Here is a 55,396-nt window from a genome sequence, read left to right on the forward strand (position 1 = left end):
ATCCCCACCCGAAAGTGGTTCAGCGTTCGACTTGCATGTGTTAAGCACGCCGCCAGCGTTCGTCCTGAGCCAGGATCAAACTCTCCAACAATGAATAGTTTAATCGAGGCAATGTTAATGCTCTCAAAGGAACCTCATACGAGGTTTCATATATAAGCTCTACTGGCTTAGTTCACTAGCACACTGTTGAGTTCTCAAGCAACACACCTCGAGTCCGCCGCGATCATGCGGCTCGCTCGAAGCGAGTCATTCCTAGCAGTTTGTGTGGGACACCCACTCAATCGCCTCAGGCGAGAGCTTGGTTCGTGTCCCGGCGGCCACCCGGTTTCCCTGGCGACTTGGAGAACTTTACACCCCGCGAAGAGGCCCGAAACAGGGGGGTACCTTAACCGCGTTCGCGCAGGTCAGGCCCCTGTTTCGGGCCACCCGGGCCGGTCAGCCGCCGAGGGCGACGCCGGCGACGTTCCGCTTGCCCTTGCGGACGACGAGCCACTTGCCGTGCAGGGCGTCGCCCGGCGCCGGCTTCCACTCCTCGTCGGCGATCTTCACGTTGTTGACGTACGCGCCGCCCTCCTTGAGCGTGCGGCGCGCGGCGCCCTTGCTGTCCACCAGTCCCCCGGCGAGCAGCAGGTCGACGATCGTCGGGTCCCCGGACGGGTCGACCTTGCCGTTCGGCACCTCGGCCATGGCCGCGTCGAGGGTGCGTTCGTCCAGCTCGCCGAGCTCCCCGCGGCCGAACAGCGCCTGGCTGGCGTTGATCACCTGCCGGGTCTGCTCCTCGCCGTGGACGAGGATCGTGAACTCCTCCGCCAGCCGCTTCTGCGCGGCACGCAGATGCGGACGCTGCTCGGTGTCCTCGGCCAGCGAAGCGATCTCCTCCTGGCTCAGGAACGTGAACATCCGCAGGTAGCGGACCACGTCGGCGTCGCCGACGTTCACGAAGTACTGGTACCAGGCGTACGGCGAGGTCATCCCCGGGTCGAGCCAGAGGTTCCCGCCGCCGGTGGACTTGCCGAACTTGCGGCCCTCGGCGTCGGTGACCAGGGGCGCGGTCAGCGCGTGCGCGCCCGCGCCGTCGGTCCGGCGGATCAGGTCGACCCCGCCGACGAGGTTGCCCCACTGGTCGGACCCGCCGACCTGCAGCTTGCAGCCGTACTTGCGGTGCAGCTGCAGGTAGTCCTGCGACTGCAGCAGCAGGTAGCTGAACTCGGTGTACGACATGCCGTCGCCCTCGAGCCGCCGCTTCACGGTCTCCCGGTTCAGCATGACGTTGATCGAGAAGTGCTTCCCGACGTCGCGCAGGAACTCCAGGGCGGTCTGCTGCCCGGTCCAGTTCAGGTTGTTCTCGACGATCGCGCCGGTAGGCGACTCGTCGAAGTCGACGAACCGCTCGAGCTGGCCGCGGATGCGCCCGGCCCAGTCGGCGACGACGTCGAGCGTGTTCAGCGTGCGCTCACCGGTGTCCCGCGGGTCGCCGATCATCCCGGTCGCGCCACCGGCCAGCACGATCGGCCGGTGCCCGGCGCGCTGGAAGCGCTTCAGCATGAGCAGCGGGACCAGGTTGCCGGCGTGCAGGCTGGGTGCGGTCGGGTCGAAGCCGCAATAGAGCGTCACGGGACCCTGGTCGAGCTCGCGCCGGAGGGCGTCGATGTCGGTGGACTGCGCGATGAGGCCGCGCCAGGTCAGCTCGTCGAGGATGTGTTCGCTCACGCCTGTAGATCCTCCCGCACCAGGTCAACCGACTAACTGGCGGGTCGGACCCGGCGCTTCCCGCCGCGGCGGTAGGTGGACACGGCGGGCGACGCGCCGTCCCAGAAGCGCCACGGCGTGTCCATGGCCATCGCGACGCCGACGCGGGGCCCGACGCGGATCCGCTCGGCCGGGACGCGCTCACCGACGCGCAGCCGGACCGGGGACGCCGGGTCGGTCAGGTCGACGCCGTTCTGCGCGCGGTCGACGCGCAGCACCGACGTCAGGATGGCCGGGCCCTTGGCCAGCTCGCCGGTCCCCCGCGCGGACGGCCGCCGCTTGCGGACGACGTCGAGGCCTTCGACGACCTCGCCCGCGCGGAGCAGTACCGCGCCGGGCATGTCTTCGTGCGTGCCGACGACGTTCGCGCAGAAGTGCATCCCGTAGACGAAGTACACGTACAGGTGCCCCGCGGGCCCCCACATGACGGCGTTGCGCGGAGTCCGGCCGCGGTAGCAGTGCGACGCCGGGTCGTCTTCGCCGCGGTAGGCCTCCACCTCCACGAGCCGGACGCCGACCGTGCCGTCGGGGCCGTCGGCCTCCAGGACCGCGCCGAGCAGCAGGTGGGCCAGGTCGACCGGGTCGAGGGCCAGCTCGTCGCGGGTGAACAACCGGCCTGCGTCGCCGCTCAAACGGGTTCCTCTCTTCGGCTTGCCTGGCCGGACCACCCTAACCCTTGAGCGATCGCTCAAACTTCTCTACAGTCCATTTGAGCAGTCGCTCAAACTCTGAGGGGAGCCGGGAGATGCGACCGAAGGCGCTCTACGTCGAGACCCTGATCCGCACGGACCTGGACACGCTGTGGGAGCACACCCAGGACCCGGCGCTGCACCGGCGCTGGGACCTGCGCTTCGCCGACATCAGCCCGCTCGCCGGGCACGACGGTCACTTCCGCTACGCCTCGCGGTTCCTCGGGGTGACGGTCACCGGGGTCGGGGTGAGCGCGGCGTCGCGCACCTGGCCGGACGGCTCGCGCACGTCGGTGCTGCGGTTCGCCTCCGCCGACCCGCTGTCGCTGATCAGCGCGGGCGCCGGGTTCTGGCGCTACACACCGGTCGGCGACGGCGTCCGGTTCGTCACCGGCTTCGACTACGGCACCCGCTGGGGCCGCGTCGGGCAGCTGGCCGACCGCGCGTTCCGCCCGCTGTTCGGCTGGATGACGGCCTGGTCGTTCGACCGGCTGCGGCTGTGGCTCGAGACCGGGACACCCCCGGAAGAACAGCTCCTGACCGCGCCTTCGGCCGCCCGCTGCGGCCGGACCCGCCCCCGGGACGAGGTGGCGGCGCGATGACCGGCGTCTTCGAACGCGCGCTCGGCGCCGACTTCGCGTTCCTGCACCCGCGCATGCGGGAGCGGCTCGCCCTCGCGGGCGGGCGCGGCATGATCGGCCACGGCGTGATGGACCGGATCTGGCGCGGCCCCGGCTTCACACTGCCGTTCCTGTGGCTCGGGTCGACGCGGCACATCCTGTTCCCCGACTGCGGCCGGAACGTGCCGTTCACCATCGAGAACTACCCGTACGTGGACCGGCACGGCCGCGAGACGGTGTCGTTCGTGCGCACCTTCGAATTCCCGAGAAGGCGCAGGCGGTTCGACGCGCAGATGGTGTTCAGCCCCGGGCGCGGGCTCGTCGACTACCTGGGAACGCACCAGCACCTGGCGGTCGACCTCGCGGTGTCGGCCCGGCCGGACGGCGGGTTCCGGATCCGCACCGGCGAGTTCCGGCTCCAGGAGGGCCCGGTCCGCGCCGGCCTGCCGCGGGCGCTCACCGGCTCCGCGCGGGTCGAAGAGTGGTTCGACGAGGAGAGCGGCCAGTTCCGGATCGAAGTAGCGGTGGTCAACCCGCGCTTCGGACCGGTGTTCGGCTACGAAGGCGCGTTCGGCGCGCGGTTCGTCGACGTCGGCGGCGGGGTGAGCGGGGCGGTCAAGCCACTCCGTGAGAAGGTCATGGACTGATGGGCACCGGCCGGAACTCCAGCTCGCGCGACACGAAGCAGAAGCTCGTGGACGGCGTGCTCGAGATCATCCGGCACCAGGGCATCACCGCGGTCTCCGCGCGGTCGGTCGCGACCGCGGCCGGCGCCAACCAGGCGCTGATCTTCTACCACTTCGGCAGCGTCGAAGAGCTCATCGCGCAGGCCTGCATCATCGCGACCGAAGCCCGCGTCTCGCTCTACCGGGAGCGCTTCGCCGCCGTGAACTCGGTCGGCGACCTGCTGGAGCTCGGCCGCGAGATCCGGGTCGCCGAACGCGCGGAGGGCAACCTCGCCGTGCTGGCCCAGACGCTGGCCGGGGCGCAGGGCAGCGAGCGGCTCTCCCAGGCGACCCGCGAGGGCCTGGAGAAGTGGATCACCGAGGTCCGGACGGCGCTGGAGCGCGTGCTCGCCGGCTCGCCGCTGGCCGACCTGGCGGACCCCGCCGGCCTGGCCCACGCCGTGTCGTCGGGGTTCCTCGGGCTGTCGCTGTTCGAGACCGTCGACCCCGACGGCGCCGAGCAGGCCATCGCCGCGCTGGAGCAGCTGGCCGTGCTCGTCGACGTCCTCGACGGGCTCGGCCCGGTGGCCACGCGGGCCGTCCGGGCCAAGCTCCGCAAATCCCTCAGTTGAGCCACTGACGGGCCGCGGTGACCCGCTCTTCGAGCCGCGCGCGCTGTTCGGCCACCCGCTCGGGCGCCGTGCCACCGCGGGCGTTGCGCGACTTCACCGAGCCCTCGACGGTCAACACGGCCCGCACCTCGGGGGTGAGCGCCGGGTTGATCTTCTCGAACTCCTCGTCGGTCAGCTCGTCCAAGCCGGCGCCGCGCGCTTCGGCGACGCGGACGCTCTCGCCCGCCGCCTCGTGCGCGACGCGGAACGGGACGCCCTGGCGCACCAGCCACTCCGCGATGTCCGTGGCGAGGGTGAACCCGGCCGGGGCCAGCTCGGCGAGCCGGTCGGTGTGGAACGTCAGCGTGCTGACCATCCCGGCGATCGCCGGGAACAGAAGCTCGAGCTGCTCGACCGAGTCGAACACCGGCTCCTTGTCCTCCTGCAGGTCGCGGTTGTAGGCCAGCGGCTGCGCCTTGAGGGTGGCCAGCAGGCCGGTCAGGTTGCCGATCAACCGGCCCGCCTTGCCGCGGGTCAGCTCCGCGACGTCCGGGTTCTTCTTCTGCGGCATGATCGAACTGCCGGTCGCCCAGGCGTCGTCCAGCGTCACGTAGCCGAACTCGGCGGTGTTCCAGATGATCACCTCTTCGGCGATCCGGGACAGGTTCACCGCGAGCATCGCGACGGCGAAGGCGAACTCGGCGACGAAGTCGCGCGAAGCGGTGCCGTCGATGGAGTTCTCGACGCTGGTCGCGAAGCCCAGCTCCGCGGCGACGGCCTCGGGGTCGAGCCCCAGCGACGAACCGGCGAGCGCACCCGAGCCGTACGGCGACTCGGCCGTGCGGGTGTCCCAGTCCTGCAGCCGCGAGACGTCGCGCAGCAGCGCCTGGCCGTGGGCCATCAGGTGGTGCGCGAGCAGCACCGGCTGGGCGTGCTGCAGGTGCGTGCGGCCCGGCAGGATCGCGTCCGGGTGGCGCTTGGCCTGCGACACCAGCGCGTCGACGACGTCGAGCGTGCCGGCGACGACCCGGCGGGCGGCGTCGCGCAGCCACATCCGGAACAGCGTCGCCACCTGGTCGTTGCGCGACCGGCCGGCGCGCAGCTTGCCGCCGAGCTCGGTGCCGGCCCGCTCGAGCAGGCCGCGTTCGAGCGCGGTGTGCACGTCCTCGTCGGCGATCGTCGGCGTGAACGCCCCCGAGGCGACGTCCTGGGCGAGCGTGTCCAGCGCGGTCAGCATGCCGGCGAGCTCGTCCTCGGTGAGCAGGCCCGCCTTGCTCAGCACGCGGGCGTGCGCGCGGGACCCGGCGATGTCGTAGGGCGCCAGGCGCCAGTCGAAGTGCGTCGACGCGCTCAGCGCGGCCATGGCCTCCGCCGGACCGCTGGCGAACCGGCCGCCCCACAGCTGCACCGGCTGCTCGTTCCCGCTCACTGTTCTCGCTTCTCCTCGGTGTTCGTGTCTTCAGGCGACCGTGATCCGGCCGTCGTACAGGACCAGGCGGACACTGGCATACCCGCGGCCGGTCCGCCGTTCGAGTGCGGCGCACGCTTCGCCGCGCCCGATTCTCTGCGCTTCGCCGCGCGCGCTCAGCATCCGGCGGGCTTCGGCGACGGAGACGGTCTCGCCGTCGATCGCCACCGGGACCCCCCGGTCGAAGGTGACGACGACCTCGTCCGGTGCGAGGAACTCGCCCTCGGCCGGGAAGATGTCGCCGATCATGGTGTTCCTTCGTCCGCCGATCGCTGCGCGAGGGCGGCGAAGCGCTCCGCGAGTTCCTTGCCCGTCAAGGGTTCCCGGGCGATCACGGCGACGGTGTCGTCCCCCGCGATCGACCCGACGACCTCTTCGAGCGCGGCCCGGTCGATCGCGCTGGCCAGGAACTGCGCCGCGCCCGGCGGCGTCCGCAGCACCATCAGGTTGCCCGACGAGTCGGCCGAGACCATCAGCTCCGCGAGCAGCCGGGAGAGCCGCGACGTGCCGCCCTGCACCCCGCGGACGGGGCTGCCGTCCTCCGGGATGACGTAGACCGGTGCACCCGAGTCCGGACCGCGCAGCTTGACCGCGCCGAGCTCGTCGAGGTCGCGCGACAGCGTCGCCTGCGTGACCTCGATGCCTTCGGCGGCCAGCAGCTTGGCCAGCTCGGTCTGGCTGCGGATCGTCATGGTCGACACCAGTTCGGTGATCCGCGCCTGCCTGCCCACCCGGCTGCTGGTCATCGCCGGCTCTCTTCGAAGAGCCAGACCAGCAGGGCCTTCTGGGCGTGCAGCCGGTTCTCGGCCTCGTCCCACACCGCGCTCGCCGGGCCGTCGATCACCTCGTCGGTGATCTCCCAGCCGCGGTGCGCGGGCAGGCAGTGCAGGACGATCGCGTCGTCCGCGGCCTTCTTCAGCAGCTCGGTGTTGACCTGCAGGGCGCGGAACGGGCCGACCCGGTCGAGCCCGTCGTTCTCCTGCCCCATCGACGTCCACGTGTCGGTGACGAGCACGTCCGCGCCGGCGACGGCCTCGTACGGGTCGGTGAAGACGGTGGCGGTGCCGCCGGTCTCCTCGCCGCGCTTCTTGGCGTCCAGCATGACCTGCTGGTCGGGCTGGAACCCGAGCGGCGAGACCACGCGGACGTGCATCCCGGCGGTGACCCCGGCGAGCAGCAGCGAGTGCGCCATGTTGTTGGCACCGTCGCCGAGGTAGACGAGAGTGAGACCTTCGAGCTTGCCCTTGCGCTCGCGGATCGTCATCAGGTCGGTGAGCGCCTGGCACGGGTGGAACTCGTCGGTGAGCGCGTTGACGACCGGGATCGACGCCGCCGACGCCATCGCCTCGATGCGCTTCTGCGCGAAGGTCCGCCACACGATCCCGTCGACGTACCGCGACAGCACGCGCGAAGTGTCCTCGATGGTCTCTTCGCGGCCGAGCTGCATCGAGCGGCCGTCGACGATCACCGGGTGCCCGCCGAGCTGGCTGATGCCGACCTCGAACGAGAAGCGCGTGCGGGTCGAGTTCTTCTCGAAGATCGCCGTGATCGACTTGCCGGCGAGGGTCTTGGTGCCGAGCGGGTCGGCTTTCAGCGCGTCCGCGAGGTCGAGGATGGCTTTCTGCTCGGCGGGACTGACGTCGTCGTCGCGGAGGAAGTGGCGGAGCATCAGTCGGAGTCCTTCGTGGTGGAGTCGAGCGCGTTCGGGAGGGCGGCGAGGAAGCCGTCGGCCTGCTCGCCGTCGAGCACGAGCGGGGGCGCGAGCCGGATCGTGTCGGGCGCGACCGGGTTGACGAGGTAGCCGGCGTCCTGGACCGCCTTGGCGACCGCGGCCGAGACCGGCTCGCGCAGGGCGATGCCGAGCAGCAGGCCGGCCCCGCGCACCCCGGCGACGAGCGGGTGGCCGAGCGCCTCGACGCCGGCCGCGATGTCCTTGCCCAGTGTCGAGACGTGGTCGAGCAGGCCGTTCGCGGCGATCGTCCTGATGACGGCGAGGCCGGCCGCGCAGCACACCGGGTTGCCGCCGAACGTCGTCCCGTGCTGGCCCGGCTTGAGCAGGTCGCCCGCCGCGCCGACGCCGATGACCGCGCCCAGCGGCAGGCCGCCGCCGAGGCCCTTGGCCAGCGTGATCACGTCCGGGACGACACCGGCCTGCTGGAAGCCGAACCACGTGCCGAGCCGGCCCAGGCCGGTCTGCACCTCGTCGAGCACCAGCAGCGTGCCGGTGGCCTTGGTGATCTCGCGCGCAGCCTGCAGGTAGCCGTCCGGCGCGGGGATCACGCCGGCTTCGCCGAGCACCGGCTCCAGGAAGACGGCCGCGGTCTCGGTGTCGACGGCCGCCTTCAGCGCCGCGACGTCCCCGAACGGCACGTGCTCCACCCCGGGCACCAGCGGCTTGAAGGGGTCGCGCTTGCCGGGCTGGCCGGTCAGCGTCAGCGAGCCCATGGTCCGGCCGTGGAACGCGCCCTCGGCCGCGATGACCTTGCTGCGCCCGGTCAGCCGGCTGATCTTCAGCGCGGCTTCGTTGGCCTCGGCGCCGGAGTTGACGAACAGCACCTTGCCGTTGCCGGTCAGGCCGGCGACGTCGAGCAGCGCCTCGGCCAGCTCGACGGCCACCGGGTTGACGTAGAGGTTCGAGGTGTGGCCGAGCTGCTTGATCTGCGCGGTGACGGCCTCGACGACCGCCGGGTGGGCGTGGCCGAGCGCGTTGACGGCGATGCCGCCGACCAGGTCGACGTACTCCTTGCCGTCGGCGTCCCACACCTTCGCGCCTTCGCCGCGCACCAGGGTCAGCGCGGGCGTGCCGTAGTTGTCCATGAGGGCGGACTGCCAGTGCGTCTGGCCGTCCACATTGGACTTGAGGTCGGTCACGGGAGCTCCGTTTCGGGGAAGACCATGGTGCCGATGCCGCGGGAGGTGAAGACCTCCAGCAGCACGGAGTGGGCGAGGCGGCCGTCGATCACGTGCGCCCGGCGCACGCCGCCGCGGATGGCGCGCACGCACGCCTCCATCTTCGGGATCATGCCGCTGGCCAGCGTGGGCAGCATCGGTTCGAGGTGGTCGACGCGGATGCGGTCGATCAGCGACGAACGGTCGGGCCAGTTCGCGTACAGGCCTTCGACGTCGGTGAGCACGACGAGCTTTTCGGCGCCCAGCGCGGCCGCCAGCGCACCCGCGGCGGTGTCGGCGTTGACGTTGTGCACCACGCCGTCGACGTCCGGGGCGACGGTGGACACCACCGGGATGCGCCCGGCGTTGACGATGTCGAGCACCGCGTCCGGGTTGACCTCGGCGACCTCGCCGACCAGGCCGATGTCGACCTGCTCACCGTCCACAGTGGCCTGTTTGCGCTCGGCGGTGAACAACCGGGCGTCCTCGCCGGAGATCCCGACCGCGTACGGCCCGTGGGCGTTGATCAGCCCGACGAGCTCGCGGCTGACCTGCCCGGTGAGCACCATCCGGACGATGTCCATCGTCTCGGGTGTGGTGACCCGCAGGCCGCCCTTGAACTCGCCTTCGACGCCGAGGCGCTTGAGCATCGCGGTGATCTGCGGGCCGCCGCCGTGCACGACGACCGGGCGCAGGCCGGCCAGCCGGAGGAACACCATGTCCTCGGCGAAAGCGGCCTTCAGCTCGTCGTCGATCATGGCGTTGCCGCCGTACTTGACCACCACCGTGGCGCCGTGGAAGCGCTGCAGCCACGGCAGTGCCTCGATGAGCACTCCGGCCTTCTCGGCCGCCGTCGCGAGTCGTTCGTCCGCGGAAATCAGTGCCTCCTTGGTCATGAGGAGTACGCGCTGTTCTCTTCGACGTAACCGTGCGAAAGATCCGTGGTGTAGATGGTGGCCGCTTCGGTGCCGACGCCGAGGTCGACGACGATTTCGATGTCGCGCGCGGTGAGGTCGGCCTCCGAGCGGTCCGACGCGGGCATCCCCTGGGCGAACAGGGTGACGCCGTTGATGGTGATCGACACGGTCTCCGGGTCGATCCGGGCCGGGACCCGGCCCAGCGCCATCGCGATCCGGCCCCAGTTCGGGTCGGAGCCGAACAGCGCCGTCTTGACCAGGTTGTCCTCGGCGATCGTGCGGGCGACCGCGATCGCGTCCGCTTCGGACTCCGCGCCCTGGACGGTGAGGTTGACGTCCTTCGTCGCACCTTCGGAGTCCGCGCGCAGCTGCAGGACCAGATCGAGGCTGACCTTCGTGAGCAGTTCGGTGAGCTCGGCCTCGGACGGCTCGACGCCGCTCGCACCGGAGGCCAGGACCAGGACGGTGTCGTTGGTGGACGTGCCGCCGTCGACGTCGAGGCGGTCGAAGGTGACGTGGGTGGCCGCGCGCAGGGCGCGGTCGAGGGTTTCCTTGGCCACCACGGCGTCGGTGGTCAGCACCGAGAGCATGGTGGCCAGGTTCGGCGCGAGCATGCCCGCGCCCTTGGCGAACCCGCCCACGCTCCAGCCGCTTTCGTGCTTCGCGAAGGCCTGCTTCGGCTTGGTGTCGGTGGTCATCACGCCCGTGGCGGCGTTCAGGCTCGCTTCGGCGCTCGCGTCGAGGGCTTTGAAGGCGGTGTCCACTCCGGACAGGACAGCGTCCATCGGCAGCCGCTCGCCGATCAGGCCGGTGGAGCAGACGGCGACCTCGATCGCGCCCGCTTGCAGGACGTCGGCGACCTTTTCGGCGGTGGCGTGGGTGTCCTGGAAGCCGCCGGGGCCGGTGGCCGCGTTCGCTCCGCCGGAGTTGAGGACGACGGCCTTGAGCCGCTGCTGCTTGAGCACCTCCTGCGACCACAGCACCGGGGCGGCCTTGATGACGTTGCGTGTGAACACGCCCGCGGCGACATCCAGGGGGCCGTCGTTGACGACCAGCGTGAAGTCGAGCGCGCCGGAGGCCTTGATCCCGGCGGCGACGCCGGCGGCGCGGAAGCCCTGGGGGCCGGTGACGGTCACGGTGCCACTCCTACGGTGGAAAGGCCGGTGGTCTCGGGGAGGCCGAGGGCCAGGTTCATCGACTGGACGGCACCGCCGGCGGTGCCCTTGGTGAGGTTGTCGATCGCGGCGACGACGACCAGGCGCTTCGCGTCGGCGTCGACCGTGACCTGCAGCTGGACGTTGTTCGAGCCGAGCGTCGCCGACGTCGTCGGCCAGGCGCCCGCGGGCAGCAGCTGGACGAACGGCTCGGCGTCGTAGGCCTTCTCGTACGCCGCGCGGGCGGCGGCCTCGTCGACGTCGCCCTTCAGCGGGGCGCTCGCCGTGGTGAGGATGCCGCGGGGCATCGGCGCGAGGACCGGCGTGAAGGACACGGTGACCCGCTCCCCCGCGACGGCCGAGAGGTTCTGCGCGAACTCGGGGGTGTGGCGGTGGGCGCCGCCGACGCCGTACGCGCTGGCCGAGCCCATCACCTCGGAGCCGAGCAGGTTCGGTTTGAGGCTCTTGCCCGCGCCGGAGGTGCCGGTGACCGCGACGACCGTGACGTCCGGCTCGACCAGACCGGCGGCGAACGCCGGCGCCAGGGCCAGCGAGCCCCCGGTCGGGAAGCAGCCGGGCACGGCGACGCGTTTGGTGCCCACGAGCTTCTCGCGGGCACCGGGCAGTTCGGGCAGGCCGTAGGGCCACTGGCCGGCGTGGTCGCCGCCGTACCAGCGCCGCCAGTCGGCCGGGTCGGCCAGCCGGTGGTCGGCGCCGAGGTCGACGACCAGGACGTCCGGGCCCAGCTGGGCCGCGATCTCCGCCGAGTGCCCGTGGGGCAGCGCGAGGAACACGACGTCGTGGCCCGCGAGGGTCTCCGGCGTCGTCTCGGCCAGGACGCGGTCGGCGAGCGGGACGAGGTGGGGCTGGTGGCCGCCGAGCTTCGTGCCCGCGCTGCTGGCGGCCGTGAGCGCGCCGATTTCGACCTCGGGATGGGCCAGGAGCAGGCGCAGCAGTTCGCCGCCCGCGTACCCGCTGGCTCCGGCCACCGCGATGTTCACCGTCATACGCATGATTATGCACGCCCTTGCAAGTCTAAACAAACCCGGAGTGGTGCCCGCCACCTTGGGATGCTGGGTCCATGACGGACACCCCGGCCCGGTTGCTCGGCCTGCTCTCGCTGCTCCAGACCCCACGCGAGTGGCCGGGCAGCGAGCTGGCCGAGCGGCTCGGCGTGAGCCCGCGGACGATCCGCCGGGACGTCGACCGGCTGCGCGAGCTCGGCTATCCGGTGGAGGCCTCCCGCGGTGTCACGGGCGGCTACCGGCTGGTGGCGGGCACCGCGATGCCGCCGCTGGTGCTCGACGACGACGAGGCCGTCGCGATCGCGGTGGGTCTGCGGACCGCCGCCGGGCAGACCATCGCCGGGATCGAGGAGGCGTCCGTGCGGGCGCTGGCCAAGCTGGAGCAGGTCCTGCCGGCCCGGCTGCGCCGCCGGGTGGGCACGATCGGCACGGCGACGGTCGCCGTCCCGGCCGCGGGACCGGCCGTCGACCCGGCCCAGCTGACGGTGTTCGCCGGCGCGATCACCAACCACGAGACGGTCCGCTTCCGCTACCGCGCCAGCGACGGCGCCGAGACGCGGCGGCGGGCCGAGCCGCTCCGGCTGGTCGCCACCGGGCGCCGCTGGTACCTGGTGGCGTACGACCTCGACCGGGCGGACTGGCGCATCTTCCGCGCCGACCGGGTCCGCGACGCCCAGGCGACCGGCGGCCGGGTGGCGCCACGCCGGCCACCCGCCACGGACCTGGCGGCCTACGTGCTCGACCGGCTGTACGACCTCCTGCCGACGTACCGGGCGGTGGCCGTGCTGGCGGAACCGTCGGCGCAGGTGGCAGCCCGGCTGGGCGCGGCGGCGGGCGAGCTGACCGACCTCGACGGCGGTGGGTGCCGGTGGCGCAGTCAGGCGGACACCCTGGACTGGCTCGCGTTCCGGCTGCTGGGGGCCGGGTGCGCGTTCACGGTCGAGGAGCCACCGGAACTGGTGGCGCACTTGAAGGTGCTCGCGAACCGGGCCGCCGCGGCCGCGGGGGTGCGGAGCTGATCGGTCGCCGAGATCGTGCGGCATGTGCTGTTCCTCCCCTGTCGCTTCGCCGGCGGCCGTGGTGGGCCGGTCCGCCGAGGACCGGCCCACCGCGGCCGTCAGCTCTCCTCACCCCCGTCCAGGTCCGTGCGCCTGCTCGGCGGCACGGGGAGGTAGCAGCCGGGGTTCTCCGGGTCGCAGCCCACGCGGGGCAGCCGGGCGCGGATGCCGCCGGGGGTGCGCTCGAAGTACGCCGCGATCTCCGCGACGCTCTCGCCCGCTATCCACCGGGACTCCAGTTCCGCGTCCATCCCCCCGTTCCACGGCCGCCCCTGCTGCGCGGGACGGCCCGCGGATCTTCGCCGCGGCCCCCGGCCCTCCCCGGTCGCGGACAGCAACCCGTCCGCGACGAGGTCGGCGACCTTGACCGCCACCGCCACGTCCAGGTCGAGGCTGCCCTCGGCGACGAGTTCGCCGCCGGGGCCGCCGGCTTCCAGGGTGATCATCACCCGGGGCGTCGGTTCGGCGCGGTCGTCGTCCGTCCTGGTGGCGACCGCGATGGTGTAGGTGATGTCCTCTGCCCGGATCTCGGTCCGGCGCTCTTCGGTGATCGACATGCCGCGAAGCTAGCGCGCACCCCCGACAATTTCCGGCCACGCGCTGCTCACGGGCGGCAACGCTCCGAAATTGTCGGACCCCTCCCCTGACGTCTCCGGCGACCACACCCCGTCATCAGGAGGCAACGATGAGACACCGGCGGACAAGACGGTGCCCCGGTCCGGGCGAGCCGGACCGGGGCACCGTCAGGGACTTCCGATCAGAAGTGCAGCAGCTGTGCCAGCTGCTTCTCCTGCACTGCCTTCGCCGAGCTGTCCGACTTCTGCGCGGTGGCGCCGTCGGGCACCGGCGCCGGCACCGGGTCACACTGGACGTCCGAGTGATTGCCAGGCTGGCGCTTCGGCAGCGTGCCGGTGGCCAGGTAGTCGGCGATCTTGTCGTCCACACAGGACACCCCGGACAGCGAGCCGGCGTGCGTCGTGCCGCCCGGCGCGCTGATCAGGCTCGAGTTCGGGTACCGCTTGCGGACCTCGAGGCTGCCGGCGTACGGCGTGGCGGCGTCGAGCTCCTCGCTGATCAGCAGCGCCCCGGCGACCTTGCGGCCGTCGATGTCGACCGGCTTGCCCGCCTTGGCCGGCCAGAACGCGCACGGCGCGTTGAACCAGGCGTTGCCCCAGGTCTCGAACGGGGCCTTGAAGTAGGTCAGCCAGTTGTCGGCGCGCCACTTGTTCCAGTTCGTCGGCCACTGGACGTCGGTGCACTGCACACCCAGGTACACGGCGAAGCCGTTGTCGGCGCCCGGCGGGTTCGAGTCGTCGTAGAGCCCCTTCAGCGTCTGCCAGTCACCCTGGTGGACGTAACCGTCGAAAGCCTTGGCCATGTCGACCCAGCCGAACACGTAGTAGCCGGCCTGCAGGAAGATGTCGGTCCACTCGTCGCCGCCGATGACCCCGCCGGCGGGGTTCTTGGCGAGCTTGCGCTGCGTGTCGTACCAGAGCTTCTCGACCGCGGACCCGGTCTTGCCCAGGTGGTAGACGCTGTCGTAGGACGCCAGCCAGTCGAAGTAGATCTTGATGTTCTTGTCGAACGCGACGTCCTGGTCGAGGTTGGCCTGGTACCAGACCTTGCGCGGGTCGACGTTGCCGTCCAGCACCATCCGGCGGACGTTCTTCGGGTACAGCGTGCTGTACACCTGGCCGAGGTAGGTGCCGTAGGAGAAGCCGTAGTAGTTGATCTGCTTCTCGCCCAGCGCCTTGCGCAGGCTGTCCATGTCCTGCGCGACGTCGGTCGTCTTCAGGTGATCGAGGATCTCGCCGTTCTTCTTGCAGGCGTCGGCGTAGCCCTTCGAACGGGTGAGCCACGTCTGCTCGAGCCCCGGCGTCGACGGCACGTACGCCGGCCGGTTGTAGCTGAAGTAGTTCCCGTCGCAGCTGATCGCCGGCTTGCTGGACCCGACGCCCCGCGGGTCGAAGCCGATCCAGTCGTAGTTGTCGCCCGCGTGGTTCGGCACGTACTTGCCGAGCACCGAGAGCCCGAGGCCGGAACCACCGGGGCCGCCCGGGTTCACCAGCATGATGCCCTGGGACTGCGCGGTCTTGTGCTTGATCCGCGACACCGCGACGGAGACCTTGGTCCCGCCCGGCTTCGCGTAGTCCATCGGCACTTCGAGGAAGCCGCACTCGGCGCCGTTGGCCTTCAGGCTCGCCGACGCGCAGGGCCCCCAGGCGATCGGCGCGGGCGTGAACCGCACCCCGGGATCCGCCGAGGCGGCGGGCGCGGCGGCCATCAGCCCGGCCGCGAGCCCCGCGGCGGCGATGGCGGCAACGATTCTCTTCACAGTCGTCCTTTTCATCCGCAGTGGACAGAGTTCGCCGGATTCCGGCGAAACTACCGGCAACCTTCGCCAATCTCGTCGACCGGCGCGACTTCCGCCATCCGTCTTTCGTCGGGACCTGCGCCGGCCGCCGAGCTCCGGAACTGTCGGTGCCCGGCAGTACGCTGCGGACCGCCGGAGCGCGACGGGAGAAGGCATGAGCGCGGACGAACAGCTGGTCAAGGCGATCCGCACCGGGCTGGCCGAGGTGGCCGACCCGGTGAAGGCGCCGGCGATGCAGGCGTACATGAAGTCGGCCATGCCGTTCCGCGGGGTGGCTTCACCGGAGCGGACGGTGCTCCTCAAGCGGGTTCTGGCCGACCACATACTGCCCGATCGGGTGACATATTCGGCGACCGTGCTGGAGTTGTGGCGAGCGGCCGAATTCCGCGAAGAGCGCTACGCGGCCATCGCGCTCTCCGGGCACCGGGCGTACCGGCAGTGGCAGGACCCGGCGCTGGTGCCGATGTACGAGGAGCTGATCGTCAGCGGGGCGTGGTGGGACTACGTGGACGAGCTCGCGATCCGCCGGATCGGCCCGATCCTGCGCGGCGACCGGGATCGGGTGACACCGGTGATGCTGAGCTGGGCGGCGGACACGGACACGTGGCGGCGGCGTACGGCGATCATTTGCCAGATCGGCGCGAAGGAGGAAACGGACACGGATCTGCTGACGCGGACGATCGAACCGGCGATCGCCGAGCCGGAGTTCTTCCTGCGCAAGGGGATCGGGTGGGCGCTGCGCGAGTACGCGAAGACCTCGCCGGATTGGGTTCGGTCCTTTGTGGATGAGCACCCGGGGTTGTCGGGGCTGTCGCGGCGGGAGGCGTTGAAGCACATCGGGTGAGCGGAGTGGGTGGGCGCGATTCAGGCGGGCTGCTCCGCTTAGGTCGCGGCGGAGGGCCGGAGCAGAAGGGCAGACGGGCGGGGCCGGCGGAAGGCGGCGCTGTGGGTACGCAACCCCGGCCGCCGGGCTCGCGGCGCAGGCGGCCGGTTCCTCGGGTCGGTCGCGCCAAGAAGCCGAGGCGGGCGGGCAGGCGGCAGGCAGCGCTGCGAGCTCGCGGCATCGGCGGCCGAACCGCAGAGGCGGGCAGCGCCGCCGCACGGGCGCACGGGCGCGGGCGGCCTGCCCTAACACGCCGAAAGGGGCCGGTTTCCCGGCCCCTCCCGCACCATCTCGCCTCTGGCGGTCAAGCCGCCGAGCGTCGGCTACGCGCGCAGCGTTGCCTCGAAGCGCTCGCCCGCTGCCGCCACCGCGGCGTCTCGGGCCTTCGTTGCCTCGTCGACCGTCAACGTCCGATCGGGCGCGCGGAACCTCAGCTTGTACGCCAGCGACCGCTTGCCCTCGCCCACCTGCTCGCCCGCGTACACGTCGAACAGCGTGATGTCCTCGAGCAGCTCGCCCGCGCCCTCGCGCAGGACCGCGGCCAGGTCCGCCGACGGCACCTCCGCCGCCGCCACCAGCGCCACGTCCAGCAGCACCGGCGGGTAGCCCGACACGCTCGGTGCCGGACGCGAGTCCGGCAGCGGGATCGCGTCCAGGTCCAGCTCCATCGCCACCGTCCGCGGCGGCAGGCCCAGCGCCTCGACCACCTTCGGGTGCAGCTCGCCCGCGTACCCGACCGGCCAGTCGCCCACCTGGAGACGCGCGCAGCGGCCCGGGTGCCACGGCGGGAGGTCCGCCGCCTGGATCGTCAGCTCGATGCCCGATGCCTCGGCGATCGTGCGGGCCGCCTCGACCGCGTCGGCCCAGTTCGCCGGCTCGCCCGCGCCCCACCAGCCCGCTCGGGTGCGCTGGCCCGCCAGGACCACCGCCACGTGCAGCGGCTGCTGCGGGACCGCCGCTTCCAGCAGCGCCAGCTCCTCGTCCGACGGCCGGTGGTCGACGCCGAGGGCGGGGACCTTCAGCGGGTTCGGCGCCGGCAGGACCACCTGGCCGACGTGGAACAGCGCCACGTCCTTCATGCCGCGGGACACGTTGCGCTGCAGCGTGTCCAGCAGGCCCGGCAGCAGCGTCGTGGCCAGCCGGTTGCGGTCGGCCTCCAGCGGGTTGCGGACCACGACCGTGTTGCGGCGGACGTCGTCCGCCGGCAGGCCGAACGCGTCCCACACCGAGTCGGCGATGAACGGGAACGGGCGGACCTCGACGTAGCCCGCCTCGGCCAGCGCCCGGGACACTCCCCGGACGCGCCGCTGGCCGTCGGTCAAGCCGCGCCCGGCCGGAGCGGCCGGCAGCGTCGACGGGATGCTGTCGTACCCCTCCAGCCGCAGCACCTCTTCGACGAGGTCGGCGGGCTGGCGCAGGTCGCCGCGCCAGCTCGGGGGGATCGCCGTCACCAGGCCGGTGCCGTCGTCGCCCGTGCCGACCGAGACCTTGCAGCCGATCTGGGACAGCCGGCGGACCGTGACCCCGCGCTGGTAGTTCACGCCCGCGACCTTGTCGGGCAGGTTGATCGGCATCACGACGGCCGGGTTCGGCTCGACCGAGCCCTCGTCGGTGCGGCCGGGCTGGATGGCGGCGTCGCCGTACTGGCGCAGCAGGCGGGCGGCCAGCTCGACCGCCGCCGCGCACAGCTGCGGGTCGGTGAACCGCTCGAACCGCTTCGCGGCCTCGGAGAACAGCTTGTGCCGCCGCGCGGTGCGGCTGATCGCCGCCGGGTTCCAGTGCGCCGCCTCGAGCAGCACGTCGGTGCTCTCCGGCGTGATCTCGGTGCTCGCGCCACCCATCGTGCCGGCGAGCGAAATCACGCCGCTGTCGTCGGCGATGACCACGTCGTCCGGGTCGAGCGTGCGCTCGACGTCGTCCAGCGTCGTCAGCTTCTCGCCCGGCTTCGCCCGGCGGACCACCAGGTCACCCTGGATGGCCTTGGTGGCGAACGCGTGCAGCGGGTGCCCGAGCTCGAGCATCACGTAGTTCGTGACGTCGACGGCCAGCGAGATGGACCGGATCCCGGCCAGCATCAGCCGCCGGCGCATCCACCACGGCGTCGGCGCGGTCGCGTCCAGGCCGGTGACCCGGCGCAGCACGAACCGCGGGCAGCCTTCGGGGTCCTCGACGTGGACCGGCCAGGCGTCGCCCTCGGACGCCGGGACCTCCAGCAGCGCCGGGTCGCCGAAGGGCACGTCCAGCGCGTTCGACAGCTCGCGTGCGAGGCCGCGGACGGACAGCGCGTAGCCGCGGTCCGGCGTCGGGGCCAGCTCGAGCACCGTGTCGTCGAGGCCGAGCAGCTCGCGGGCGTCGTCACCGGGGCTGGCGGTACCCGACGGCAGCACGAGGATGCCGGTGTGGTCGTCGCCGAGGCCGAGCTCGCGCGCCGAGCAGATCATGCCGTCGCTGACGCGGCCGTAGGTCTTGCGGGAGGCGATGGTGAAGTCGCCGGGCAGGACCGCGTCCGGCAGCGCCACGACGACCAGGTCGCCCTCGGCGAAGTTGCGCGCGCCGCAGACGATGCCGCGGGTCCGGATGCCGTGCGGGCCCTCGTCCTCGAAGTCGGCGTCGTCCTCGTCCTCGTCTTCGTCGTCCTCGTCGACGACGGGCTCTTCGGCCTCTTCGCCGACGTCGACGCGGCAGAACCGGATCGGCTTCTTGAACTCGGTCAGCTCTTCGATGTCGGCCACCCGGCCGACGACCAGCGGGCCGGTCACCGGCCCGAGCTCCTTGACGTCGTCGACCTCGATGCCGATCCGCACGAACGCGTCGGCCAGGTCCTGCGGCGTGACCTCCTCGCCGATGTCGAGGTGCTCGGTCAGCCAGCTGACGGGGACTCGCACTACGCCTCCGTTCCGAAGGGAAGGGTGAAGCGGACGTCGCCCTCCACCATGTCGCGCATGTCCGGGATCCCGTTGCGGAACTGCAGGGTGCGCTCGATGCCCATGCCGAAGGCGAAGCCCGAGTACACCTCGGGGTCGACGCCGCAGGCGCGCAGCACGTTCGGGTTGACCATGCCGCAGCCGCCCCACTCGACCCAGCCGGGGCCGCCCTTCTTCTCCTCGAACCAGACGTCCACCTCGGCGGACGGCTCGGTGAACGGGAAGAAGTGCGGACGCAGGCGCGTCTTGGAGTTCTCGCCGAACATCGCGCGGGCGAAGGCGTCCAGGGTGCCCTTGAGGTGCGCCATGGTGATGCCCTTGTCCACCGCGAGGCCCTCGACCTGCGTGAACACCGGCGTGTGCGTCGAATCCAGCTCGTCGGTGCGGTAGGTGCGGCCCGGGCAGACGACGTAGACCGGCAGGTCGCGGTGCAGCAGCGTGCGGGCCTGCACCGGCGAGGTGTGCGTGCGCAGCACCAGGCCGGAGTCCTCTTCGCCGACGTAGAACGTGTCCTGCAGCTGGCGCGCGGGGTGGTCCTTACCGAAGTTCAGCGCGTCGAAGTTGAACCACTCGGCTTCGAGCTCCGGGCCCTCGGCGACCTCGTAGCCCATCGCGACGAACGCGTCCGCGACGCGCTCGGAGATGGTGCTGATCGGGTGCCGGGCGCCGCGCGGGACGCGGTCCCACGGCAGCGTGACGTCGACGGCCTCCTCGCGCAGCACGCGCTCGTCGCGCTCCACCTGGAGCTCGGCGCGGCGGCGGTCGAACGCCGCCTGGACGGCCTGGCGGGCTTCGTTGACGCGCTTGCCGGCCTCGGCCTTCTCCTGCTTGGGCAGGGCGCCGATCTCGCGGCGGGCCAGGCCCACCGGAGACTGGTCGCCGAGGTGAGCCGGCTTGACCTCGGCCAGCGCTTCGAGCCCGGTCGCGGCGGCGAACGCGGCTTCGGCGGCCTTGACCGCTTCCTGCAGCGTCTCGGGGGCGAGCACCGCGCCCTGGGCTTCCTTCTCCTTGGCTCCGGACATAACTCCTCGGCGTCCGCTGGGACTGGTCGTGCGCGCACCGCCGGACACGCGGCGCGCGAGAGGTCAAAGGTGGGAAAAGTCTATGGGATCGGGTCCGCGCGCCCCCGGTCGCCCCGGGCCGCGCTCAGCGCCCGCGGAACGCGTCGGCGAAGTCGACCGACGCGAATTCGCCGGGTACCACGCCGTCGGCGGCGTAGCGGTACAGCGCCGTCTGGTAGATGCCGGACAAAGTCGTGGTGAAGACCGCCACCAGCAAGGTCCAGACGATCGCCAGCCCGACCGCGACGAAGACTGTGGCCGTGCCGCCGAGCAGGAAACCGGCCCCGAGGAACACGACGTACCCGGCCAGGGTGAGCAGGAAGCCGATCAGGCCGAGGCCCGCGGTGCCGGCGACGTTCTCGCCCCAGGTGCGGCGGAACAGCTCGACCGAGCGCTTGACGCTGTCGCGGACGCCGGTGCCCTCCAGCATCGCGACCGGCAGCACGAGGAACGTCGTGAGCCGCCAGGCCAGGCCGATCAGGCCGCTGATGATGCCGCCGAGGAAGCCGAGCCGCTCCTCTATCGTGCGCAGCACCACACTGACCGTCGCGGTGAGGCCGGCCCAGCCGAGCAGCACCGGCCAGCGCCGGCCCGCCGCGGCCAGGCCCGCGCCGACGCCCGGGATGCCGCCGTCGCCGTGCAGGGCCACGTCGGCCTGGGAGATCAGCGCGGCGTTGAAGAAGATCGTGACGAACGCCGAGACGAGGTAGAAGGCCGCCAGCAGCACATACGTGCCGACGCTGGGCCGGAAGTGCTCGCCCGCGAGGTCGACGGTGAAGAACGCCGGCGTCAGGAACGCCGCGGCGACCAGCAGGCCGGCGATCCCGGCGAGCACCGGGAACCACGTCAGGCCCTTGTGGGCGCGCAGCACCCGGAACGAGGCGCCGAACAGCTTGAACGAAAGGGCGAGCCTGCCCATGATTCCCCCCAGGTGACCACAGTGGATACCGCGGCAGCCTACTCACGGGTCAGCGCCGCGCCGCCATCGCACTCGTGTAGACGCAGACGGCCGCCGCGGTGGCGAGGTTGAGGCTTTCCGCCTTGCCGTACAGCGGGATCCGGACGGCGAGGTCGGTCCGGTCGAGGACGTCGGCGGGCAGGCCGTGGGCCTCGTTGCCGAAGACCCACGCGGTCGGCTCGGTGAGATCCACCCGATCGAGTTCGGCGTCGGCGTAGCCGTGCGCGGCGAAGGTGCGCAGGCCTGCCGCCGAGCAGGCGGACAGGGCCGCGGGGACGTCGCGGACGCGCGCGATCGGCAGGTGGAACAGGCTGCCGGCGGCGGCGCGGACGCACTTGCCGTTGTGCGGGTCGACGGTGTCGCCCGCCAGGACCACGGCGTCGGCGCCCGCCGCGTCGGCGACGCGGATCACGGTGCCCGCGTTGCCGGGGTCGGCGACGTCGACCAAGACCACAACCAGCCGGGCGTCCGGAGTCACGGCCTCGTCGAGCGGCCGGTCGAGCAGGGCGCAGACGGCCACGATGCCTTGGGGCGTCACGGTTTCCGACAGGCCGTCGGCGGCGCGGTCGGTGATCGGCGAGACGGCGACGCCGGCCGCGCGGGCGGCGTCGACCAGGTCCGCGTGCTGCTCCGCCGCGCGTTCGGTGACGAACAGCTCGTGCACGGTGCCGTGCTCGAGCGCCGCCTCGACGGCGTTGGCGCCTTCGGCCAGGAAGCGGCCGGTCTTGTCCCGCTCCGCGCGCCGCGTCAGCTTGCGCGCAGCAACGACCCGGGGGGTCCGCTCGGTGAACGGATCCACCCCGGGTCGGGGAAAGCTGCCGGTCAGGCCGACTTCGCTTCGGTGTTCACGTTAGCCTTGGCGAGCTCGGCCAGCGCGGTGAAGGCGGCGGCGTCGTTGACGGCGAGGTCCGCGAGGATCTTGCGGTCGACCTCGACACCCGCGGCCTTGATGCCCTGGATGAACCGGTTGTAGGTCACGCCGTTGGCGCGGGCCGCCGCGTTGATGCGGGTGATCCACAGCTGGCGGAAGTCACCCTTGCGGGCACGGCGGTCCCGGTAGGCGTAGTTGAGCGAGTGAAGCGTCTGCTCCTTGGCCTTGCGGTACAGCCGCGAACGCTGGCCGCGGTAGCCGCTGGCCAGTTCGAGAGTTGCGCGACGCTTCTTCTGGGCGTTGACCGCCCGCTTGACGCGTGCCACGGGTCCATCCTGTCGATCTCGGGGGGCGAAGGGGGACGCCCCGGGTGGTTAGAGCAAGTTCTGCGGGATCAGATGCCGAGCAGGCGCTTGACGCGGCCGGCCTCGGTCTTCGCCAGCTCGGTGGTGCCCTCGAGCCGGCGGGTGAGGCGGTTCGACTTCTTCTCCATCAGGTGGCGGCGGCCGGCCTTCTGGCGGCGCAGCTTGCCCGTGCCCGTGACGCGGATCCGCTTGGACGTCCCGCTGTGGGTCTTCATCTTCGGCATTTCAGTCCTCTTTCGTGCGGCGGCTCACCGGAGATCCCCGGTGAGCCGCTGACTCGTGCTGGTCGGCGCTTACGCCTCGGGGGCCGCCTCGGCCTTGGCCTTCGGCTTCACGTTCTTGTGCGGGGCCAGCACCATGATCATGTTGCGACCGTCCTGCTTAGGCGACGACTCCACGAAGCCCAGCTCGGTGACGTCGTCGGCGAGCTTCTGCAGCAGCCGGAAACCGAGCTCCGGCCGGGACTGCTCGCGACCGCGGAACATGATCGTGACCTTGACCTTGTTGCCCGCCGCCAGGAAGCGCGACACGTGACCCTTCTTGGTCTCGTAGTCGTGCTGGTCGATCTTGGGGCGCAGCTTCTGTTCCTTGATGACGGTCAGCTGCTGGTTGCGCCGCGACTCGCGGGCCTTCTGCGCGCTCTCGTACTTGAACTTGCCGAAGTCCATGAGCTTGCACACCGGCGGGCGGGCCTGCGGCGCGACCTCGACGAGGTCGAGATCGTTCTCCTGCGCCAGGCGCAGCGCATCCTCGATCCGGACGATGCCGACCTGTTCACCGGCGGGTCCGACGAGTCGGACCTCCGGCACCCGGATACGGTCGTTGATGCGTGTCTCGGAGCTGATGGGGCCTCCTTGGTCCGAGGAATGTTTCCTGTTCTCGTTTCGACCTGGTGCCCACATAGCGAAGGCCCCGACACCGTTCGGTGCGCGGGGCCCACTCTGTTTCCGATCGTGCCCCGGAGGACACTTCTTCACCCTGGACTGCGTCCGGGCGAGACCGGACCCGGCCACCTGTACGGTGACGCGGGTGGGAGCGGGGCTCCACTTGCCGCCCCCGATCGCTCGAGGGCTGGTCGCTCGTGGAAGGGTACCAGACGTGTCAGATCAACCCTCCGAACAGGCCCCCTATTCCCCGGACGACCGCCACCTGGCCGAGATCCCCAGCGTGGAGGTGATCAGCCGCGCGGCGGTGATGCTGCTGTCGGCCGGCGCCGAGCGGCTCGGTCTCGCCGACGCCGATCCGGCGACGTCCCCGCACCGCGACCTCGACGAAGCCCGCCGGCTCATCACCGCGCTGGCCGGGCTCGTGACGGCGTCGGCGGAGTACCTGGGCCTGCACGCCGGGCCGCTGCGGGACGGTCTTCAGTCGCTCCAGAAGGCGTTCCGGGAGGCTTCGGCCGTGCCCGACGAACCCGGGAAGGGTCCGGGCGAGAAGTACACCGGCCCCGTCTACTGACCTTTCACTCGTCCGGTTGTTGCCGGGCGAGTCTTCGAGCAACTAAAATGTTAGATGTGAGTCTCTCAAAGGTCACTCGCCCGCTGCTGCGCGACGAGGCGTACGAACGCATCCGGCACGCGATCGTCGACGGCACGCTCCCGCCGGGCACTCCCCTGCGCGACGGCGACCTCGCCGATCAGCTCGGCCTCTCCAAGGCCCCCGTCCGGGAAGCCCTCCGGCGGCTGGCCGACGACGGGCTCGTCGAGTCGAAGCCGCAGAGCTACACACGGGTCTCCGAAGTCATGTCGCGCGACGTCATCGACGCCCGGCAGATCGTGCGCGTGCTGCACGAGTTCGCCGTGAGAGAAGCGGCCGTGCGATGCCGGCCCGCGGACATCGCCGCCATGCGAGCCGCCAACGACCGGTTCGCGAAGGCGATCGAAGCGGGTGACGTCGAAGCCGCCGTCCAAGCCGACGACGAACTGCACGACATCCCCGTCCGGCTGGCGGGCAACGCCGCCGTCGCCGCGACCCTCGACCGCTACACCCCGCTGCTGCGCCGGCTGGGGCACGCCCGCTTCAGCTCGACGCTCGCCTGGAACTCCGTCGAGCGCCACACCCGGCTCATCGACGCGCTCGAAGCCCGCGACACCGAAACCGCGGTCTCCGTGATCTCGACCATCTGGACCGATCTGCTGGAGGACCGATGACCCTCGCCGACTTCCCCCGCTACCCCCTGCTGTTCGGCCCGTCGCCGGTGCACCCCCTGGAGCGGCTCACGAAGCACCTCGGCGGCGCGAACGTCTGGGCCAAGCGCGAGGACGTCAACTCCGGCCTCGCCTACGGCGGGAACAAGACCCGCAAGCTCGAATACCTCGTCGCGGACGCGCTGAAAGAAGGGGCCGACACGCTCGTCTCCATCGGCGGCGTCCAGTCCAACCACACCCGGCAGGTCGCGGCCGCCGCGGCGCGGGCCGGCCTCAAGGCCGTGCTCGTGCAGGAAAGCTGGGTCGACTGGCACGACCCGCTCTACGACAAGGTCGGCAACATCCAGCTCTCGCGCATCCTCGGCGCGGACGTCCGGCTCGTCGACGCCGGCTTCGGCATCGGGTTCAAGCAGGCGTGGGAGGACGCGGTCGCCGAGATCGAAGCGAACGGCGGGAAGCCGTACGCCATCCCCGCCGGCGCGTCGGACCACCGGCTCGGCGGCCTCGGGTTCGCGAACTGGATCGTCGAACTCGAAGCCCAGGAAGAACAACTGGGCGTCTTCTTCGACACCGTGATCGTCTGCTCGGTCACCGGCAGCACCCAGGGCGGGATGGTCGCCGGGGTGGCCGGCAACAAGAACCGCCGCATCCTCGGCATCGACGCCTCCGCGAAGCCCGACGAGACCCGCGAACAGATCACGCGCATCGCGCGCAACACCGCCGGACTGATCGGCGCCGGCGAGATCCCCGAGGTCGAACTGGACGACCGCTACCACGCCGGGATCTACGGCATCCCCGACAAGTCCACTGTGGACGCGATCGAGACGTGCGCCCGGTTGGAGGGCATGATCACCGACCCGGTGTACGAGGGCAAGTCGATGGCCGCGCTGATCGACCTCGTCGGCCGAGGGGAAATCGGCAAGGACTCGAACGTCCTCTACGCCCACCTCGGCGGGCAGCCCGCCCTCAACGGCTACACGAGCGTCCTGGGCTGACCCCTGGGGCCGGGGAACCGGCCCCAGGGAACACGTCAGTCCAGCACGCAGAGCACGTCGATCTCGACGAGGAGCTCGCCCGGCAGGCCGACGTACACCGTCGTGCGGGCGGCGTGCGGCGCGTCGCCGATCAGCTCGTTGTAGACCTCGTTGAAGGGCGCGAAGTGCGCGGTGTCGGTCAGGTACACCCGGACCATGATCGCGTCCGCGAGGCTCGAGCCCGCCTCCGCCAGCACGGCCTCGATGTTCTTGAACGTCTGCCGCGTCTGGCCGACGACGTCGTCGCCGACGATCTCGTTCGTGGCCGGGTCGAACCCGACCTGGCCGGCGACCTGCAGCAGGTTCCCCTTGCGGACGGCCTGCGAGAACTTCGCCGGCGGCTTCGGCGCGTTCTCGGTGGAAACTGCCGTCTTGCTCATCAGTGCCCCTTTCCGTTCTCCGTCCATCCACTGTGGACGGAAGCTTCCGTGGTCGCGGCGCGCAGGTCCGGCACCAGCGCGAGCAGGCCTTCGTAGTCGAGCAGCACCTTCGGCACCGACATCGAAGCGGCGGCCAGCACTTCGCCGTCCGCCCCGCGGACCGGCGCGGCGATGCAGTGGATGAAGTCTTCGTGCTCGGCGTTGTCGACGGCGTACCCGAGCCGCGCGACGCGGTCCAGCTCCGCCAGGAAGTCCGCGGCCGAGGTGATCGTGTTCGGCGTCCGCACCGGGTACTCGATCGACCGCGCGATCTCCTCGCGGCGGGCCTTCGGCATCGCCGCGACCAGCACTTTCCCCACCGCTGTGCAGTGCAGCGGCGCCCGTTTGCCGACGCGCGAGTACATCCGGACCGAGTGCCGGCCCTCGTACTTGTCGATGTAGACGACTTCGCCGTCGTCGTAGCTGGCCAGGTGCACGGTGTGGCCGGTGCGCGCGTTGAGCGCGGCCAGCGCGGGCTGGGCGCTGCGCCGGACGTCGATCGAGTCGAGCGCCTGGTTGGCCAGGTCGAACATCGCGCTGCCCAGCCGGTAGTACCGAGCGCCTTCGCGGCGGACGAAGTGGTGCTGCTCGAGCGTGCGCAGCAGCCGCAGCACGGTCGACTTGTGCACGCCGATCTCCTCGGCGAGGTCGTCGAGGGTGCGCGCGTCCTTCGCGATCGAGTTCAGCAGCGTCAGCGCGCGGTCCAGGCTTTGGCTCACGTCCGCACCAGCCCCTCTCCGGTCAGCCGGGCCGAACGCCATTCGTCCGGGTCCGCCTGCAGCAGGCTATCCACCACCGGACGCGGCAGGGGCACCCCGACGTCGTCGTGGGTGAGCAGGGTGACCGCGGCTTGCAGATGCCCCTGCCGCAACCGTTCCAAAGGCGAGGCGCCGCGCAGGGTGGCGGCGAGGAAGCCCGCGGCGAACGCGTCGCCGGCGCCGACCGGCTCGACGACGTCGACCTTCAGCGCGGGCGCGAACAGCGGCTCGCCCTCGACCAGCGTCGCGCCGCGTTCGCCGTGCTTGACGACCAGCGTGCGCGGCCCGGGCAGCAGGGCCCGCAGCTCGGCGGGGTCCCCGGTCCCCCAGACGTGCTGGGCCTCGTCGTCGCCGGTCAGGACGATGTCGGCCTGCCCGGCCAGTTCGGCGAGCAGACGCGGGTCGCGGCCCGCCCAGAGCGCGGGGCGCAGGTTGACGTCGAAGGAGATCAGCCGGTCACCGCGGGGCAGCGCCAGCAGCGCGCGCACCAGCGCGAGGCAGCTGCCGGACAACGCCGGGGTGATACCGGACAGGTGCAGCACGCGGACGCCGTCGAGGTCGAGCCGCTCCAGCAGCGACGGGTCCAGCGCCGACGCCGCCGAGCCCGCCCGGTAGTAGCGCACCGGGCTGCCGCCGGCGCCGCTTTCCTTGACGTAGAGCCCGGTCGGGCGCGTCGGGTCGACGACGCACGCGCTGACGTCGACGCCGTGGGAAGCGACCTCCCGCAGCATCGCCCGGCCGAACGGGTCGTCGCCGACCGCGCTGACCCAGCCGCTGCGCACGCCCAGCGTCGGCAGGTTGCAGGCCACGTTCGACTCGGCGCCGCCGATCGTGCGCACCCACCGCTTCACCTCGTCCGGCGGGCCGGGCTCGGCGGGCACGAACAGCGCCATCGTTTCGCCGATACACAGCACCTCGGGCCCGCTCGTCACTTTCCGTCTCCCCTGTCCGTCACCCCGTTGACCTGTGGCGACCCGGATGCTACACCTATGGCACTCAAAATGCGCAACAGTCGTTGCAACATACGCAACCGAGGTCGCCGCCGATGAATGAACCCGCCGCTTGCACCATGAACACCGCCGCGCTCGACACGCTCCGCCAGGAGCGGGTCGACTGGCGCTTCCGCTCGGCTGCCCCCGCCCTGACCGGGCTCACCCTGGACGAGGCCGCGGACCGCCGGCTCAACCTCTTCACCGACGGGTTCTTCGCACCCTTCGTCGTCCTCGACGAAGAAGCGCTCGAACACAACCTGCGGACCATGGCCGCCTGGTGCGCCGCCCGCGGCGTCGTGCTCGCCCCGCACGGCAAGACGACCATGGCACCGCAGCTCTTCGCGCGCCAGATCGAGCACGGCGCCTGGGGCGTGACCTGCGCGAACGCCGGACACCTGCGGATCTACCGCGCGTTCGGCGTCTCGCGGATCCTGCTCGCCAACCAGTTCCTGGACCCGGCCGGCCTGCGCTGGCTGGCCGCCGAGCTGGCCGCGGACCCCGCGTTCGAGTTCGTCTGCTGGGTCGACTCGGTCCGCGGCGTCGAGCTCATGACCGAAGCCCTCGCGGGCAGCGAACGCCCGGTGGACGTCCTGCTCGAACTCGGCGCCGACGGCGGCCGCACGGGCGTGCGCGACACCGCGACCGCCTGGGCCGTCGCCGAAGCCGTGGACGCCAGCCCGGTCCTGCGGCTGCGCGGCACCGGCGGGTACGAAGGCGCGCTCTCCCACCACACCGACGAAGCCGCGCTCGCCCTGATCAGCTCCTATGTGGACGGTCTGCGCGACCTCGCGATCGCGTTCGCGGACAAGGGACTGCTCGACGGGCAGGTCATCGTCACCGCCGGCGGCAGCGCGTACTTCGACCAGGTCGCCAACGAGCTGACCAAGCCGTGGCCGGCCGGGCTCGACGTGCTGCCGGTGCTGCGCAGCGGCGCCTACGTCACCCACGACGACGGTTTCTACCGCGAAATCTCCCCGCTCGGCGACCACCCGCGCATCGACGGCGTCGCGTCGTTCCGGCCCGCCCTGCGTGCCTGGGCGCAGGTGACGTCGAAGCCGTCGGACGAGCTCGCGCTGCTGACCATCGGCAAGCGTGACGCGTCCTTCGACGAGGGCATGCCCGAGCCGCAGCTGCGCCGGACCCCGAACGGGCCCGCCGAGCCGCTCGAAGGCCACGTCGTCGCGAAGATGAACGACCAGCACGCCTTCCTCACGCTGCCCGCCGGCTCGCCGGTCGAGGTGGGCGACTGGGTCGGGCTCGGCCTGTCGCACCCGTGCACGGTGTTCGACAAGTGGCCGCTGCTGCCGGTGACCGCCGCCGACGGCGAAACCGTCGTCGACCTCGTGCGGACGTGGTTCTGATGGACGTCGTCGTCAAGAACGCGCTGGTCGCGGACGGCACCGGCGAGCCCCTCGCCCGCCACGACGTCGGGATCACCGACGGGCGGATCGCGGAGGTCGCCGAGGCCGGGTCGCTCACCGGCGGCCGGACGATCGACGCGGACGGCCTGGTGCTCGCGCCCGGGTTCATCGACATGCACTCGCACTCCGACCTGCAGCTGCTGGCCAATCCGGACCACCCGGCCAAGATCACGCAGGGCGTCACGACCGAGGTGCTCGGGCAGGACGGGCTGTCGTACGCGCCGGTGGACGACACGGTGCTCGAAGCGCTGCGGCAGCAGCTGGCCGGCTGGAACGACGACCCGGCCGGCTTCGACTGGAACTGGCGCTCGGTCGGCGAGTACCTCGACCGCCTCGACCAGGGCGTCGCGGTCAACGCGGCCTACCTGGTGCCGCAGGGCACGGTCCGGATGCTCACCGTCGGCTGGGACGACCGCCCGGCGACCGACGCCGAGCTGACGCGGATGAAGGAACTCGTCGCCACCGGCTTGGACGAGGGCGCGATGGGCATGTCGTCGGGCCTGACCTACACCCCGGGGATGTACGCCGAGACGAGCGAACTGGTCGAGCTGTGCCGCGTGGTCGGCGAGGGTGGTGGCTTCTACAGCCCGCACCACCGCAGCTACGGCAAAGGCGCGCTCGAGGCGTTCGCCGAGATGATCGACGTCAGCCGGCGATCGGGCTGCCCGCTGCACCTCGCGCACGCGACGATGAACTTCTCGGTGAACAAGGGCAAGGCGCCCGACCTGCTGAAGCTCCTCGACGACGCGCTCGACGACGGCTGCGACATCTCCCTCGACACCTACCCGTACCTGCCGGGCGCGACCTACCTCTCCGCGCTGCTGCCGAGCTGGGCCACCGAAGGCGGACTGGACGCCACTCTCGCCCGGCTGTCCGATGTGGACGAACGCGAGCGGATCCGCGCCGAGATCGAAGAGTCCGGTTCGGACGGTGCGCACGGCGTCCCGATCGACTGGGACGCCATCGAAATCAACGGCGTCCGCCACGAGCACAACAACCACCTCGTCGGACACAGCGTCGCCGCGTCCGCGCGGACGCGGGGCACCGAACCGGCGAAGCTGTACTTCGACACGCTCCTCGACGAAAAGCTCGGCACGTCGTGCCTGATGCACGTCGGGCACGAGGAGAACGTCCAGGCCATCATGCGGCACCGCACGCACACCGGCGGCAGCGACGGCCTCCTCGTCGGCGCCCGGCCGCACCCGCGCGCGTGGGGCACGTTCCCCCGCTACCTGGCCCGGTACGTCCGCGAGCTGGGCGTGCTGGACCTGGCCGAGTGCGTGGCCCACCTGACCGGACGGGCCGCCCGGCGGCTGCGCCTGGCCGACCGCGGGCTGGTGCGCGCCGGGTACGCCGCCGACCTGGTGCTGTTCGACCCGGACGCGGTCGCCGACACCGCCACCTTCGACGACCCGCGGCAGCCCGCCGCGGGCATCACCCACGTCTTCGTCAACGGCGTCGCCGCCCTCGACGACGGCCGTCCCACCGGCGCCCTCGCCGGCCACTCCCTGCGCAACCCCCGGAGAGCCCGATGATCCACTGGCTGCAACACACCACGGGCGGGCTGCTCACGCTCGCCGCCGTCTCGATCGCCGTCCTGTTGCTGCTGATCGTCAAGCTGAAGATCGAGCCGTTCATCGCGCTGATCGTCGTGGGCCTGCTCACCGCGCTGGCCGCCGGCCTGCCGGTCGGGACGATCGTCGGCACCGCGCAGAAGTCGTCGGACTCCTTGCTGGAAAAGGGGTTCGGCAGCATCCTCGGGCACATCACGGCGATCATCGGGCTCGGCACGCTGCTCGGGTCGATCCTGGAACGCTCGGGTGGCGCGAAGGTGCTCACCGGCGCGCTGCTGCGGGCGTTCGGCGAGAAGCGGGCGCCGCTGGCGATGGGTGTCGCCGGGTTCATCTTCGGCATCCCGGTGTTCTTCGACATCGGCATCTTCGTCCTGGCACCGCTGGTGTACGTCGCCGCGAAGCAGGGAAAGCGCTCCCTCGTGCTGTACGCGATGCCGCTGATCGCCGGTCTGTCGATCACGCACGCCTTCCTGCCGCCGCACCCGGGTCCGGTCGCCGCGGCCGGTCTGCTGCACGTCGAGCTCGGCTGGATCATCCTGATGGGCCTGGCGTGCGGCATCCCCGCGTTCCTGATCGGCGGCGTGGCCTACGCGACCTGGATCGGCAAGCGCATCGACGTCGCCGTGCCCGAAGAGATGATCGTCGCCGAGGAGGAGGGCGAGCAGGAGGAGAACGTGCCGTCGCTGGCGCTGGTCGGCTCGATCATCGCGGTGCCGCTGGTGCTGATCCTGGCCGGCACGTTCGGCAGCATCTGGCTGCCGAAGGGCTCCGCGCTCTCGGGAGTCGCCGCGTTCATCGGCACTCCGGCGGTGGCCCTGACCGTCGCCGTGCTGCTCGCGTCCTGGCTGCTCGGGCTGCGCCGCGGGTTCACCGGCAAGGACCTCAACGAGCTGGCCGCGAAGTCGCTGCGGCCGGTCGCGATGATCCTGCTGGTCGTCGGCGCGGGCGCGTTCTTCGGCGCGGTGCTGTCGGCCACCGGCATCGGCAAGGCCGTCGCCGACTCGCTGCACGACGCCGGGCTGCCGGTGCTGCTCGCGGCGTACGTCATCAGCTGCGGCATGCGCATCGCGCAGGGTTCGGCCACCGTCGCCATCGTGACCACGAGCGGGATCATCGCGCCGACCGTGGCGCAGCTCGGGTACTCGCAGGTGCAGCTGGCCTTGCTGGTCATGGCGATCTCGGCCGGGTCGATCATCGCCTCGCACGTCAACGACGGCGGCTTCTGGATCGTTTCGCGGTACTTCAACATGAGCGTCATGCAGACGCTGAAGTCCTGGACCGCGCTGGAAACCGTGCTTTCCGTTTCCGGATTCGGGGTTTCGGCATTGCTCATGGCCGTGGTCTAGACCATACTGGAGGGAAGCCGCCGCCCGAACCGTTGGGAGACAATGATGACCGGACTTTCCCGTCGCACGTTCCTCGGCGCCGCCGCGGGCGCGAGTGCCGCCACCGTTCTCGGTGCGCAGCTCGCATCCGCGGCCACCACTTCGAAGGGCTGCATCGCCGGAGGAACCGTGTACATCGGCAGTTACACCAGCGGGGCGGGCGGCCACGGCCTCGACGTCTCGAGCCGGTCGGGCGCCACCCTGGGACCGGTGCGCACGGTGCCCGGCATCACCGACACGTCGTGGTTCGACCGCGGCGCCGACGGAAAGACGCTGTACGTCACCAACGAAGGTGACCCCAACGGGTACGTCTCGGCGTTGAACATCGCCGACGCGACGAATCCCAAGCTGCTCAACAAGGTTTCCTCGAAGGGCGGCGCGCCGACGCACCTGAGCGTGCATTCGAGCCAGAAGTACGTGCTGGCGGCGAACTACAGCTCGGGCAGCGTCGTCGTGCTGCCGATCCTGGCCGGCGGCAAGCTCGGCGCGGCCACCGACCTGGTGACGCACAAGGCCTCCTCCGGGCAGGCCCACGCCCACCAGGTCGTCAACGACCCGACCGGGCGCTGGGTGCTGTCGGTCGACCTCGGCGCCGACTCGGTGTACGTCTACTCCCTCGACGTCGCCACCGGAAAGCTTTCGCTGCACCAGCAGCTGAAGCTGCCGGCCGGCGCCGGGCCGCGGCACCTCGCGTTCGACAAGACCGGGACGTTCGCCTACATCCTGCAGGAACTGCGCCCGGAGGTGACGGTCGCGAGCTGGGACGCGGCCACCGGGACGCTGAAGGCGCTTTCCGTCGTCCCGGCCGTGCCGCCGGGCAGCACCGGCGACCTGTTCCCGGGCGAGATCGCCCTGTCGAAGGACGGGAAGTTCGCCTACGCCACCGTCCGCGGGCCCAACACCCTGGCGACGTTCTCGGTCGCCGGTGACTCGCTGAAGCTGGTGTCCACTGTGTCCAGTGGCGGCAACTGGCCGCGGCACGTCGCCCTCGATCCGGGCGAGAACTGGTTCTACGTGTCGAACCAGCGGTCCGGCACCGTCACGTGGCTGCCGCGCGACCCGGCCACCGGCCTGCCCGGCGCGGTCGCCGGCAGCCTCGCGGTGCCCGACGTCAACTCGGTTCACTTCGCCTGACGCCGTTCGGGCACCCACTGGAGGATTCGTCATGAGACTGCGCCGCACCCTGCCCTTGATCGCCGGGCTGGCCCTGCTCGCCGGCTGCGCGCCCACCCAGTCCGCGCCCGCCGGCTCCGGCGGGGACGACAAGACCGGCACCGTCCGCGTCTGGCTGTTCGACGAGGCCAACCGCGCGCCGAAGGAGGCCGCGGTCAAGGACGCCATCACCGAGTTCAAGGCCGCGCACCAGGGCGTCGAGGTCGACGTCCAGTGGGTGCCGGTCGAGGGCCGCGCCGACAAGTTCTCCGGCGCCTTCAACGACCCGAACAACGCGCCGGACGTCGCCGAGTTCGGCAACACCGACGTCTCCAGCTACGCCGCCACCGGCGCGCTGGCCGACCTGACCGGCGACCTCGCGTCGTGGAGCGGGGGCAAGGACCTCATCCCGACCGTGCTGGACACGGCGAAGTCCGGCGGCAAGACCTACGGCCTGCCCTGGTACACCGGCATCCGCGCGCTCTACTACCGCACGGACGTCTTCACCGAGCTGGGCCTCAAGCCGCCGACGACGCTCACCGAACTGACCGACACCGCCCGTCGCATCCGCGCCGCCAAGCCGGACCTCTACGGCATCTCCGTCGGCGGCAAGTACACCTACGCGATGCTGCCGTTCCTCTGGGCCAACGGCGGTGAGCTGGCGACGGACAACGGCGGCAAGTGGAAGTCGGCGGTCACCGAGGACAAGGCCAAGGCCGGCGTGACGCAGTACGCGAGCCTGCTCAAGGACGACATCTGCCCGCCCGCGCAGTGCGCGAACCTGACCGGCACGCAGAGCGTCACGGCGTTCGCCGGCGGCAAGGCCGGGATGACCATCGGCGGCGACTTCAACCGCAAGGCCGTCGAACAGGGCGCGGTCAAGGGCAAGTACGCCGTCGTCCCGATCCCCGGCACGACCGCGGGCAGCGTCGCCCCCGCGTTCGCCGGCGGCAACCTCCTGGGTGTCTTCAACGCTTCCAAGCACCGCGGCCTGGCGCTGGAGTTCATCGAGCTGCTCGGCGGCGCGAAGTACCAGGAGAAGATGTACACGGCGATGGGGAACCTGCCGACCTTGAGCAGCGTGCAGCAGAAGCTCGCGGCGAACGACCCGTTCCTCAAGCCGTTCGTCGACACGCTGAAGGCGGGCACGAAGTTCGTCCCGGCGACCCCGGCGTGGTCGAAGATCGACAGCCAGAACGTGCTGCCGACCGCCGTCCAGCAGATCGCGACCGGCGGCAAGGACCCGGCGGCGGCGCTGACCGACGCGGCCGCGGCGATGGACAAGGCCTTCGGGTAGTGGTGACCGTCCAGGAAGCCCCTTCCGTCACGGCGCCCGCGCGGCGGCCGCGGCGGAAGGGGGACGGCCGGGCCGCCGCGCTCTACCTCGCCCCGGCGGGCATCCTGCTCGCGGCGATGCTGGCCTACCCGATCTACCAGCTGGTCCTGATCTCGTTCTACGACTACGGCCAGCCACAGGCCGCGGGCAACGCGCCGCTGGTGTTCCTCGGCTTCGACAACTACGCCGACCTGCTGTCCGAGGTGCAGTTCTGGACCGTGCTCGGCAAGACGGTCGGGTTCGCGGCGGCGTGCGTCATCGGCAGTCTCGTCGTCGGCACCGGGCTCGCGGTGCTGGCTTCGCGCGTGCGTTCGCTCCCCCGGACGCTGCTGTTCCTGGCCGCGCTCGGCGCGTGGTCGACGCCGGCGATCGCGGGCTCCTACGTCTGGCTGTTCCTCTTCGACACCGACTTCGGCCTGGTCAACGAGGTGCTGTCGGGGATCGGGCTGCCGTTCGAGCACCACTCGTGGACCTTCGGCACGTTCGGCGCGTTCGGGCTGGTCGCCGCCGAGGTGATCTGGTGCTCGTTCCCGTTCGTGCTGGTCACGATGTACGCCGGCATCAAGGGTGTCCCGGACGAGGTCCTGGAGGCCGCGTCGCTCGACGGCGCGTCGGTGTGGCGCACGAGCTGGTCGATCGTGCTGCCGATGGTGCGGCCGCTGCTGATGATCGCGACCGTCCAGTCGATCATCTGGGACTTCAAGGTCTTCACCCAGATCTACGTGATGACCAACGGCGGCGGCGTCGCCGGCCGCAACCTGGTCCTCAACGTCTACGCCTACCAACAGGCTTTCGCCGGGCAGGAGTACGGCCTCGGCTCGGCGATCGGAGTCGTCATGACGCTCTTGCTGCTCTCGGTCACCGGGCTGTACGTCCGGTCGCAACGCCGGAGCGCGGCATGGCTGTAGCTGTCCGCCGGCCCGGCCGGCTGATCGCCGAGGTCGTCACGGTCGTGATCGCCGGGGTCGTCGCGTTCCCGCTGTACTGGATGCTGCTCTCGGCGTTCAAATCGCCGGGTGAGATCCAGTCGGCGAACCCGAAACCGTGGACGTTCAGCCCGTCGCTCGACAGCTTCGAGCGCGTGCTCACGGTGTCCGGCTTCGGGCGGTTCTTCGTGAACAGCCTGGTGGTGGCGCTGGTCGTCGTCGTGCTTTCGCTGCTGCTGTCGTTCCTTTCGGCGGTCGCGCTGACGCGGTTTTCGTTCAAGGGCCGGACCGTGCTGCTGGTGATGATCCTGGTCGCGCAGATGGTTCCGGTGGAGGCGCTGACCATCCCGCTGTTCTTCCTGATGCGGCAGATCGGCGGCGTCGCGCCGGCGTTCGGGCTCAACGAGCTGGGCTCGCTGGTGCTGGTGCACCTGGCGTTCAGCCTGCCGTTCGCGATCTGGATGCTGCGCGGGTTCGTCGCCGCGGTGCCGGTGGAGCTCGAAGAGGCGGCCAAGCTCGACGGCGCGTCACGCATGCGGTTCACCTGGCAGATCCTGTTCCCGCTGGTGGCGCCCGGGCTGGTCGCGGTGAGCGTGCTCGCGTTCATCCACGCCTGGAACGACTTCCTCTTCGCCAAGACGTTCATCATCTCCAAGACCGAGAACCAGACGCTGCCGCAGGCGATCCTGGTGTTCTTCAAGCCGGAGGACACCGACTGGGGTGCGGTGATGGCGTCCTCGACGCTGATGACGATCCCGGTTCTCGTGTTCTTCGTCCTCGTGCAACGACGGCTGGTGTCCGGGATGGCCGGCGCCGTGAAGGGCTGACATGGCTTTCGATACCTTGCTCCCCCGCCCGGTTTCCGTGACGCCGACGGCGGGTTCGTGCCCGTGGCCGTCCACAGTGGACGCCCGGGCCGCGTCCCTGCCGGCCGAGGCGTACCGGCTGGAGATCTCGCCGTCGGGTGTGGTGCTGCACTGCGGCGATCTCGCCGGGGAGGTGTACGGGCGGCAGACGCTGCGTCAGCTCGCGGGGCCTTCGGCGTTCCGGGCGGCTTCTCTCGGGGACGCTTTGTCGTTGCCGTGCGGCGTCGTGGAAGACCAGCCGCGGTTCGCCTGGCGCGGGTGCCTGCTCGACGTCGCCCGGCACTACCGGACCAAGGCCGAAGTGCTGCGGTTCATCGACTTGCTGGCCGCGCACAAGCTGAACGTGCTCAACCTGCACCTGACCGACGACCAGGGCTGGCGGTTCGAGGTTCCCGAGTTTCCGCGCCTGACGTCGGTGGGTGGCTGGCGGCCGTCGTCGATGGTGGGCAGCGGGGGCGAGCAGGACGGCCGTCCGCACGGCGGGTTCTACACCGGGGACGACCTGCGGGAAATCGTGGCGTACGCGGCTTCCCGGGCCGTCACGGTGGTGCCGGAGATCGACATCCCCGGACACGCCCGGGCGGCTTTGGCGGCTTACCCTTCGCTGGGGACTTCGGAGTCTTACGAGATCTGGACTTCCTGGGGCATCAGCACTTCGCTGCTCTCGCCTTCTTCGTCTACTTTGGACTTCTTCAAGCAGGTGTTCGACCACTTGCTGGAAATCTTCCCGTCGAAGGTGATCGCCCTGGGCGGCGACGAGACCCCGGGCGCGACGGACGAGCACCGCAAGTTCGTCCGGCTGCTGGCCGAGCACCTGGTTTCGCGTGGCCGGACGCCGATGGGCTGGGACGAGGTCCTCGACATCCCCGATCTGCCCCCGATGGTGATCGGCTCGTGGCAGAACGAAGAGGCGGGCGTCCGCGCGGCCGCGGCCGGGCACGACGTCGTGATGTGCCCGGAGCAGCACGTGTATCTCGACCACCGGCAGTCGTCGCACCCGGACGAGCCGATCCCGGTCGGCATGGTCCACACCGTCGAAGACGTGTACGCCTACGAGCCGGCGCTGACCGGGCCGCGGCTGCGCGGGGTGCAGGCCCAGGTGTGGAGCGAGCACCTGGACGACGTGCGGCGGGTGGACTACCTGGCGTTCCCGCGGTTGTCGGCGTTCGCGGAGGTGGCGTGGAGCAGCGGGGCGCGGGATTACGCGGAGTTCCTGCCGCGGTTGCGGGACCACCACTTGCCGCGGCTGGACGCCCTCGGCGTCGAGTACCGGCCGTTGGACGGGCCGCACCCATGGCAGACCCGGCCGGGCGTCCCCGGCCGGCCCCGCTGATCACGGCAGGAACCCGGCCGGCCCGCGCTCCGGGTCGGCTGGATCACACTCGATATTCGGGCAGCACCCAGTTCGACATCAGGTCAGCGACGTCGGCTACCGCATCCTCGTCATCGTCCCGGCCTTCGGCGCGTAAGAAGAGCATGGTGTCGATGAGCTCCTGATACAGGTCCTCGCGTTTCACCCCGCGCTCGAGCTGCTCGACGAGGAGCGGCCTGATCTCGATGACGCTCCGCCCGGCCGCCACCTCCGCCAGAAGCCGGGCGCGAAACCCAGCCTCGCCCGTCATCCGTTTCGACCTCCTCCTACGGCAGCAGCGTCACCACGATCGACCGCGTCGGGCCCACGTTGCCCGCCGCGTCGATCGAACGGTACTCGATCCGATGGCGGCCGTAACCCGGTGTGCGGGTGGCGAACGGTGACACCGTCAACCCACCGGACCCGAGGTTTCCGTACGCCAACCCGTCGATCTCCGTCCCGCGTGCGGTGAACAGGTACGGCGCGTCCGGGTCCGTCGGCCAGCCGTAGTACTTGTGCCAGCCGTCGCCGTCCACGCGGAACTCCGGCATCCCGTCGGACGCCGTCAGCTTCATCGTGAACGAACCGTGGAACACCTGGTCCGACGGCAGCGAGACCGTCGTCGTCGGGCCGTCCGCGTCCACCGTCCAGGTCAGCGTGGTCCCGCCGGTCGTCGCCGCGAGCTTGTGCTGTCCGCGCGACTCCTTCAAGGCGAAGTCCGGGCCGCTGCCGGCCGGCCGGCCGTCGAGGGTCCAGCGGACCGGCGGGATCGACCCCGTCGGCTCCCCCGTCTCGACGTACACGACGTCGTGGCCGCCGACCGGGGCCGTGACCGGGGTCGACGCCACGACCGCCGGACCACCGGCCGGTGGCGTGACCACCGAGGTGTCGACCGTCCACGTGCGGGTCGCCGTCGGCCGGACAGCCGGGTCGCGGACGAACGGCGTCGGGTCGGTCACCGTCGCCGTCAGCGTGTGCTTGCCCGGCCGGACGTGCGCCTGCCGGAGGTCGAGCGCGTCGGAACCGCGCAGCGGACGGCCGTCGAGGGTCCAGGTCACGTCGAGGCGGTGGCTCACCGGGTGCATCGGCCGCACCCACACGACGCGGTCGGCCCCGATCGTCCCCGCCGGGGTGCCGCCGCCGATCAGCGGCACCTTCGCCGAGATCCGCTGCGTCATCCGCTCGCGGCCGACCTGGTCGAACGCGTAGCCGAGCGTCTTCATCATCGAGTGCGCGCTGGGCCGCCAGACGCCGGTCTGGGTGTAGAGGCCGCCTTCGAACCGCCCGATCCGGCCGCCGGACTCGCTGGGCTCGCCCAGCCAGCGCCACCACTTCGCGTGCTGGTCGCGCAGCTGCTGTTCGGTGAGCAGGGTGTGGTGGATCGAGTCCGGCTCGCCGCCCTCGTACGCGCCACCCGGGACGTTGCGGGCGTAGTAGTCGTACTCGTCGTCGAGACCGCCGAGCGAGTGACCCAGCTCGTGCGGGGAGATCAGGGCGGACAGCGCGTTCCCGCCGGACGCCGTCGCGTACGTGCCGCCCGCGCCGCCGTACGTGCCGCTGTTGGCCAGGGCGAGGATCTGCCGGTTGGCCCGGGTCGTGCCGGGGACGAGATCGGCGTACCGCTGCGCGGCGTCGTCGTCGACGGTCAGCAGCCGCTGGACGCTCTGTGCGTTGCAGCCGCCCCAGAAACCCATGTTCAACGGGGTGTCCCGCTTCGGCGCGTCGAGCGCGGGGTCACAGTCCACACCGGACTCGGGCGAGGCGATCGACACGGCGTAGACGTTGAAGTAGCTGCGGTAGGACTTGAACGGCTCGAGCGACCAGAGGGTGCTCACGTGCCGCTGGACGTCGGCGAAGAACTTCGCCTGTTCGGCCGCGGTGTAGCCGTCCCCGAGGACGACGAGGTTGAACCGCTGCGCGGCCGGCCCGGTCACCTGGACGTCGGTGACGGACGCGGCGGGTTCGGCGGCTTGCGCGGGGGTGGCGAGCCCGAGGGTCAGGACGACGGCGGCGAAGAATCCGGCCCACTTCGACATGGTCCCGGTCTACCGCACCGGAAAAGCCGCCGGAACCGCCGGAAGTCGGGCTATTCTCCGGGGATGGGGAACCGAGGGGGAATCCTGGCGACGGCCGCCGCGCTGGCGCTGCTGACGGCGTGCTCGACGCCGGCACCGGTGGCCCAGACCACCGCGACCACGACACCGGCACGGCCGACGACGACCGCGCCGTCGTCGGAGGCGCCGGCGCTGGGCCCGGGGCCGGGCTCCCAGCCGCCGACCACGCCGCAGCCGCCACCGCCGAACTCACCGGCCAAGGTGACGTCGGCCTGCCCGTTCCTGGGCGTGACGGAGTCGAGCGCCGCGATGGGCGTCGCCTTGGACACTTACGCGGTCGAGGAGGTGAAGACGACGCAGCGGGACGCCACGACCTACCACTGCAACTACGCCAGCCGGACCGGCGGCCGGCAGCTGCTCGACCTGTTCGTCACCGTCGTCCCGGGCACCGGGCAGGTCGCCTCCCTGGTCAAGGAGTGGACCAGGGACTGCAAGGGCCCGGCGAAACCGCTCGGCGGCGTGGCCGGCAGCACTACCCGCACCTGCTCGCTGGACGGCACCAACTCGGGCGACGTCATGGTGCTGGTGGCGAAGAAGTCCCACGGCCAGACCCGGTTGGCCGAGCTGTACGTCCGCCCCTTCACCGACGAGGTCCACACCAAGCTCGCCCAGCTCCTGAGCGACCGGCTATAAGTCGTTATACGCGAGTGAGCCGGTACCAGACCTCGGGCCGGCCCACCTGGCCGTAGTGTGGCTCCCGGTGCGCCATTCCGTTGTCCGCCAAGTACTCCAGGTATCTCCGGGCCGTCACCCGGGACGCGCCGATCGCCGAAGCCGCCGCGCCCGCGGAAAGCCCTTCCGCGGCTCCGGACAGCGCGTCCGTGATCGCCTCCAGGGTCTGGACGCTCATCCCCTTCGGCAGCGGCGGCTGCTCGGTCGTGCGCAACGCGCCCAGCGCCCGGTCGATCTCCGCCTGGCCCGTCACCTCACCGGACGCGTCGCGGAATTCCGTGTAGCGCTCCAGCTTTTCGCGCAGTGTCGCGAACGTGAACGGCTTCAGCAGGTACTGCACCACCCCCACCGACACCGCGGCCTTCACCAGGCCCAGATCGCGCGCGGACGTCACCGCGATGACGTCGATCGGCAGCCCGGCCGCGCGCAGGGACCGGCACACCGCCAGGCCGTGCGTGTCGGGCAGGTAGAAGTCCAGGAGCACCAGGTCGACCGGCTCGCGTTCGCAGAACCGCAGCGCGTCGCCGCCGGAATGGACGACACCGGCCACCGAAAAGCCCGGGAGCCGTTCGACGTAGACGCGGTGCGCCTCCGCGGCCACCGGCTCGTCCTCCACCACCAGCACCCGGATCACCGGTCCGCCTCCTGTCTGGGCAGCCGCACGGTGAACACCGCGCCGCCGTCGCGGCCGACGTCGACCGTGCCGCCGTAGCGGCGCACCGCCTGCCCCACCAACGCCAAGCCGAGCCCGTGCCCGTCCCCCGCCTTCGTCGACCAGCCGCGGCGGAAGACGTCGGCGTCCTCGGGCACGCCCGGGCCGCTGTCGGCGACGCGCAGCAGCAGCCCGTCGTCGCCGGTGCGGGCGGTGACGACGACCGCCGGCTTGCCGCCGCCGCGCACGGCCGCGTCGAGGCCGTTGTCGATGAGGTTGCCGAGGATGGTCACCAGGTCGCGGGCCTCGATGCCGAGCGAGACGTCGTCGATCACCGTGTCCGGCGTGACCGTCAGCTCGACCCCGCGTTCGCTCGCCTCCGCCGCCTTGCCCAGCAGCAGTGCCGCGAGCACCGGCTCGGCGACGGCGCCGACGACGCGGTCGGTCAGCTCCTGGGCGAGCGCGAGCTCGGCGGTCGCGAACTCCACCGCCTGCTCGGGTTTGCCGATCTCCACCAGGGAAACCACGGTGTGCAGCCGGTTCGCGGCCTCGTGCGCCTGCGACCGCAGCGCTTCCGCGAGGCCGCGGGCGGTGGTCAGCTCGCCGGTCAGCGTCTGCAGTTCGGTGTGGTCGCGCAGGACGACGACGGTGCCCTGCGCCCGGCCGCCGGAACGCACTGCGGTCGTGCTGACCAGCAGCACGCGCGCGTCGGTCAGGTGCAGTTCCTCGGCCCGGTTCTCCGCCGAAGTGAACGCTTGCGCCAGCTCGGCCGGCAGGCCCAGGGATGCCAGCTCGCGCCCGACGGGGTCGGCGTCGAGGCCGAGGAGGGCACGCGCGCCGTCGTTGCAGAGTCCGATGCGCCCGTCGCGGCCGACGAGCAGCACGCCTTCGCGGACCGAATGCAGCACGGCTTCGTGGTATTCGAACAGGTTGCTCAGCTCGTCCGGCGCGATCCCCCGGGTCTGGCGCCGCAGCCGGGCGCTGATCAGCCAGCCGCCCAGCGCGCCGACCACCAGCACCCCGCCGGAGACGCCGAACAGCGGCCACAGCCGCTCGCGCAGCTCCGCCGAGATCGCCGCGACGATGATCCCGACGGCGACCAGCGCGACCACCCGGTGTCCCGGCCCGAACACCGGGACGATCGTGCGCACCGACGGGCCGAGCGAGCCGGTGTAGGTCTCGGTGTAGGTCTGGCCGTGCTGCGCCTGGGCGATGTTCCCGATGTAGTGCTGGCCGATCAGCGCCGGGTTCGGGTGTGTGTAGCGGATCCCGGCCGGGCTCATGATCGTGATGAAGTCGACGCCGGTGTCGGCCTGCACCCGCACCGCGTACGGCTGCAGCGTCGCGCTCGGGTTCGGCGCCGTGGCCGCGCTGACGACGGTCGGGGCGTCGGCCACCGCCGTGGCGATGGCGCGGACCTGGTCGCGCGCGTTCTCGTTCACCGCGCGGGACGCGTCGAGGTAGGCGAACGTGATCCCGGCGCCGGCGAGCACGCAGAGCACCGCCAGCTGCAGCACGAGCAGCTGACGGGCGAGGCTCCAGCGGGTCCGCATCGTCGGGGGCACCTCCTCATACCAGCACACTCGCGCTCCGCCGGTGTCCGAAGGGGACGGTGCGCGAACTCAATGAACACAAGTGAGCCGGATCACCGGAGTGCGCCTACAGTGTGCCGCAACCTGGAACACCCCTGAGCTGGAGGCAACGGTGCCGACCCCACCGACCACCGAGGAGACCCCGCGCAAGCGGGACAAGACCCACTTCCTGTACCTGGCCGTGATCGTCGCGGTCGCGCTCGGGATCCTGGTGGGCTTCCTCTTCCCGGGCTTCGCCAAGGGCCTCAAGCCCCTCGGCGACGGCTTCGTCAACCTGATCAAGATGATGATCACGCCGATCATCTTCTGCACCATCGTCATCGGCGTCGGCTCGGTCGCGAAAGCGGCCAAGGTCGGCAAAGTCGGTCTGATGGCGTTGTTCTACTTCATCATCATGTCGACCTTCGCCCTGGCGATCGGCCTGGTCGTCGGCAACATCCTGCACCCGGGCACCGGCCTGCACCTCAACCCGGCCGACGTGAAGAGCGTCCAGAAGTCCGCCGGCGGCGCCGAAGGCCCGGTCGACTTCCTGCTCGGCATCATCCCCAAGACCCTCGTCTCCGCCTTCACCGAAGGCGAGGTCCTGCAGACGCTGCTGGTCGCGCTGCTCATCGGGTTCGCCCTGCAGAAGCTGGGCCCGAAGGGCGCCCCGATCCTGCGCGGTATCGAGCACATCCAGCGCCTGGTGTTCCGCGTCCTCGCGATGATCATGTGGGCCGCCCCGATCGGCGCGTTCGGCGCCATCGCCGCGGTGGTCGGCGCGACCGGGTGGGCGGCGTTGAAGAGCCTCGCCGTCATCATGGTCGGGTTCTACGCGACCTGCCTGGTGTTCGTGTTCGTGATCCTCGGGATCGTGCTGTGGCTCGGCGCCCGCGTCTTCATCTGGAACCTGCTGCGCTACCTCGGCCGCGAGTTCCTGCTGATCCTCTCGACGTCGTCGTCGGAGTCGGCGCTGCCGCGGCTGATCGCGAAGATGGAGCACGTCGGCGTCAGCAAGTCCGTCGTCGGCATCACGGTGCCCACCGGGTACTCGTTCAACCTGGACGGCACCGCGATCTACCTGACCATGGCGACGCTGTTCATCGCCGCCGCCCAGGACGAACCGCTGTCGATCGGTTCGCAGATCGGCCTGCTGGTCTTCATGATCATCGCGTCCAAGGGTGCGGCGGGTGTCAGCGGGTCGGGCATCGCGACCCTGGCGAGCGGCCTGCAGTCGCACCGGCCGGAACTGGTCAACGGCGTCGGCTTCATCCTCGGCATCGACCGGTTCATGTCGGAGGCCCGCGCGCTGACGAACTTCGCCGGCAACGCCGTCGCGACCGTCCTCATCGGAAACTGGACGAAGGAGTTCGACCGCGAGAAGGCGCAACGCGTCTTCGCCGGCCAGGAACCGTTCGACGAGGCGACGATGCTCGACGAGCACAGCCACGCGGCCGGGACCGACGACCTGGAACCCGCCAGGTAACACCGAAGGCGTTCGTGCTCACTGCCCCCGCTGAGCACGAGCCACGACGGGCCGCTGTGCGAGTCTCCCCGACCTCGCGCAGCGGCCCGTTTCCACGCCGAGAGCGGCACTTTCACGTGAAAGTGCCGCTCTCGGCGGTTCAGACGGCGGCGTCGTAGGCGACGCGCGCCGCCGCGATGTCCTCGCGGTGCTGCTCCGCCCAGCCGAGCAGACCGCTCAGCGACTGGTACAGCTCCTTCGCCATCGCCGTGGCTTCGTACTCCACGCGCGGCGGGACGGTCGGGTAGATCGTGCGCTCCAGGAGCCCGTCGCGTTCGAGGTTGCGCAACGTCAGGGTCAGCATGCGGCGGCTGATCCCGTTGACCGCGCGTTCCAGCTCGGTGAACCGCACCGGACCCCGGATGGCCTCCAGCAGGATGCCGATCGCCCACTTGCCGCTGATCCGGTTGATGACCTCGAGCACCGTGCAGACGTCGAGTTTCTCCGGGTCGATCTCGGTGACCTGGACGGGTACACCGATGTTCCCCTGGGACATGGAAGTGCCTCCTTACGCGCGCCCCCATAGTCACACATGATGGGCACTGTTACAAGAAGTGCCCTGGCAACGACCAGGGGGAACGCTCGACTGGAGGGGCCTGCCATGGCCGAGAACCATCCCATCCGCTCCCGCGGCCTCGCCCTGGCGGTGCTGTGCGCCGCGTCGCTGATGGTCGTGCTGGACAGCAGCATCGTCGCGGTGGCGCTGCCCGCGATCCAGGCCGACCTGGGGTTCACCCCCGCCGGCCTCGCCTGGGTCGTCACGGCGTACCTGGTCGCGTTCGGCGGCCTGCTCCTGATCTCCGGCCGGCTCGGCGACCTGCTCGGCCGGCGCCGCGTCTTTCTCGGCGGCTTGAGCCTGTTCACGCTGGCTTCGCTGGTCGCGGGCCTCGCTTCGGACGCGGGCGTGCTGGTGGCCGCTCGATTCGCCCAGGGCGTCGGCGGGGCGCTCGCGTCGGCCGTCGTGCTCGGCATGATCGTGACGATGTACCCCGAGCCGCGGGCCCGGGCGAAGGCGATCGGCGTCTACAGCTTCACGCAGGCCGCGGGCGCGTCGATCGGCCTCATCGCGGGCGGCGCGCTGACGCAGGCGCTGAGCTGGCACTGGACGTTCTACATCAACCTGCCGATCGGCGTGGTGGCGCTGGTGCCGGCGGTCCGGGTGGTCGCGCCGGACCGCGGCACGGGTCTGCGGGCCGGCCTGGACGTCCTCGGCGCGGTGCTGGTCACCGCGGCCGTGATGCTGGGCGTGTACGCGATTTCGTCGTCCGCGTGGGGCGCCTTGGCCGCCGCTTCGGTGTTGCTGGCGGCGTTCGTGGTGCGCCAGGCGAAGGCGCGCACGCCGCTGCTGCCGCTGCGGCTGTTCCGGGTCCGCGCGGTCGCCGGCGCGAACGTCGTGATGGTGCTGATGGTCGCCGGGATGCTGGGCTTCCAGTTCGTGACGGCGTTGTACCTGCAGCAGGTGCTGGGCCTCGACGCGCTGCGCACCGGCGTCGCGTTCCTGCCGGTGCCGGTGGTGATCGCGGTGGCGTCGCTGGGCTTCGCGGACAAGCTGGCGACGCGGTTCGGGCCGCGGACGGTGCTGCTGTCCGGCCTGGGCCTGGTGATCGTGGGCTTGCTGCTGCTGACGCAGGTCGGCGACGGCTACTTCACCGGCGTGCTGCCGCCGCTGCTGCTGATGGGTCTCGGCGCGGGCGCGGCGATCCCGGCGCTGATGGGACTGGCGATGTCGGACGTCCCGGCCGGGGACGCGGGGGTGGCGTCCGGGCTGATCAACACCACGCAGCAGGTGGGCGCGGCGATCGGCACGGCGGTGCTGGCTTCGGTGGCCGCGTCCCGCACGGCGGGCCTGTCCGGTGTGGACCACCGCGAGGCCTTGGCGGCGGGGTTCCGGCTGGCGTACGGGGTGAGCGCGGGCTTCCTGGTGACGGCGGTGGCGCTGGGCGGCCTGGTATTGGCGCGCCGCCAGCGCCCCAATGTGGCCTTGGTTGCGTCAGACGCACCGAAGGCCACATTGGGGCGCTTGGAGCCGGAGTGTCAGGCCAGGTAGGCCGACAGGCCACGGTGGCCCCGCCGCATCATCAGCGCGTGGTTCGCGCGGAAGAGCGGCCGGGCCACCGCGTCGAGCCGCCGCAGCAGCTCCTTGCGAGCCTGGACTTCCTGGGTGATCTGCAGGAGCGTGCCCGCGCCCGCCGCGCGGACCGCTCCCGCCAGCACCCCGTCCAGGTCGCCGCTCAACCGGACCCGCAGCAAGCCGGCCCGTTCGTCCTGGTGGTCCCGGTGCATCCGGACCACCAGGCGGAACGGCAGCCGGGACCGGCAGATCAGCTCGGCGGTGTCGTCGTCCACCCGGCGCACCGCGCGGACGTCCGACCACCACCGCGGGTAGCCGGCGAGGTCGGTGACCGCGCCGAACACCCGCTCGGGCGCGGTACCGGGCAGCAGCCACGTGCTGCTGAACCGGTAGCGCGCGCCCGTCACGTCACACCTGGGCCGAGACCAGCTTCCGGCCGTCCACCGTGACGATGTCGACCGACTTGACGTCGTCGGGCGCGACCAAAGCGGAACCGTCGAGCGAGAAGCCCGAACTCTCCCACTTCTCGGACACCTTCCAGCTGCCGGCGGTGACCGCCTGGCCTTCCTTCGTGACGACCTGCAGCAGGCACTGTTCCCCGGCCTTTACGCCCTTCACGGCGACGTTGACCTTGACCCAACCGGCGAACGGGCTCACCGAAGCGGCCAGCTGCACGCCGCTCGTCGGATCCCGGCCTTCGATGGTCTTCGTTCCCGGTGGCGCGTCCGGCGCGGGGGCCGGCGCGGCGATGCTCGTGTCGGCCGTCTGCCGGCCGACCAGGACCCCGCCGCCGAGCGCCGCCACGACCAGCACGGCCGCCGCGACCAGGGCCAGGCCCCGGCGTGACGTCGAACGGCCCGAGGAGCGGGCCGGCAGTGCTTCTTCTTCGTCGCGCACCCGCCGCAGCGTCTTCTGCAGCAGCAGGTCCCCGCCCTCGGGCGGCCCGTCGAGGAACGCCTCGGGCGGTACCTCGTCGAGCGACTCGCGCAGGGCGACGAGCTCGTTCAGGTCGAACCGGCACTGCGCGCAGGTCTGCAGGTGCCGCCGCTCGAAGTCGGCCGCCTCCCCGGGATCGAGCGCGCCGAGGGCGTACGCGCCGAGCTGCGTGTGACTCTCGTCGACCGAGTTCATCGCGCCACCTCCGTTCCACTCGATATCATCGCTGCTCTCAGCGCTCTCAGTGCGTAATAAGACCTTGATTTCACGGTACCCGGTGCGACGCCCAGTGTTCTCGCCGCTTCGGCCACCGTCCGTCCCCGGTAGTAGATCTCCACCAGGACCTCTCGGTGTTCGTTCGAAAGGCCGTCCATCGCGCCGAGCACCGTCATCGAGTCGACCACGCCCTGGGCGTGATCGCGTTCGACGGCCGGTGTCGGCACGCCTTCGGCCGGTTCGGCCACCTCTTGGGGCCGCGCCGCCCGGGCACGCGCCCGGTCGGTGACCAGGTTGCGCGCGACGGTCAGCAACCAGCCGCGCACCGAGCCCTTCCCGTCGTTCTGCAAGTCGTCGGCGTGTTTCCACGCGCGGACCAGTGTCTCCTGGACCACGTCCTCGGCCGCCGCCCGATCACCGGTCAGCCTCGTCGCGTAGGCCAGCAGGCTCCGGCCGTGTTCGGCGTACAGCTGCCGAATCAAGTCCTCGCCCTTGGCCTTCTTAGGCCGCCTGCCTCCTATGGCCACCCTCGTCCTCCCGACGGTGTTCTGAGTCGGCGAGGACAGTACTGCAACCCGCAGCGCCACCGGCGGTGCGTGCGTCGAGCGCAGCGCGACCATGGTGTTCATCGGCTGCCCGTCCTTCCTCGTTCTGCCCGGAATCCGTCGTCGGTCAGGACCCGGAGGCCCTGGCCGCGGTGATCTTGCTGCCGTCGGGGGCGATCGCGAACCAGGTGCCGTTGACGCCCTGGCCGTTCGCGTCGCCCAGCGCCCGGTCGCCCGAGAACTGGTACAGCGGCCAGCCGTTGAGCGTCAGCTGCTTGCTGCCGTCCTTGCGGATCACCGTCCCGACCTGGGTCTCCTGGATGCCCTTGAGCATCGGTGTCGCCTCCCCGGCGAGCGCCGGCGGCCAGGACGACGCGCATTCGCCGTCGCAGTTGGACGTCGGCGGCTGCGAGAGGTCCTTGTCGAACCGGTAGAGCGTCCGGCCGTCGGCGTCGGTGACCACCGCGCCGAGCCCGTTGACGGAGCCGGCGGACAGCATCTTGTGCCCCGGCTGACCGTGTTCCGGCCCCTGTGCCCCGGAGGCCATGTCGCCGCACGCCGACAACGGTGCGACGACGGCGATCGCGGCGGCGCAGAGGACGGCCGTCCGGATACGGTTCATGACGTTTCTCTCCTCGGTGAGGGCGGCACCGCCGTCCGGCGGACCTCGACACCTGGAGACACGGACGGTTGCGGAAAACGGTTCAGCGGTGTTTCGCACGGTTCGGTGCCGGTTCGCCGGCGGATTGGTGCGTCCCGGTGATCGGCACGATCTTGTCGCCGTGCGGGCGGGTTCCTAAGCTGATCACGTTCGCCCCGCCGCCCCGCTCGTCCCGGGAGCCGCCGTGTCCGCGAAACCCCTCCTGTGCGTGGCACTGCTGGCCGCCGGCTGTTCGGCTGCCGCGCCGCCGCCGGCGTTCACCGCTTCGCTGACGTCACCGACCGACGTGGTGTTGACGTGGCCGGACGACGCCGCCGGGCACCGCGTCGAGTACGCCAACGACCCGGCCGGGCCGTGGACGACGCTGCGGTTCCTGCCCGCCCACACGACGAGCTATCACCACCCGGACCTGATCCCGGAAACACCGTTCTACTACCGGGAACAGCCGTTCACCGGCCCGGTCTCGACCGAGCTGCACGCGGTGACGTCGGGCGGCACGGTGACGTTCACGTGGACCGACCGCACGAGCGACGAAGCCGGCTTCCTGCTGGAGATCCGGCGGCCGGGCACGCCGGACTTCGACCCGGTCGAGGTGACCGACCCGGACGCGACGACGTGCGCGCTGTCGCTGCTGCCCGGCGAGGAGCACTCGGAGTTCCGGCTCCGGGCGCTGCACTACGGCCCGCTCTCCCCGGTGGTCCACCAGACCACCGGGAAGGAGCGGTAGCCGTCAGTCCCCCGTGAGCACCGTCCGCAGGAACTCGCCGGTGTAGCTGCCCTCGACCTCGGCGACGTGCTCCGGCGTGCCCTCGGCGATCACCGTGCCACCGCCGTTGCCGCCCTCCGGGCCCATGTCGATGATCCAGTCGGACGTCTTGATCACGTCGAGGTTGTGCTCGATCACGATCACCGAGTTGCCCTTGTCGACCAGGCCGTTGATCACGCCGATCAGCTTGTTGATGTCCTCGAAGTGCAGGCCGGTGGTCGGCTCGTCGAGGATGTACACCGTCTTGCCGGTCGAGCGCTTCTGCAGCTCGCTCGCGAGCTTGACGCGCTGCGCCTCGCCGCCCGACAGCGTCGGCGCGGGCTGGCCGAGCCGGACGTAGCCGAGGCCGACGTCCACCAGCGTCTGCAGGTGGCGGTGGATGGCCTTGATCGGCTCGAAGAACTCGGCCGCTTCTTCAATCGGCATGTCGAGCACGTCCGAGACGGTCTTGCCCTTGTAGTGCACCTCGAGGGTTTCCCGGTTGTACCGCGCGCCCTTGCAGACCTCGCAGGGGACGTAGACGTCCGGCAGGAAGTTCATCTCGATCTTGATCGTGCCGTCGCCGGCGCACGCCTCGCAGCGGCCGCCCTTGACGTTGAACGAGAACCGGCCCTGCTGGTAGCCACGCACCTTCGCCTCGGTGGTCGCGGCGAACAGCTTGCGGACGTGGTCCCAGACGCCGGTGTAGGTGGCCGGGTTGGACCGCGGGGTCCGCCCGATCGGCGACTGGTCGACCCGCACCAGCTTGTCGACGTTGCCGAGGCCGTTCACGCGGGTGTGGCGGCCCGGCACCTGGCGGGCGCCGTTGAGCTTGTTCGCCAGCACCGTCGCGAGGATGTCGTTGACCAGCGTGGACTTGCCCGAGCCGGAGACGCCGGTCACCGAGACCAGGCAGCCGAGCGGGAAGGAGACGTCCAGCCCGCGCAGGTTGTGCTCGCGCGCGCCCACGACGGTCAGCTGGCGCTTCTTGTCGATCGGGCGCCGGATCGCCGGGATGTCGATCTTCCGGCGGCCGGACAGGTACTGCCCGGTCAGGGAGTCCTTGCTCTTGAGCAGCTTCTTGTACGGTCCACTGTGGACGATGTGGCCGCCGTGCTCGCCCGCGCCCGGGCCGATGTCGACCACCCAGTCGCTGGAGCGGATCGTGTCTTCGTCGTGCTCGACGACGATCAGCGTGTTGCCCAGGTTCCGCAGCCGGGTCAGCGTCTCGATCAGGCGGTGGTTGTCGCGCTGGTGCAGACCGATCGACGGCTCGTCGAGGACGTACAGCACGCCGACGAGGCCCGAGCCGATCTGCGTGGCGAGCCGGATCCTCTGCGCTTCACCACCCGAAAGAGTGGCGGACGCGCGGTCGAGCGACAGGTACGTCAAGCCGACGTCGAGCAGGAAGCGCAGGCGGGCCTGGATCTCCTTCAGGACCGCGCCGGCGATCATCGCCTCGCGCTGCCCCAGCTCCAGCTCGTCGAGGAACTGCGACGCCTCCGCGATGGACAGCCCGCAGACCTCGGCGATCGACATGTCACCGCGGGTCTTGTGGGCGAGGGTCACCGCGAGGATCTCCGGCTTGAGCCGGGTGCCCTGGCAGGCCGGGCACGGCACCTCGCGCATGTAGCCCTCGTACCGCTCGCGCATGTACTCGGACTCGGTCTGCTCCTGGCGCCGCTCGAGGAACGGGATGACGCCCTCGAACGCCGCGTAGTACGAGCGCTGGCGGCCGTAGCGGTTCTTGTAGCGGACGTGGACCTGCTCGTCGACGCCGTGCAGGACGGCCTTCTGGGCACGCGCGGGCAGCCGCCGCCACGGCGTGTCCATCCGGAAGCCGATGGTCTCCGACAGCGACTCGAGCAGGCGGATGAAGTAGTCCGCGCTCTGGCCGCCCGACCACGGCGCGATCGCGCCCTCGGCCAGGGACAGCTCGTCGTCGGGCACCACCAGCTCCGGGTCGACCTCCTTGCGGATGCCGATGCCGGTGCACTCGGGGCAGGCGCCGTAGGGCGAGTTGAAGGAGAACGAGCGCGGCTCGAGGTCCTCGATGGCCAGCGGGTGGCCGTTGGGGCAGGCCAGGTTCTCGGAGAACCCGCGGATGCGGTGCGGGTCGTTCTCCGGCAGGTCGACGAACTCGAGCTCGATCAGCCCGTCGGCCAGGCGCAGCGCCGTCTCGACCGAGTCGGTGAGCCGCTGGCGCGAAGACGACTTCACGCTCAGGCGGTCGATGACCACGCCGATCTGGTGCTTTTCCTGCTTCTTCAGCTTCGGCGGGTCGGTGAGCGAGTGCACCGCGCCGTCGACGACCACGCGCGCGTAGCCCTGCTGCTGCAGGTTCTCGAACAGGTCGACGTACTCGCCCTTGCGGCCGCGCACGACCGGCGCGAGCACCTGGAAGCGGACGCCTTCGTCCATCTCCAGCACCTGGTCGACGATCTGCTGCGGGGTCTGCTTGCTGATCGGCTCGCCGCACTTGGGGCAGTGCGCCTTGCCGGCGCGGGCGTAGAGCAGGCGCAGGTAGTCGTAGACCTCGGTGATCGTGCCCACGGTGGAGCGCGGGTTGCGCGAGGTCGACTTCTGGTCGATCGACACCGCGGGCGAGAGGCCCTCGATGAAGTCGACGTCCGGCTTGTCCATCTGCCCGAGGAACTGCCGGGCGTACGCCGAGAGCGACTCGACGTACCGGCGCTGCCCTTCGGCGAAGATGGTGTCGAAGGCGAGGCTCGACTTCCCCGACCCGGACAGGCCGGTGAACACGATCAGGCTGTCGCGGGGCAGGTCGAGATCCACGCCGCGGAGGTTGTGCTCGCGGGCACCGCGAACAACGAGGCGATCAGCCACGCCAGGGTCCTCTCAATGTCTTCTTCAGCTGCGGTCGCTCACCCGGTGTCAGGCTGCACGGGTGGCCGCGATCCATGCTACGAGCCACCACCGACAAAAACGGGTTCCGCGTCCTTGACCTGCGGTTCTTCGGGCTTTCGACGTCTGGTGAGCCACCGGTGGGCCGGGCGTTCGACCCCCGCGGTGACCGCCCAGCCGGCCAGCACGGCGGCGCCGACGACGACGGGGAGCCGCAGCCAGCCGGGGAGGCCGAGGTCGAGCAGGGCGCGGGCCAGGACGTAGCCCAGCTCCTGGTGCACCAGGTAAAGACCATACGAGATGCCCGCGAGCCAGGTGACGGCCGGGGCGATTCGCGCGAGTCCCGGGAACCGCCAGTCCGGGCCGCGGGCGGCCAGGCAGACCAGCAGGAGCAGCACGGCGAACCCGATCGTGGACGGCCAGCGCTGCGCGTCCTGCGGCAACGCGACGTGGAACGGGAAGACCTGCAGGTCCTGCGCGGCCACGGCGGCGGTGACGAAGAGTGCGATGTGCCACGTCTTCAGCCGCCGTTGCGCCCACAGCCAGATCGCGACGCCGATGGCGAAGACGTGCAGCCGGTGCAGGCCGAGGCCGTAGTAGAACGTCTCGACGACCGGGCTCGCCGTCCCGGGCGCGAAGACGGGGAAGCGCAGCGCGAGCGGGACGAGGATCAAGGACCACAGCAGCGCGACGGTCAGCCGGTGGGTGCGCCACGACCGCGGCCACAGCAGGGCGGCGCCGGTGAAGGCCAGCAGCTGCACCGGCAGCGTCCAGTAGGAGCCGTCGAGGTAGTAGAACGTCTCGGACCGGATGCCCCACTCCTGCACCATGCCGAGGTTGGCGAGCAGGTCCAGCCAGGTCGGGATGTACCACGGCGAGGGGTTCGACGGCGGGCCCTGCGGAACGCCGAAGAGGAACCCGGTGACGCCGGGCGGGTAGGGCAGGCCGCTGAAGGAGATGGCGGCCCAGCGCGTCACGACGTAGGTCAGCAGGACGGCGACGAGGTAGGCCGGCACGAGGCGCGCGACGCGGTTCCAGAGCCACCGGCGCGGATTGCCCTTGCGGAGGCTGGCGCAAACGAAGTAGGCGGAGATCACCAGCAGGATGGCCGCGCCGAACTGCGCGGTCACCCGCACGGGGTACCCCGTCAGCTCGGGGTGCAGCAGGGCCCCCTGGTGGGTGACGTGCCCGAGGATGACGGCGAGAACGGCGACGACCCGGAGGAGGTCCCAGCTGATCCGGCGCGGCGTCGGGGAGGTGGGCACGGTCGTCCTGAGGTCGGCTGGGCTGGGGTCGCTGTGAGCCTACGTGCCGGGGTGGGCGCGCGCTTGTGCGGGTGGAACCGGTTGGAGCGAAACGACTACCGTGTGCCAGGTGAACATCGTGGAGACCTACACGGGGCACGTCGACCCGGGCGGCGACGCCACCCGCCGCACCCTGGACGCGCTGACCATCACCAAGCTGTCCGTCGGCCCGATGGACAACAACGCGTACCTGCTGGTGTGCCGGGCGTCGAACGAAGCCCTGCTCATCGACGCGGCGAACGACCCGGAGCGCATCTCGGACCTGATCGGCCACGGCCCGGACCGGCCGGCGTTGCGGACGGTGGTGACCACCCACCAGCACCAGGACCACTGGCAGGCGCTGGGCGCGGTGGCGGGGGCGAACGGAGCCAACACGGCGGCCCACCCGTTGGACGCTTCGCCGCTGCCGGTGCCGCCGGACTTCTTGGTGGAGCACGGGGACACGCTGACGGTGGGACAGGTCACTCTTTCGGTGATCCACTTGAGGGGCCACACGCCGGGGTCGATCGCGTTGCTGTACCGGGATCCTTCGGGGCACCCGCACCTGTTCACCGGGGACTCGCTGTTTCCGGGCGGGGTGGGGCGGACCACGTCGCCGGAGGACTTCACGTCTTTGGTGGACGATGTTTCGGCGCGGATTTTCGATGAGCTGCCGGATGAGACTTGGTTCTATCCGGGACACGGGGACGACTCGACGTTGGGGGCTGAGAGGCCGAAGCTGAAGGAGTGGCGCGAGCGCGGCTGGTAAGGTTGCGTGCCCGTGGCGCGAGAGCTCCGACGGGTAACCTTTGACTGCCGGCGTCTCTCCGGCGCCTAACCTGATCAGTTGGCGCCACCAGGAGAGATACCCGGATGGCCGATTGGTGTAATGGTGAACACACCTCAATTGCGAGGAGTTCCCGGGTTCGATTCCCGGGTCGGCTGAGCGCAGGGGCTGCCCCTGCGCTCAGCCGACCCTGGAATCCCAGAGTTCACACAGGAATTCACATCGTGTCCTCTTTCAAGGTCTGGAAATATCACCACAGCAACTCAGACTTACTCGAAATCGGGTTCACAACCACGACACGATACTGCAAGGAATTCATCCGACAGGGCCGCCAGCGAGAGGCGGACTCTCAAACCCGGCTGGCCGCGGTCAACCTGGCCGCACTCTTCGAGAGCCGCCTGATGGAACTGATCTTCCACGAAGATTCAGCCGTCTACGCCGATCGAGGCAGGATTCTTGCCTGCGCCACAATGTCCGGCACCTGGCGCAAATTGGTGGACGAAGGCTTCGCTCAACTCGAAGGCATTCGCCTCAGCCTGGTCCCCCGAGGCTTGAGGTCCTCGAACAAATCTCGCCACACGGAGATCATCACCGCAATCGACGACCATGTGGTGCCACTGATCGAACTCAGGAACGCGTTGGCGCACGGAGGCTGGGAATACACGCTGACTGATGATCGGATGACAGTCTCGCAGACCAAGATGCAACACCTCCGGACCACGTCGTTGTGGCATCTCCAGGTGCAACACAATCTCTTCGGCCATCTTTACAAAGCCGTCTATGACCTGCTGATAGCGAAGTCATTCGAACGCGACTTCGACAAGCATTTCAACAACCTGCACGCAGCAACCGCCAGACTGAAAAGGAACGGTTCGAAGGACTGGGAGGCGATGCTCCAGCGGAGGTGGCAGCGACGCCCCGCACGAATGCATTTACCTCCCGCAACCAAAAGAGCCATACCCTGACGGAGTGATACAACACCGCGACGCTCGGTCGCCAAGCGCTTGCGTCGATGTCGACAGGTCGGGGATCGGGTCGCGTCCGCCGAGACTGCCCGCCACGTTCGGAGCAGCCGGGTAACGATAAGGGACTCCCGCGCAACTCCCGGACC

At 70.7% G+C, this 55,396-nt stretch carries 55 protein-coding genes, 1 tRNA gene and 1 rRNA gene; 23 read left to right on the forward strand and 34 right to left on the reverse strand.

The features are described 5' to 3' along the window. The 3 genes from BLV96_RS47700 to BLV96_RS47710 all read right to left on the reverse strand — a co-directional run. Positions 1-91: ribosomal RNA gene (locus BLV96_RS47700) — 16S ribosomal RNA — on the reverse strand; the annotation flags it as partial. Positions 92-435: 344 nt separating this feature from the next. Then, the gene (gene tyrS / locus BLV96_RS47705; protein ID WP_086681040.1) at positions 436-1,710 is read right to left on the reverse strand and encodes a tyrosine--tRNA ligase; all 1,275 of its coding nucleotides are present in this window, start codon (positions 1,708-1,710) and stop codon (positions 436-438) included. Positions 1,711-1,742: 32 nt separating this feature from the next. Further along, positions 1,743-2,381 carry a DNA-3-methyladenine glycosylase gene (locus BLV96_RS47710; RefSeq protein WP_086681038.1) on the reverse strand — a complete coding sequence of 213 codons (639 nt, stop codon included), beginning with the start codon at positions 2,379-2,381 and terminating at the stop codon, positions 1,743-1,745. 113 nt (positions 2,382-2,494) lie between these two features. Here BLV96_RS47710 and BLV96_RS47715 point away from each other — a divergent pair, with 113 nt between their 5' ends. The 3 genes from BLV96_RS47715 to BLV96_RS47725 are packed head-to-tail and all read left to right on the forward strand — an operon-like array spanning position 2,495 to position 4,355. Further along, positions 2,495-3,040 carry a hypothetical protein gene (locus BLV96_RS47715; protein ID WP_086681036.1) on the forward strand — a complete coding sequence of 182 codons (546 nt, stop codon included), beginning with the start codon at positions 2,495-2,497 and terminating at the stop codon, positions 3,038-3,040. Continuing rightward, complete coding sequence (locus BLV96_RS47720; protein ID WP_086681034.1) at positions 3,037-3,705, forward strand: DUF4166 domain-containing protein; 669 nt, start codon at positions 3,037-3,039, stop codon at positions 3,703-3,705. The genes BLV96_RS47715 and BLV96_RS47720 overlap by 4 nt, the downstream gene beginning before the upstream one ends. Continuing rightward, positions 3,705-4,355 carry a TetR/AcrR family transcriptional regulator gene (locus BLV96_RS47725; protein ID WP_086681032.1) on the forward strand — a complete coding sequence of 217 codons (651 nt, stop codon included), beginning with the start codon at positions 3,705-3,707 and terminating at the stop codon, positions 4,353-4,355. The genes BLV96_RS47720 and BLV96_RS47725 overlap by 1 nt, the downstream gene beginning before the upstream one ends. On the opposite strand, the gene argH is transcribed toward BLV96_RS47725, so the two are convergent. The 8 genes from argH to argC are packed head-to-tail and all read right to left on the reverse strand — an operon-like array spanning position 4,348 to position 11,769. Continuing rightward, positions 4,348-5,763, reverse strand: a complete 1,416-nt coding sequence (gene argH / locus BLV96_RS47730; RefSeq protein ID WP_086681030.1) for an argininosuccinate lyase — start codon at positions 5,761-5,763, stop codon at positions 4,348-4,350. The two genes, BLV96_RS47725 and argH, sit on opposite strands and share 8 nt — an antisense overlap. 30 nt (positions 5,764-5,793) lie before the next feature. Further along, positions 5,794-6,051 carry an argininosuccinate synthase gene (locus BLV96_RS47735; RefSeq protein ID WP_244181005.1) on the reverse strand — a complete coding sequence of 86 codons (258 nt, stop codon included), beginning with the start codon at positions 6,049-6,051 and terminating at the stop codon, positions 5,794-5,796. After that, positions 6,048-6,548, reverse strand: a complete 501-nt coding sequence (locus BLV96_RS47740; RefSeq protein ID WP_086681028.1) for an arginine repressor — start codon at positions 6,546-6,548, stop codon at positions 6,048-6,050. Before BLV96_RS47740 ends, BLV96_RS47735 begins: the two co-directional genes overlap by 4 nt. Then, entirely contained in the window at positions 6,545-7,471 is a 927-nt protein-coding gene (gene argF / locus BLV96_RS47745) for an ornithine carbamoyltransferase (protein WP_086681026.1), read from the reverse strand. Before argF ends, BLV96_RS47740 begins: the two co-directional genes overlap by 4 nt. Further along, positions 7,471-8,673, reverse strand: a complete 1,203-nt coding sequence (locus tag BLV96_RS47750) for an acetylornithine transaminase (RefSeq protein WP_086681024.1) — start codon at positions 8,671-8,673, stop codon at positions 7,471-7,473. Before BLV96_RS47750 ends, argF begins: the two co-directional genes overlap by 1 nt. After that, positions 8,670-9,587, reverse strand: a complete 918-nt coding sequence (gene argB, locus BLV96_RS47755) for an acetylglutamate kinase (protein ID WP_086681022.1) — start codon at positions 9,585-9,587, stop codon at positions 8,670-8,672. The genes BLV96_RS47750 and argB overlap by 4 nt, the downstream gene beginning before the upstream one ends. Then, positions 9,584-10,744 (reverse strand): bifunctional glutamate N-acetyltransferase/amino-acid acetyltransferase ArgJ, encoded by a 1,161-nt coding sequence (gene argJ, locus BLV96_RS47760; protein WP_086681020.1) that lies wholly within the window; start codon positions 10,742-10,744, stop codon positions 9,584-9,586. The genes argB and argJ overlap by 4 nt, the downstream gene beginning before the upstream one ends. After that, positions 10,741-11,769, reverse strand: coding sequence for an N-acetyl-gamma-glutamyl-phosphate reductase (gene argC, locus BLV96_RS47765; protein WP_086681018.1), 1,029 nt, complete (start codon positions 11,767-11,769; stop codon positions 10,741-10,743). Before argC ends, argJ begins: the two co-directional genes overlap by 4 nt. A gap of 74 nt (positions 11,770-11,843) precedes the next feature. On the opposite strand from argC, the gene BLV96_RS47770 reads away from it, so the two are divergent. Then, positions 11,844-12,806 carry a helix-turn-helix transcriptional regulator gene (locus BLV96_RS47770; RefSeq protein ID WP_091390466.1) on the forward strand — a complete coding sequence of 321 codons (963 nt, stop codon included), beginning with the start codon at positions 11,844-11,846 and terminating at the stop codon, positions 12,804-12,806. 98 nt (positions 12,807-12,904) lie between these two features. Here BLV96_RS47770 and BLV96_RS47775 read toward each other — a convergent pair whose 3' ends face one another. Both BLV96_RS47775 and BLV96_RS47780 read right to left on the reverse strand, forming a co-directional pair. Then, positions 12,905-13,402 carry a helix-turn-helix domain containing protein gene (locus BLV96_RS47775; protein ID WP_086672357.1) on the reverse strand — a complete coding sequence of 166 codons (498 nt, stop codon included), beginning with the start codon at positions 13,400-13,402 and terminating at the stop codon, positions 12,905-12,907. Positions 13,403-13,602: 200 nt separating this feature from the next. Next, positions 13,603-15,180 carry an alpha/beta hydrolase gene (locus BLV96_RS47780; protein ID WP_086672355.1) on the reverse strand — a complete coding sequence of 526 codons (1,578 nt, stop codon included), beginning with the start codon at positions 15,178-15,180 and terminating at the stop codon, positions 13,603-13,605. 193 nt (positions 15,181-15,373) lie between these two features. Between BLV96_RS47780 and BLV96_RS47785 the strand changes: the two genes are divergently transcribed. Beyond that, positions 15,374-16,063, forward strand: a complete 690-nt coding sequence (locus BLV96_RS47785) for a DNA alkylation repair protein (protein WP_086672352.1) — start codon at positions 15,374-15,376, stop codon at positions 16,061-16,063. Between the two features lie 362 nt (positions 16,064-16,425). On the opposite strand, the gene pheT is transcribed toward BLV96_RS47785, so the two are convergent. The 7 genes from pheT to infC form a co-directional block, all read right to left on the reverse strand. Next, positions 16,426-18,987 (reverse strand): phenylalanine--tRNA ligase subunit beta, encoded by a 2,562-nt coding sequence (gene pheT, locus BLV96_RS47790; RefSeq protein WP_086672350.1) that lies wholly within the window; start codon positions 18,985-18,987, stop codon positions 16,426-16,428. Continuing rightward, a complete protein-coding gene (gene pheS / locus BLV96_RS47795) occupies positions 18,987-20,048 on the reverse strand; it encodes a phenylalanine--tRNA ligase subunit alpha (RefSeq protein ID WP_086672348.1) in 1,062 nt (353 codons plus the stop codon). Before pheS ends, pheT begins: the two co-directional genes overlap by 1 nt. A gap of 124 nt (positions 20,049-20,172) precedes the next feature. Next, positions 20,173-21,006: a DUF6159 family protein gene (locus BLV96_RS47800; RefSeq protein ID WP_086672346.1), complete on the reverse strand. Its 834-nt coding sequence runs from the start codon at positions 21,004-21,006 to the stop codon at positions 20,173-20,175. Between the two features lie 49 nt (positions 21,007-21,055). Next, positions 21,056-21,844 (reverse strand): TrmH family RNA methyltransferase, encoded by a 789-nt coding sequence (locus tag BLV96_RS47805; RefSeq protein WP_279627586.1) that lies wholly within the window; start codon positions 21,842-21,844, stop codon positions 21,056-21,058. A gap of 23 nt (positions 21,845-21,867) precedes the next feature. After that, positions 21,868-22,242, reverse strand: a complete 375-nt coding sequence (gene rplT, locus BLV96_RS47810) for a 50S ribosomal protein L20 (protein WP_086672344.1) — start codon at positions 22,240-22,242, stop codon at positions 21,868-21,870. Positions 22,243-22,310: 68 nt separating this feature from the next. Next, positions 22,311-22,505, reverse strand: coding sequence for a 50S ribosomal protein L35 (gene rpmI, locus BLV96_RS47815; protein ID WP_086672342.1), 195 nt, complete (start codon positions 22,503-22,505; stop codon positions 22,311-22,313). Positions 22,506-22,574: 69 nt separating this feature from the next. Next, positions 22,575-23,183 carry a translation initiation factor IF-3 gene (gene infC, locus BLV96_RS47820; protein ID WP_086672340.1) on the reverse strand — a complete coding sequence of 203 codons (609 nt, stop codon included), beginning with the start codon at positions 23,181-23,183 and terminating at the stop codon, positions 22,575-22,577. A gap of 196 nt (positions 23,184-23,379) precedes the next feature. Between infC and BLV96_RS47825 the strand changes: the two genes are divergently transcribed. The 3 genes from BLV96_RS47825 to BLV96_RS47835 are packed head-to-tail and all read left to right on the forward strand — an operon-like array spanning position 23,380 to position 25,423. After that, complete coding sequence (locus BLV96_RS47825) at positions 23,380-23,739, forward strand: DUF1844 domain-containing protein (protein WP_167379973.1); 360 nt, start codon at positions 23,380-23,382, stop codon at positions 23,737-23,739. A gap of 47 nt (positions 23,740-23,786) precedes the next feature. Next, positions 23,787-24,431: a GntR family transcriptional regulator gene (locus tag BLV96_RS47830; RefSeq protein ID WP_208608548.1), complete on the forward strand. Its 645-nt coding sequence runs from the start codon at positions 23,787-23,789 to the stop codon at positions 24,429-24,431. Further along, on the forward strand, positions 24,428-25,423 hold the full coding sequence (locus BLV96_RS47835) for a 1-aminocyclopropane-1-carboxylate deaminase (protein WP_086672336.1): 996 nt from the start codon (positions 24,428-24,430) through the stop codon (positions 25,421-25,423). Before BLV96_RS47830 ends, BLV96_RS47835 begins: the two co-directional genes overlap by 4 nt. A gap of 35 nt (positions 25,424-25,458) precedes the next feature. Here BLV96_RS47835 and BLV96_RS47840 read toward each other — a convergent pair whose 3' ends face one another. From BLV96_RS47840 to BLV96_RS47850, 3 genes are read right to left on the reverse strand one after another with little or no spacing between them, the layout of a single operon-like run. Beyond that, positions 25,459-25,842, reverse strand: coding sequence for a RidA family protein (locus tag BLV96_RS47840; RefSeq protein WP_086672334.1), 384 nt, complete (start codon positions 25,840-25,842; stop codon positions 25,459-25,461). Continuing rightward, on the reverse strand, positions 25,842-26,600 hold the full coding sequence (locus tag BLV96_RS47845) for an IclR family transcriptional regulator (RefSeq protein ID WP_086672332.1): 759 nt from the start codon (positions 26,598-26,600) through the stop codon (positions 25,842-25,844). The genes BLV96_RS47840 and BLV96_RS47845 overlap by 1 nt, the downstream gene beginning before the upstream one ends. Next, positions 26,597-27,571, reverse strand: a complete 975-nt coding sequence (locus BLV96_RS47850; protein ID WP_086672330.1) for a sugar kinase — start codon at positions 27,569-27,571, stop codon at positions 26,597-26,599. Before BLV96_RS47850 ends, BLV96_RS47845 begins: the two co-directional genes overlap by 4 nt. Positions 27,572-27,708: 137 nt before the next feature. Here BLV96_RS47850 and BLV96_RS47855 point away from each other — a divergent pair, with 137 nt between their 5' ends. From BLV96_RS47855 to BLV96_RS47890, 8 genes are read left to right on the forward strand one after another with little or no spacing between them, the layout of a single operon-like run. Beyond that, positions 27,709-28,992: an amino acid deaminase gene (locus BLV96_RS47855; protein WP_425266229.1), complete on the forward strand. Its 1,284-nt coding sequence runs from the start codon at positions 27,709-27,711 to the stop codon at positions 28,990-28,992. Continuing rightward, on the forward strand, positions 28,992-30,587 hold the full coding sequence (locus BLV96_RS47860; RefSeq protein WP_086672327.1) for an N-acyl-D-amino-acid deacylase family protein: 1,596 nt from the start codon (positions 28,992-28,994) through the stop codon (positions 30,585-30,587). Before BLV96_RS47855 ends, BLV96_RS47860 begins: the two co-directional genes overlap by 1 nt. Beyond that, complete coding sequence (locus BLV96_RS47865; protein ID WP_086672325.1) at positions 30,584-31,972, forward strand: GntP family permease; 1,389 nt, start codon at positions 30,584-30,586, stop codon at positions 31,970-31,972. Before BLV96_RS47860 ends, BLV96_RS47865 begins: the two co-directional genes overlap by 4 nt. Before the next feature lie 45 nt (positions 31,973-32,017). After that, positions 32,018-33,145: a lactonase family protein gene (locus BLV96_RS47870; protein ID WP_086672363.1), complete on the forward strand. Its 1,128-nt coding sequence runs from the start codon at positions 32,018-32,020 to the stop codon at positions 33,143-33,145. A gap of 31 nt (positions 33,146-33,176) precedes the next feature. Then, positions 33,177-34,460 carry an extracellular solute-binding protein gene (locus BLV96_RS47875; RefSeq protein ID WP_086672323.1) on the forward strand — a complete coding sequence of 428 codons (1,284 nt, stop codon included), beginning with the start codon at positions 33,177-33,179 and terminating at the stop codon, positions 34,458-34,460. Next, positions 34,460-35,407: a carbohydrate ABC transporter permease gene (locus tag BLV96_RS47880; RefSeq protein ID WP_086672321.1), complete on the forward strand. Its 948-nt coding sequence runs from the start codon at positions 34,460-34,462 to the stop codon at positions 35,405-35,407. Before BLV96_RS47875 ends, BLV96_RS47880 begins: the two co-directional genes overlap by 1 nt. Next, on the forward strand, positions 35,398-36,252 hold the full coding sequence (locus tag BLV96_RS47885; RefSeq protein WP_086672319.1) for a carbohydrate ABC transporter permease: 855 nt from the start codon (positions 35,398-35,400) through the stop codon (positions 36,250-36,252). Before BLV96_RS47880 ends, BLV96_RS47885 begins: the two co-directional genes overlap by 10 nt. A gap of 1 nt (position 36,253) precedes the next feature. After that, positions 36,254-37,624 carry a beta-N-acetylhexosaminidase gene (locus BLV96_RS47890; RefSeq protein ID WP_086672317.1) on the forward strand — a complete coding sequence of 457 codons (1,371 nt, stop codon included), beginning with the start codon at positions 36,254-36,256 and terminating at the stop codon, positions 37,622-37,624. A 43-nt stretch (positions 37,625-37,667) separates the two neighbouring features. Here the strand turns inward: BLV96_RS47890 and BLV96_RS47895 are convergent, their stop codons facing one another. Together BLV96_RS47895 and BLV96_RS47900 are read right to left on the reverse strand one after the other, a co-directional pair. Then, on the reverse strand, positions 37,668-37,913 hold the full coding sequence (locus tag BLV96_RS47895) for a hypothetical protein (RefSeq protein ID WP_086672315.1): 246 nt from the start codon (positions 37,911-37,913) through the stop codon (positions 37,668-37,670). 16 nt (positions 37,914-37,929) lie between these two features. Further along, on the reverse strand, positions 37,930-39,678 hold the full coding sequence (locus BLV96_RS47900) for a M64 family metallopeptidase (RefSeq protein ID WP_086672313.1): 1,749 nt from the start codon (positions 39,676-39,678) through the stop codon (positions 37,930-37,932). 63 nt (positions 39,679-39,741) lie between these two features. On the opposite strand from BLV96_RS47900, the gene BLV96_RS50220 reads away from it, so the two are divergent. Further along, the gene (locus BLV96_RS50220; protein ID WP_086672311.1) at positions 39,742-40,389 is read left to right on the forward strand and encodes a hypothetical protein; all 648 of its coding nucleotides are present in this window, start codon (positions 39,742-39,744) and stop codon (positions 40,387-40,389) included. Positions 40,390-40,393: 4 nt separating this feature from the next. Here BLV96_RS50220 and BLV96_RS47915 read toward each other — a convergent pair whose 3' ends face one another. Together BLV96_RS47915 and BLV96_RS47920 are read right to left on the reverse strand one after the other, a co-directional pair. Continuing rightward, a complete protein-coding gene (locus BLV96_RS47915; RefSeq protein ID WP_086672309.1) occupies positions 40,394-41,062 on the reverse strand; it encodes a response regulator in 669 nt (222 codons plus the stop codon). Beyond that, positions 41,059-42,633, reverse strand: coding sequence for a sensor histidine kinase (locus BLV96_RS47920; RefSeq protein WP_086672307.1), 1,575 nt, complete (start codon positions 42,631-42,633; stop codon positions 41,059-41,061). Before BLV96_RS47920 ends, BLV96_RS47915 begins: the two co-directional genes overlap by 4 nt. Positions 42,634-42,784: 151 nt before the next feature. Between BLV96_RS47920 and BLV96_RS47925 the strand changes: the two genes are divergently transcribed. After that, the gene (locus BLV96_RS47925) at positions 42,785-44,137 is read left to right on the forward strand and encodes a cation:dicarboxylate symporter family transporter (protein WP_086672305.1); all 1,353 of its coding nucleotides are present in this window, start codon (positions 42,785-42,787) and stop codon (positions 44,135-44,137) included. 139 nt (positions 44,138-44,276) lie between these two features. On the opposite strand, the gene BLV96_RS47930 is transcribed toward BLV96_RS47925, so the two are convergent. Then, positions 44,277-44,672, reverse strand: coding sequence for a winged helix-turn-helix transcriptional regulator (locus BLV96_RS47930; protein WP_086672303.1), 396 nt, complete (start codon positions 44,670-44,672; stop codon positions 44,277-44,279). Positions 44,673-44,777: 105 nt separating this feature from the next. Between BLV96_RS47930 and BLV96_RS47935 the strand changes: the two genes are divergently transcribed. Beyond that, positions 44,778-46,223 carry an MFS transporter gene (locus BLV96_RS47935; protein ID WP_086672301.1) on the forward strand — a complete coding sequence of 482 codons (1,446 nt, stop codon included), beginning with the start codon at positions 44,778-44,780 and terminating at the stop codon, positions 46,221-46,223. Here BLV96_RS47935 and BLV96_RS47940 read toward each other — a convergent pair. The 4 genes from BLV96_RS47940 to BLV96_RS47955 all read right to left on the reverse strand — a co-directional run bounded on the left by BLV96_RS47940 (position 46,211) and on the right by BLV96_RS47955 (position 48,566). Next, positions 46,211-46,654 carry an SRPBCC family protein gene (locus BLV96_RS47940; protein WP_086672300.1) on the reverse strand — a complete coding sequence of 148 codons (444 nt, stop codon included), beginning with the start codon at positions 46,652-46,654 and terminating at the stop codon, positions 46,211-46,213. The two genes, BLV96_RS47935 and BLV96_RS47940, sit on opposite strands and share 13 nt — an antisense overlap. A 1-nt stretch (position 46,655) precedes the next feature. Beyond that, positions 46,656-47,378 (reverse strand): anti-sigma factor family protein, encoded by a 723-nt coding sequence (locus tag BLV96_RS47945; protein ID WP_086672298.1) that lies wholly within the window; start codon positions 47,376-47,378, stop codon positions 46,656-46,658. Further along, entirely contained in the window at positions 47,375-47,926 is a 552-nt protein-coding gene (locus BLV96_RS47950) for a sigma-70 family RNA polymerase sigma factor (RefSeq protein ID WP_026469270.1), read from the reverse strand. Before BLV96_RS47950 ends, BLV96_RS47945 begins: the two co-directional genes overlap by 4 nt. Before the next feature lie 145 nt (positions 47,927-48,071). Beyond that, positions 48,072-48,566 (reverse strand): hypothetical protein, encoded by a 495-nt coding sequence (locus BLV96_RS47955; RefSeq protein ID WP_086672294.1) that lies wholly within the window; start codon positions 48,564-48,566, stop codon positions 48,072-48,074. Positions 48,567-48,789: 223 nt separating this feature from the next. On the opposite strand from BLV96_RS47955, the gene BLV96_RS47960 reads away from it, so the two are divergent. Then, positions 48,790-49,332, forward strand: coding sequence for a hypothetical protein (locus BLV96_RS47960; protein WP_086672292.1), 543 nt, complete (start codon positions 48,790-48,792; stop codon positions 49,330-49,332). A 3-nt stretch (positions 49,333-49,335) separates the two neighbouring features. On the opposite strand, the gene uvrA is transcribed toward BLV96_RS47960, so the two are convergent. Together uvrA and BLV96_RS47970 are read right to left on the reverse strand one after the other, a co-directional pair. After that, positions 49,336-52,197 carry an excinuclease ABC subunit UvrA gene (gene uvrA / locus BLV96_RS47965; RefSeq protein ID WP_086672290.1) on the reverse strand — a complete coding sequence of 954 codons (2,862 nt, stop codon included), beginning with the start codon at positions 52,195-52,197 and terminating at the stop codon, positions 49,336-49,338. 77 nt (positions 52,198-52,274) lie between these two features. After that, positions 52,275-53,480, reverse strand: coding sequence for an acyltransferase family protein (locus BLV96_RS47970; protein ID WP_086672288.1), 1,206 nt, complete (start codon positions 53,478-53,480; stop codon positions 52,275-52,277). A 109-nt stretch (positions 53,481-53,589) separates the two neighbouring features. Here BLV96_RS47970 and BLV96_RS47975 point away from each other — a divergent pair, with 109 nt between their 5' ends. From BLV96_RS47975 to BLV96_RS47985, 3 genes are all read left to right on the forward strand, one after another. Beyond that, positions 53,590-54,267 carry an MBL fold metallo-hydrolase gene (locus tag BLV96_RS47975; protein ID WP_086672286.1) on the forward strand — a complete coding sequence of 226 codons (678 nt, stop codon included), beginning with the start codon at positions 53,590-53,592 and terminating at the stop codon, positions 54,265-54,267. Positions 54,268-54,373: 106 nt separating this feature from the next. Beyond that, positions 54,374-54,443, forward strand: a tRNA-OTHER gene (locus BLV96_RS47980). A gap of 66 nt (positions 54,444-54,509) precedes the next feature. Beyond that, a complete protein-coding gene (locus tag BLV96_RS47985) occupies positions 54,510-55,250 on the forward strand; it encodes a hypothetical protein (RefSeq protein ID WP_086672284.1) in 741 nt (246 codons plus the stop codon). The last annotated feature ends 146 nt before the right edge of the window (positions 55,251-55,396 follow it).

The sequence above is a fragment of the Amycolatopsis pretoriensis genome (genome assembly GCF_900107925.1).
Classification (GTDB): domain Bacteria; phylum Actinomycetota; class Actinomycetes; order Mycobacteriales; family Pseudonocardiaceae; genus Amycolatopsis; species Amycolatopsis pretoriensis.

Coding starts and splice junctions, on each gene's coding strand:
- BLV96_RS47870 (WP_086672363.1), top strand. CDS start 32,018: ATGACCGGACTTTCCCGTCGCACGTTCCTCGGCGCCGCCGCGGGCGCG.
- BLV96_RS47900 (WP_086672313.1), bottom strand. CDS start 39,678: ATGTCGAAGTGGGCCGGATTCTTCGCCGCCGTCGTCCTGACCCTCGGG.
- BLV96_RS47740 (WP_086681028.1), bottom strand. CDS start 6,548: ATGACCAGCAGCCGGGTGGGCAGGCAGGCGCGGATCACCGAACTGGTG.
- BLV96_RS47785 (WP_086672352.1), top strand. CDS start 15,374: ATGAGCGCGGACGAACAGCTGGTCAAGGCGATCCGCACCGGGCTGGCC.
- BLV96_RS47930 (WP_086672303.1), bottom strand. CDS start 44,672: ATGTCCCAGGGGAACATCGGTGTACCCGTCCAGGTCACCGAGATCGAC.
- BLV96_RS47840 (WP_086672334.1), bottom strand. CDS start 25,842: ATGAGCAAGACGGCAGTTTCCACCGAGAACGCGCCGAAGCCGCCGGCG.
- BLV96_RS47935 (WP_086672301.1), top strand. CDS start 44,778: ATGGCCGAGAACCATCCCATCCGCTCCCGCGGCCTCGCCCTGGCGGTG.
- argB (WP_086681022.1), bottom strand. CDS start 9,587: ATGACCAAGGAGGCACTGATTTCCGCGGACGAACGACTCGCGACGGCG.
- BLV96_RS47945 (WP_086672298.1), bottom strand. CDS start 47,378: ATGAACTCGGTCGACGAGAGTCACACGCAGCTCGGCGCGTACGCCCTC.
- BLV96_RS47830 (WP_208608548.1), top strand. CDS start 23,787: ATGTTAGATGTGAGTCTCTCAAAGGTCACTCGCCCGCTGCTGCGCGAC.
- BLV96_RS50220 (WP_086672311.1), top strand. CDS start 39,742: ATGGGGAACCGAGGGGGAATCCTGGCGACGGCCGCCGCGCTGGCGCTG.
- rpmI (WP_086672342.1), bottom strand. CDS start 22,505: ATGCCGAAGATGAAGACCCACAGCGGGACGTCCAAGCGGATCCGCGTC.
- BLV96_RS47770 (WP_091390466.1), top strand. CDS start 11,844: ATGACGGACACCCCGGCCCGGTTGCTCGGCCTGCTCTCGCTGCTCCAG.
- BLV96_RS47875 (WP_086672323.1), top strand. CDS start 33,177: ATGAGACTGCGCCGCACCCTGCCCTTGATCGCCGGGCTGGCCCTGCTC.
- BLV96_RS47775 (WP_086672357.1), bottom strand. CDS start 13,402: ATGTCGATCACCGAAGAGCGCCGGACCGAGATCCGGGCAGAGGACATC.
- pheS (WP_086672348.1), bottom strand. CDS start 20,048: ATGTCCGGAGCCAAGGAGAAGGAAGCCCAGGGCGCGGTGCTCGCCCCC.
- BLV96_RS47715 (WP_086681036.1), top strand. CDS start 2,495: ATGCGACCGAAGGCGCTCTACGTCGAGACCCTGATCCGCACGGACCTG.
- argF (WP_086681026.1), bottom strand. CDS start 7,471: ATGCTCCGCCACTTCCTCCGCGACGACGACGTCAGTCCCGCCGAGCAG.
- BLV96_RS47735 (WP_244181005.1), bottom strand. CDS start 6,051: ATGATCGGCGACATCTTCCCGGCCGAGGGCGAGTTCCTCGCACCGGAC.
- BLV96_RS47725 (WP_086681032.1), top strand. CDS start 3,705: ATGGGCACCGGCCGGAACTCCAGCTCGCGCGACACGAAGCAGAAGCTC.
- BLV96_RS47885 (WP_086672319.1), top strand. CDS start 35,398: ATGGCTGTAGCTGTCCGCCGGCCCGGCCGGCTGATCGCCGAGGTCGTC.
- argC (WP_086681018.1), bottom strand. CDS start 11,769: ATGACGGTGAACATCGCGGTGGCCGGAGCCAGCGGGTACGCGGGCGGC.
- BLV96_RS47955 (WP_086672294.1), bottom strand. CDS start 48,566: ATGAACCGTATCCGGACGGCCGTCCTCTGCGCCGCCGCGATCGCCGTC.
- BLV96_RS47860 (WP_086672327.1), top strand. CDS start 28,992: ATGGACGTCGTCGTCAAGAACGCGCTGGTCGCGGACGGCACCGGCGAG.
- BLV96_RS47835 (WP_086672336.1), top strand. CDS start 24,428: ATGACCCTCGCCGACTTCCCCCGCTACCCCCTGCTGTTCGGCCCGTCG.
- BLV96_RS47895 (WP_086672315.1), bottom strand. CDS start 37,913: ATGACGGGCGAGGCTGGGTTTCGCGCCCGGCTTCTGGCGGAGGTGGCG.
- BLV96_RS47890 (WP_086672317.1), top strand. CDS start 36,254: ATGGCTTTCGATACCTTGCTCCCCCGCCCGGTTTCCGTGACGCCGACG.
- BLV96_RS47800 (WP_086672346.1), bottom strand. CDS start 21,006: ATGGGCAGGCTCGCCCTTTCGTTCAAGCTGTTCGGCGCCTCGTTCCGG.
- BLV96_RS47855 (WP_425266229.1), top strand. CDS start 27,709: ATGAACACCGCCGCGCTCGACACGCTCCGCCAGGAGCGGGTCGACTGG.
- BLV96_RS47865 (WP_086672325.1), top strand. CDS start 30,584: ATGATCCACTGGCTGCAACACACCACGGGCGGGCTGCTCACGCTCGCC.
- infC (WP_086672340.1), bottom strand. CDS start 23,183: ATGTGGGCACCAGGTCGAAACGAGAACAGGAAACATTCCTCGGACCAA.
- BLV96_RS47920 (WP_086672307.1), bottom strand. CDS start 42,633: ATGCGGACCCGCTGGAGCCTCGCCCGTCAGCTGCTCGTGCTGCAGCTG.
- BLV96_RS47720 (WP_086681034.1), top strand. CDS start 3,037: ATGACCGGCGTCTTCGAACGCGCGCTCGGCGCCGACTTCGCGTTCCTG.